The sequence below is a fragment of the Bradyrhizobium sp. CSA112 genome (genome assembly GCF_029051645.1).
In the GTDB taxonomy this organism is placed as follows: domain Bacteria; phylum Pseudomonadota; class Alphaproteobacteria; order Rhizobiales; family Xanthobacteraceae; genus Bradyrhizobium.
This window is the reverse complement of the sequence record NZ_JAACFS010000035.1, coordinates 1-57,030: the sequence shown is the minus strand read 5'-3', so window position 1 is coordinate 57,030 and position 57,030 is coordinate 1. Positions and strand designations below refer to the sequence as shown.

Below are 57,030 nucleotides of genomic sequence, written 5' to 3'. Positions count from 1 at the left end.
CAGCGCCGACGTCATCCAGATTCCCAAGGGGCAAACCGACGCACCGAACCTCAAGGCGCTGCTGGCCAATCCGAACATCACCAAAATCTTTCACTTTGCGCGGTTCGATCTAGCCGCCCTCTACAACACTTTCGGCGTCATGCCCCAGCCGGTCTACTGCACCAAGATCGCCTCACGGCTGACCCGCACCTATACCGACCGGCATGGTCTGAAGGATCTGGTGCGCGAGGTGCTCAACATCGATCTGTCGAAGCAGCAGCAGTCGAGCGACTGGGGATCAGTGAGCCTCAGCGAGGCGCAGCTCGCCTATGCTGCCTCCGACGTGCTGCATCTGCATGCCTTGCGCGAGCGGCTCGATACCATGCTGGCGCGCGAGGGCCGGACGGCGCTGGCGCAGGCGTGCTTCGACTTCCTGCCGACCCGGGCAAAGCTCGATCTCGGCGGCTGGGAGGCCGAGGACATCTTCGCGCATTCGTGACCGAGGCTATTTGAAGCGGTCCGGCCACTGCTTCCGCCCCGTTTCGGTCACACTCATCGCGAGTGTCCGGGCTGCATAATCCCGCGATTGCGGGTAGAATGACGCTTTCCTGGCGTCTTAGCGCCCCTCGGAGCCGCGGTGAACTCGATACAGAACCCAGCCTACGACCCGGGACTGGAGGTCCGCTTCGCCGCGGCCGCCCGTCATAGCCGGATGGTGCGGGGGCTGCGGATCGCGGTCCCGGCGGCTGTGCTGCTGGCCATGGCCGGCGTCGTGGCGATCTCGGTCTTCAACCCGTTCCGCATCACGGGGCTGGCGAAGCTGCCCGTCGACATGAGCAATCTCGTGGTGTCAGGCACCAAGATCACGATGGAAACGCCGCACCTCGCCGGCTTCTCGACCGACCAGCGTCCTTACGAATTGTGGGCCAAGGCCGCGATCCAGGATCTGGCCGAGCCCGATCACGTCGAACTCCGGACGTTGCGGGCCAAGGTCATGATGGAGGACAAGAGCACGGTCACGATGGATGCGCGCACGGGATTTTTTGACAGCAAGCAGCAAATGCTGGACCTGCGCAAGGATATCTTCCTGCAATCCTCCACCGGTTACGAGGCCAGGCTCTCGCAGGCCTATGTCGACATCAACAAGGGAACGGTGACGTCGGACGAACATGTCGACGTCAAATTGCTGAACGGAACGCTCACCGCCGACAGCCTCAGGATCATCAACAGCGGCGAGGTGGTGCGTTTCGAAGGCAATGTCGTGATGAACCTGATCATGGAAAGCCCTCCGGCACCCGAGCCTGAGTCTGAGCCCGAGTCGCCGCCACCGCCGAAGACGCGGTCCGTCACCGGCAAGTCCGCCAACACGAAATGAAATTTATGATGCAGTTCTTCTCGCGCAGTTTTGCGGCAGCAGCGCTTGCGCTCGCGCTGGTCGCGTCCGGTGACGCCTTCGCGCAAGGCGCCATGTCGGGCGTGCCCAATGCGATGCAGGGCTTTTCGCAGAACCGCGACCAGCCGATTCAGATCGAGGCGGCCTCGCTTGAAATGCGGGACAAGAAGAAGGAGGCGACCTTCTCCGGCAACGTGAAGGTCGTGCAGGGCGACACCACCATGACCTCGAAGTCGCTGGTGGTGTTCTACGATTCCGGCCCGGCGCCGGCTTCGCCGCAACAACCCGCCGCGCCGAAGGGGTCAAAATCCGCGCAGATGCAGTCCGCAACCCCCGGGCCCGGCGGCAGTTCGTCGATCCGCCGGCTGGAAGCCAAGGGTTCGGTCGTGGTCACGCAGAAGGACCAGGTCGTGACGGGCGAGACCGCGATCTTCGACACGCGGGCCAACCTCATCACCATGGTGGGCGGGGTCGTGCTCACCCAGTGCAAGAACGTGCTCAAGGGCGACCGCCTCAAGGTCGACATGACAACGGGCGTGTCGCGGGTCGAATCCGACAGCGGCAAGGTGCAGGGCATGTTTATACAGGGAGAGAATTGCGGCTCGGGATCGGGCGGAGCGAAGCCGGCTCCGGTACAGATACCCTCGCTGATCCCCGGCAAAAAATAAGACAGATCAGCGCCTTAAAGATTAATTGGGGCCCTCACGGTTGAAGCTGACAGCGCGAGCCTGTATCTACTGGGCAGAACGCACGGCGGGGTGTTTCGCTGGGCAGGGGACATCCACTCATTCATGGTTCGCGGGTGAAGCGATTCGCCGGCGGGCGCGTCGCGGAATCACCGTGAAAGGCTTAAGCGAAGCGGGATGGTGGATTTACTCGGCATGTTCCGTCGACGCCCCGCGAAACGCGGCGCCCCCGGGTTTGCGCGTTCGCGCGAGGACATCACCGCGCTCGGCGATTCCTTCGGCGACATGCTGAGGAGCCCAGTGCGCGATGCGCCGCCGATGGCGCGCTCCGCCTCACTGCCAGGCTCACTGCCAGGGCTGGAATTGCCGCAGCCTTCGCCCGACGTCGAACCGCCGCGCGAACCGCGTCCCCGCGCGCAGGCGCCCCGTCCCAAGCCCAACGCCAAGGCTAATGGCGGCGAAGCGCCGCGGCCGATCAAGCGGTCCGGCTTCCTCGCCGTGCACAGCGTGGAAAAGAGTTTCGGCACACGGCAAGTGGTGCGCGGCGTCAGCATCTATGTTCGCCGCGGCGAGGCGGTAGGCCTGCTCGGCCCGAACGGCGCCGGCAAGACTACGGTGTTCTACATGATCACCGGCCTGATCAAGGCGGATCGCGGCGCCATCGAACTCGACGGCCACGACGTGACCAAGCTGCCGATGTATCAGCGCGCGCGGCTCGGCATCGGCTACCTGCCGCAGGAAGCCTCGATCTTTCGCGGCCTCACCGTGGAACAGAATATTCGTGCCGTGCTCGAGGTCGTCGAGCCCAGCCGTAAGAAGCGCGAGGCCGAACTCAACTCGCTGCTCGACGAGTTCAACATCACGCGGCTGCGCAAGTCGCCCTCAATCGCGCTCTCGGGCGGCGAGCGCCGCCGCGTCGAAATCGCGCGCGCGCTGGCGACGCGTCCGAACTACATGCTGCTCGACGAGCCCTTTGCCGGCATCGACCCGATCGCGGTCGGGGACATTCAGGACCTGGTCCGCCACCTCACCAACCGCGGCATCGGCGTCCTGATCACCGACCACAATGTGCGCGAAACGCTCGGCCTGACCGACCGCGCCTATATCGTCTATGCCGGGCAGATCTTGACCGAGGGCAGTCCGGAGGAAATCGTCAACGATCCGGATGTACGCCGCCTTTACCTTGGCGAGGAATTCCGGCTTTAGCGCATGAGGCGCCCAAGAGTCGCGGTGAGTCGCGGTTTGGCGGTAAGATCTTGCGCTCGTTCAAGAATTTGTGGCGCGCCCGGACGCAAAACCGGTTTCCGCTTATGCCGGTCGCGCCATAACCTAATTTTCGCGTTCGTCAAGGCGTGTACAAGGGCTTTAGACTAATATAAGCAAGAATCGGACCAACTTTTAGTGGATCGGTTCTTGGCCTCATGGCGCTGACGCAGAGACTAGAGTTCCGCCAGTCGCAGTCGCTGGTGATGACGCCGCAATTGATGCAGGCGATCAAGCTGCTGCAATTGTCGAATCTCGACCTGTCGGCTTTCGTGGAGGAGGAGCTGGAGCGCAATCCGCTGCTGGATCGCGCCAGCGACGGCCCCGAACCTCCGGTCGCGGGCGAGCCGGCCGCCGCGGGCGCCGAGTTCTCCGATTCCGGTAGTTATGGCGAGGATGGCGGCAGCGATGCCTCCGATATGACCACCGGCCCGGGCGGCGAGGCCTTCGAGCCCGGCCAGGAGGAGTGGCTGAACCGCGACCTCGGCAGCCGTACCGAGATCGAGCAGACCCTCGACACCCCGCTCGACAACGTATTTTCCGAAGAGCCCGCGGAAGCCGCCGCGCGCGCCGCGCAAGACGCGGCGCCGACCGCCTACACCGAATGGGGCGGCGGCGCCTCCAACGACGACGATTACAATCTGGAAGCCTTCGTCGCCGCCGAGGTGACGCTGGGCGGCCACCTCGCTGAACAGCTCGCGGTCGCGTTCAGCGCGCCGGCGCAGCGCATGATCGGCCAGTATCTGATCGATCTCGTCGACGATGCCGGCTACCTGCCGCCGGATCTCGGGCAGGCCGCCGAGCGCCTGGGCGCCTCGCCGGCGGATGTCGACGCCGTGCTCGCGGTGCTGCAGAAGTTCGATCCGCCCGGCGTCTGCGCGCGGAATTTGAGCGAGTGCCTGGCGATCCAGCTCCGCGAACTCAACCGCTACGACCCTGCCATGCAGGCGCTGGTGGAAAATCTCGACCTGCTGGCCAAGCGCGACATCGCGTCTTTGCGCAAATTGTGCGGCGTCGACGACGAAGACATCACCGACATGATCGGCGAAATCCGCCGGCTCGATCCGAAGCCCGGCCTCAAATTCGGCTCGGCGCGCACCCAGACCATGGTGCCTGACGTCTATGTACGGCCGGGGCCGGATGGCGGCTGGCATGTCGAACTCAACAGCGACACCTTGCCGCGCGTTCTGGTCAATCAGGTCTATTACACCGAGCTGTCGAAGACGATCCGCAAGGACGGCGACAAATCCTATTTCAGCGATTGTTTGCAGAACGCCACCTGGCTGGTCCGCGCGCTCGATCAGCGCGCCCGCACCATCCTGAAGGTCGCCACCGAAATCGTCCGCCAGCAGGACGGTTTCTTCACCCATGGCGTCGCGCATTTGCGGCCGCTGAATCTGAAGGCGGTGGCGGACGCGATCCAGATGCACGAATCGACGGTGTCGCGCGTCACCGCCAACAAATATATGGCAACCAATCGCGGCAGCTTCGAGCTGAAGTATTTCTTCACCGCCTCGATTGCGTCGGCCGACGGCGGCGAGGCGCATTCGGCGGAGGCGGTCCGTCACCACATCAAGCAATTGATCGATGCGGAAGCGCCGAGCGCGATCCTCTCCGATGACACCATCGTGGAACGATTGCGTGCATCAGGCATTGATATTGCCCGCCGCACGGTCGCGAAATACCGCGAAGCGATGCGCATTCCCTCCTCGGTCCAGCGCCGCCGCGATAAACAGAGTATGCTCGGTAACGCCCTTTCAGCCCCCGCCACTTCCTCCGACCGGTCCCGCGATACGGCTCCGGCCTGATTGCGTTCGCGTCAAATCGCGATAGTGTCAGGTCCCCGACAGAGCGCGGCTCCGGGAAACGACACCGGTTTTCCCAATGGACCGTGCTCCGGCAAGACCAGAGTAGTCGAAGCATCAAGCGAGGCATCCAATGACCCTTCGAATCTCCGGGAAAAGTATCAGTATCGGCGAAGCGCTTCGTTCGCGCGTCAGCGAGCGCACCGATGAGGTCTTGAAAAAATATTTCGACGGCAATTATTCCGGCCACATCACGCTGAGCAAGGATGGCTTCGGCTTCCGCACCGATTGCGCGCTGCACCTGGATTCCGGAATTACGCTGGAGGCTGATTCCAACGCCACCGATGCCTATGCCAGCGCCGATCAGGCGCTGCTGATGATCGAGAAGCGCCTGCGCCGCTACAAAAGCCGGCTGAAGGACCGCTCGGCCCGCAAGACCTATGCCGCCAACGCGGCGCTGGCGCATATCGACGCGCCGAGCTACGTGATCGAAGCGCCGGCGGAAGGCGACGAGGAGGTCACCACCTATAGCCCCGTGATCATCGCGGAAGCGACCACGTCGCTGAAGCGGCTTTCGGTCAGCGAGGCGGTCATGGAGCTGGATCTGACCGGGGCCGCCTGCATCGTGTTCCAACATGGCTCCAGCGGCCGGGTGAACATCATTTACCGCCGGACCGACGGCAATGTGGGCTGGGTCGACCCCCCGGCGGTTAGCCCCTGACATATATGGCTAACCGCATTGACGGCCCCAGCCGCCCTTCCTATGGTCCGCCGCCCTTAACGATGGCAGTGCAGGAACCTGCTCTCGGGAGTTGGCACCGGCCAAACGTTGGAGTAGAAGCCCAGCAAATCGGACTTGGGCTTAAGCTCGCCCCCGTCTCATCTTCTTGACGCCCCGGTTCTACAACCTATCTCGCAACCTCACGGTTTAATTCACCTCGGAACGCCCCATGACGATTACCGATCTGGTCGCACCCGAGGCGATTCTCCCCGCTTTGAAGGTCATCAGCAAGAAACAGGCGCTGCAGGAGCTGGCCGCGCGCGCCTCTGCGCTGACCGGCCAGAACGAACGCTCGGTGTTCGAGGTATTGTTGCAGCGGGAGAAATTGGGCACCACGGCCGTCGGCTACGGCGTCGCCATTCCTCACGGTAAGCTGCCGAAGCTGGAAAAGCTGTTCGGGCTGTTCGCCCGGCTCGAACGCCCGATCGATTTCGAGGCGATGGACGGCCAGCCGGTCGACCTGATCTTCCTGCTTCTGGCCCCGGAGGGCGCCGGCGCCGATCATCTGAAGGCATTGGCCCGAATCGCCCGGCTGTTGCGCGACCAGGACGTCGCCAAGAAGCTGCGTGCCTCTCGCGACGCCCAGGCAATCTATTCGGTTCTGGCGTTGCCGCCGGCGAGTGCGGCCTAGTTCCACAGGTTGGGGCCGCGATTCCCCGTTCGGTGGTAAACCGGTTAAACGCAATTTTAAGCTAAATGGCGGTTATTTCGCTGGCTGGGATTTTTCCATTGCCCGGAGAACATTGCCATGGCGCTACGGCTGTCGATTTCACGCGCGATATTAATTTTCGGATTGGTCACCGCATTAGGTCTCGGGGCCGTGATTGCCACCAGCGTTTATGGGCTGTCTCAGCTTAAGGTCGGTGGTCCGCTCTACAACCAGATCAAGCTCGGCAACGACCTCATCGCCGACATCCTGCCGCCGCCCGAATACGTCATCGAAGCCTATCTCGAGGCCACCCTCGTGTTGCACGATCCGGCGCAGGTTTCGGCGCATCGCGACAGGATCGCGCAGCTCAAGAAGGAATATGACGAGCGGCACGATTTCTGGGTCAAATCCGATCTCGATCCGGTGCTCAAGACCAAGCTGGTGGAGAAATCCGACAACGAGGTGCGCCGCTTCTGGACCGCGATCCAGCAAGGTCTATTGCCCGCGCTCGCCAGGGGCGACAGCGCCGCGGCCGCGAAATCCTACGCCGAAATCACCGCACGTTATACCGCGCACCGCGCCATCATCGACGACATCGTCAAGCAAACCAACGACAAGAACGCGGCGACGGAAGTCGCAGCGACAGGGCGCGTCAGCATCTTCACCTTGTTGCTATGGGGCGTTTCGGCCGCAGTGTTTCTCGTCATCGGCGCGGGCATTTTCGGCGTGGCATTCGGTGTCATTCGTCCCATCGCGCAAATGACCGAGGTGATGAAGGGTCTGGCCGGCGGCGACCTCAATGTCTCGGTCCCGGCGCTCAGCCGCGGCGATGAAGTAGGCGCCATGGCGCGCGCGGTACAGGTCTTCAAGGACAACGCGCTCCGCGTTCAATCGATGGAACTGGAGCAGGCGAGCCTGAAGCTGAAGGCGGAAGGCGATCGCAAGGCAGCGATGCAGCAGATGGCCGAGGGCTTCGATTCCGCGATCGGAAGGATCATCCAGACCGTATCGACCGCCTCGTCCGAGCTCGAATCATCGGCCGGACAACTGACCAAGACCGCCGAAGTGACGCAGATGCTCTCGGCAACGGTTGCCTCCGCATCGGAGCAATCCTCGGCCAACGCGCAATCCGCCGCGGCGGCCGCGGAAGAGATGGCCTCATCGGTGTCGGAGATCAGCCGCCAGGTGCAGGATTCGCACAAGATATCGCGCGAGGCGGTGAGCCAGGTCGAGCAGACCAATGCGCGGATTGCCGATCTCGCGCAATCCGCCAGCCGGATCGGCGAAGTGGTCAAAATGATCAGTGCGGTCGCCGAGCAGACCAATCTCCTGGCGCTGAACGCCACGATCGAGGCGGCGCGCGCCGGCGAGGCGGGACGGGGATTTGCGGTCGTCGCCTCCGAGGTCAAGGCGCTTGCCGCGCAGACTGCGAAAGCGACCGAGGAAATCAGCGAGCAGATCGGCCAGATGCAGTCGGCCACCAATCAGTCGGTGTCGGCGATCCAGGAAATCGGCGGCACGATCGGTCGCATCGCAGAAATCTCGCAGGCGATCGCGGCCGCCGTTGAAGAGCAGGGTGCCGCGACGCAGGAAATCTCCCGCAACGTGCAGCAGGCGGCGCAAGGAGCCACGCAGGTCGCCGGCAGCATCACCGACGTCAACCGCGGCGCGACCGATACCGGCGCGGCATCGACGCATGTGCACGGGCTGGCCCGCTCCCTATTGGGACAGAGCAATCATCTCAAAGGTGAGGTGGAGAAATTCCTCTCGACCGTGCGCGCGGCCTAGGCGGATTGGAATTTGCTATTGACGAAGATACGCGGGCGATGCCCGCGTATCCGAAACTCTCTTCTCGCATTCACCCGGCATCAGATCAGTCGATGCCGGCGAAGCTTCGTCAGTGACAGCAGCAAGCGCTGCGTCAGTGACAGCAGCAAGTGCTGCGTCAGTGCACGCTGACGGCCTGAAGCTCGTTGCTCCATGCGTTGGCGATCGCCGCTTCGCGGCTATCGGTCAGCATAATCGGGGTGCCGTCGGCGGCATGCAGCGCGAACAGTTTCAGTCCTGGCGCGATTTTCGGCGCCTGCGGAAACAGTCCCGGCACGTCCTCGGAACGGACTTGTTTCACGTAGGCGATATGGCCCTCACCAAGATGGGCCAGCGCCTCAACGGAAACTTTTTCGGGTTCGAAGGTCACACTCATGTCACTCATGGTCTCGACTCCTCTGGAGACTAAGCGGTCGAGTCCGCTCCTTGTTCCACTATTATTCGTGCTCATTGATAGCGATTGTCTTAACGACCCTTTCAGGTTCCGGCCTGGCAAGGTCGATCGACAACAGCCCGTTTTTCAGATCCGCGCCCAGCACCAGCATCCCCTCTGCCAGCACGAAGGTGCGCTGGAAGTGGCGCGCGGCGATGCCGCGATGGATGTACTGCCGGGCCTTGTCGTCCTGCTGGCGGCCCCGGATCACGAGTTGGTTTTCCTCAATGGTCACATCGAGTTGGTCGCGGGTAAATCCCGCCACCGCGAGCGTGATGCGTAACCGTTCGGGTTGGCCGTTGGCACGGTCACACCGCTCGATGTTGTAGGGAGGATAACCGTCGGCGCCTTTGACGACGCGATCGAGCGCACGCTCGATTTCGTCGAACCCAAGCAGGAACGGACTGGATAACGAAGGAACACGAGACATTACAAAGTCCTCTCGAAGCGACTTTGAGGGGCCCTTGCGGCGCCCCATTCAACCGGCCGGCCGACTTGCCGTCCGGTCAACAGGGAATATGGGGGTGATTTGGGGTGGGTTCAAGCGCCTCTGAAAGCTGCATAAATCGGCCGCGGCGAGGTTTTTGCCGGTCATTCCGGGGCAGGCGCGTCAGCGATTGAACCCGAAATCTCGAGATTCCGGGTTCGCTTCGCGCCCTCAGGTGCGCAATTGCGCACCGGGGAATGACGACTCCTCAACCCACCCGCTTACGGCCGTCGGCGGTAAATAGATGCAGCTTATCGCTGGCGGCAACGGCCCTGATTCGCTCACCGATCGCGGGGCCGACAGCGCCGGGAATCCGCACGATGATCTCGCCGGGTGGCAGCTCGCCGGGGGTGGCGGCGACGCCCTGCACCTCGTGCTGGCGCGTGCCGTAGACGAAGGTTTCGGCGCCGACGCGCTCGATCGCCTCGACCGTGAGGCCGAGCGCCACGCCGCCGGAAACCGTTTCGCTCGTGATGACGAAATCCTCAGGACGAATACCGAGAATGCCGGCTTCGTTGGCGCGGGCATCGCCGGCCAGTTGCGATTTGATCTCGTCGGAGCGCAGCGGCATCAAATTCATCGGCGGCGCGCCGATGAAGGAGGCGACGAAGGTGGTTGCCGGCTTCTGGTAGATCTCGAGCGGATTGCCGATCTGCTCGACCTGGCCGCCGTTCATGACCACGAGAATATCGGCCAGCGTCATCGCCTCAAGCTGGTCGTGGGTGACGTAGATCGAGGTCGTGGACAGGCGGCGCTGCAGTTTGCGGATCTCGACGCGCATGGCGATACGCAGCTTGGCGTCGAGGTTCGACAGCGGTTCGTCGAACAGGAACACTTTTGGCTGCCGCACGATGGCGCGTCCCATCGCCACGCGCTGGCGCTGGCCGCCGGACAATTGCCGCGGCTTGCGGTCGAGCATCGTGCCGAGTTCGAGAATGCGCGCCGCTTCCTCCACGCGCGTCTTGATCTCGGCTTCCGCCATGCGGCGGTTGCGCAGGCCGTAGGCCATGTTGTTGTAGACGGTCATATGCGGATAGAGCGCGTAGTTCTGGAACACCATCGCGATATCGCGGTCAGCCGGCTCGATCTGGTTGACGACGCGCCCACCGATATCGATCTCGCCGCCGGTGATGGTCTCGAGCCCCGCGACCATGCGCAACAGCGTGGACTTGCCGCAGCCCGAAGGCCCGACCAGCACGCAGAATTGGCCGTCGCCGACGTCGAAATCGATGCCCTTGATCGCTTCGAAGCCGCCGGCGTAGGTCTTGCGGACGTTACGGAGGGTGACGTTGGCCATGACTACCCTACTTCTCCGTCTCGACCAGGCCGCGCACGAACAGCCGTTGCATGAATACGACGACCGCGACCGGCGGCAGCATCGCGAGAATGGCGGTCGCCATCGCGAGTTGCCATTCGGCGAGTTCGTCGGTCGTATACAGCATCTTCTTGATGCCAATCACGATGGTCTGCATCGAATCCTGGGTGGTGATCAAAAGCGGCCACAAATATTGATTCCAGCCATAGATGAACTGGATCACGAACAGGGCTGCGATCGTCGTCACCGAGAGCGGCAGCAGCGTATCCCAGAAGAAGCGGAACGGACCTGCGCCATCGATCCGCGACGCCTCCAGCAATTCTTCAGGGATGGTCATGAAGAACTGCCGGAACAGCAGCGTTCCCGTGGCGGACGCAATCAGCGGCAGGATCAATCCGGCATACGTGTCGAGCATCTTAAGATCGGCCACCACCTTGTAGGTCGGATAGATGCGGACCTCTACGGGGAGCATCAGCGTGACGAAGATGATCCAGAACGCGGTCTTGCGGAACGGAAAGCGGAAATACACCACCGCATAGGCGGACAGCATCGAAATGAAGATTTTGCCGAGCGCAATGCCGAACGCGGAGATGAACGAGTTAATCAGCATCTGGGCGACCGGTTCGCGGCTGGTGCGGGCGCCGCCGACAAATACCGCGCGGTAGTAATTTTCCAGCATTTGGTCGCCGGGCGACAGCGGCATTCTGCCGCCGACCACGGTCGCCGCGTCATGGGTGGATGCGATCAGCGCCAGATAAACTGGAAAAGCTACGATGAAGATGCCGAGCGTCAGGATTGCATAGGCGATGATGTCGCTGAGCGGGCGGTGCTCGACCATCAGTACTGCACCTTGCGCTCAACATATTTGAACTGGATCGCGGTCAGTGCGATCACGATCACCATCAGTACCACCGACTGCGCGGCCGAGCCGCCGAGATCGCCGCCAAGGCGCCCGTCGGCAAACACCTTGTAGACCATGGTGGTGGTCGCGCCGGCCGGGCCGCCGCCGGTGACGGCGTCGATGATGCCGAACGTATCGAAGAAGACGTAGACGACGTTGACGACCAGCAGGAAGAACGTGGTCGGCGACAGCAGCGGAAAGGTAATGGTCCAGAACCGTCGCATCGGGCCCGCGCCGTCGATGGCGCCGGCTTCCAGCACGCTCTTCGGAATCGATTGCAGCCCGGCAAGAAAGAACAGGAAATTATAGGAAATCTGCTTCCACACCGCAGCCATCACCACGAGGGCCATCGCGTGGTTGCCGTTCAGCAGCGGATTCCAGTCGAAATTCATCCAGCGCAGCGGCCGTGCCAGCGTGCCGAGTGAAGGATGAAACATGAAGATCCACAACACGCCGGCGACCGCGGGCGCTACTGCATAGGGCCAGATCATCAGGGTCTTGTAGGCGCCGGCGGCTTTGAGGTTCTTGTCGGCTTGCGTGGCAAACAACAGCGCAATGGAAAGCGAGAGCGCCGCCACCAGCGAGGAGAACACCACCGTCACCAGCATCGATGCGTAATATTCAGGCTGGGCGAACAGCGACGTGTAATTTTCCAGGCCGACGAATTCCGAGGTCAGCCCGAACGCATCCTCGCGCAGAAAGGATTGCCAGACCGCCTGGCTCGCCGGCCAGTAGAAGAATACGAATGTGATGATGAGCTGCGGAATCAGCAGCAGATATGGAAGCAGCTTGTTGCTGAAGACGACAGACTTTTCCATTCAAGCCGCTTGCGTGATGCGATAGCGGCTCCCTCCCCGGGACGGAGAGGGAGCCTTGATTGGCGTTATTTTGCCGTCTTTTCGAACGTCCGCAACATCGCATTGCCGCGCGCGACCGCAGCATCCAGCGCTTCCTTGGCGGTCTTCTTGCCAGCAAGGGCTGCTTCCAGTTCTTCGGCCCAGAGGTCGCGCATCTGCACCATGTTGCCGAAGCGAAGCCCGCGGGAATTTTCGGTCGGCTCCTTGTTGGTCAGTTCCTTCAGCGGCGTCTGCAGCGTCGGGTTCTTCTCGTAGAAGCCGTCCTTGACGGTCTTTTCATAGGCGGCCTTGGTGATCGGCAGGTAGCCGGACTTCTGGTGCAGATCGGCTTGTCGTTCGGTCGCGGACAGGAAGGTGAAGAACTTGGCCACGCCCTTGTATTCTTCGGGCTTCTTGCCGCCCATCACCCACAGCGAAGCGCCGCCGATGATCGAGTTCTGCGGGGCGCCCTTGACGTCGGGATAATAAGGCATCGGCGCCGAGGTGAAATCGAACTTGGCGGTGCTCTTGGCGGTCGCGTAATAACCCGAGGAAGTCAGGAAGATCGCGCATTCGCCCGAGGCAAAGCGGTTCTCGCTGGCATTGGCGCGGCCTGCATAGTCGTAGGTCTTGTCCTTCTGAAGCTCGATCAGGTTCTCCAGATGCTTCACATGCAGCGGCGAGTTGAATGTCAGTACGGTGTCGAAGCCGTCGAGGCCATTCGCCTTGGTGCCGATCGGCGCGTTATGCCAGGCCGAGAACTGCTCGATATGCACCCAGCTCGCCCAGGCGTTGGAGAATCCGCAGGTCGTATGCCCGGCCGCCTTCAGCTTCTTGGCGGCGTCGAACACTTCCGGCCAGGTCTTCGGAATCTCGGCGATGCCGGCCTTCTTCAATTCGTCCTTGTTGATCCACATCACCGTCGATGAGGAATTGAAGGGGAATGACAGCATGTCGCCCTTCGAGGTCGAGTAGTAGCCGGTAATGGCCGGCAGGTAGGCCTTGGGATCGAACGGCTCGCCGGCATCCTTCATGAGCTGGTAGACCGGCTTGATGGCGCCGGTGGCGCTCATCATCGTCGCGGTGCCGACCTCGAACACCTGAATGATGTGCGGCGCAGTGCCGGCGCGGAAGGCGGCGATGCCGGCATTCATGGTGTCGGGATAGCTGCCCTTGAAAGTCGGGACGACCTTGTAGTCGGACTGGCTGGCGTTGAACTCCTCGGCAAGCTTGTTGACGATGTCGTTGTTGCCGCCGGTCATGGCGTGCCACCACTGGATTTCGGTCACAGCGTGGGCAGGCGTTGCAAGCGCCAGCACAACAGTCACTGCCGCCGCTGCGCCGAATTGTCGAAATGCCATGGAATTCCTCCGGGTTGGGGTCGTCATCTTCGTTTCGCGCGATAACAGCGTCGGATGACGTGCAAATGACCCTATAAGCGAAAGGATGGTATTGGGGAAGCGTGCGCCAAGGAAGCCGGAAAATAGGCGAAGGCGGACGAGCTCAATCAGCGCCGTCGCCCCTGCGAACGAACGCAGGGGCCCATAACCACAGCAGGGTGTGATCGCAGAAAGGCGACTGCCACAGTCCCCAAAGTAAAGCCGCGGCGTATGGGTCCCTGCTTTTCGCAGGGACGACGACGGAATCGTAGCTAGCGCTTGCGCTCGGAGCCGCAGACCGCACCGCTGGCGACCATGGCGTCGATCTCGCCCTCGGAGAAGCCGAACTCGCTCAGCACCTCGGCTGTGTGCTGGCTGAACTTCGGCGGCGTCCGCCGCAGGCTCGGCTTGGTCCGCTCCAGCCGGATCGGGGAGGCGACGCCCTTGTACCAGTCCTTCGTAACGATATCGCCGCGATGCAGCGTGTGCGGATTGGTCAGCGCCTGATCGATTTTCTGCACCGGGCCCGCCGGCAGGCCGGCCGCCAGCAGGCGATTGCAGAGCGGCTCGGCCTCGTGCTGGCTGAAAACGGCGGCGAGTTCGGCGCGTAGCGCATCGCGGTTGGCGATGCGGTCCTTGTTGCGGGCAAAGCGCGGGTCGGTGCCGAGCTCGGACTTGCCGATTTCCTTGGCGAGCTTGCGGAAGGTGCCGTCATTGCCGACGCCGATGAAGATATTGTCGGTTTTGGTCGGGAAGATCGCGTAGGGCACCAGATTCGGATGCTCGTTGCCGGTCAGCCCCGGCGGCTTGCCGTGCATGAAATAATTCGCAGTGTGCGGATGCATGATCGCAAGGCCGGTTTCGTACAGCGTGGTTTCGAGAAACTGGCCGAGACCCGAACGCTGCCGCTCCGACAGCGCCATCAGGATACCGATCGCGGCATAAAGCCCGGTGGTGATGTCGACCAGGGGAACGCCGATCCGCATCGGGCCGCTTTCGGGCGAGCCGGTCGCCGCGATCATGCCGGTCATGGCCTGGATGATCGCGTCATAGCCGGGGTTACCGCCGCGCGGGCCGTCGGCGCCGAAGCCGGAAATCCGGCAATGCACCAGTTTGGGAAATTTTGCGCGCAGCACGTCGTTGCCGATGCCCCATTTGTCGAGCGTGCCGGGCTTGAAATTCTCGATCAGGACGTCGGCGGTCTCCAGCATCTTCAGCAGAACCGCGCGCCCGCCTTCCGAGGCGAGATCGAGCCCGATCGAGCGCTTGTTGCGGTTGATGCCGACGAAATAGGCCGCGTCTTCCTCGTGGAACGGAGGGCCCCAGTCGCGCACTTCGTCGCCGGCCGGCGGTTCGACCTTGATGACGTCGGCGCCGTGGTCGGCAAGGATTTGCGTGCAATAGGGGCCGCCGAGCACGCGCGTCAGATCGATCACGCGCAGGCCGGTCATTGCGCCGGAAGAACTCATGGAAAACAACCTTCGCTCAGGATGACAATGGAAATCCTGAGCTAGCTGTCTTCCGGCGCGGCGGCAATGGCGTCCCGTGCACAGGCGCATGACGCGGCTGCCGTAACGGGCTCGCGAAAATTCCGCGGGACGAACGGCCCGCCGATATCAGCGGCAGGCCGTTCAGATCACGTCGTCAGACGACCGTCAGACGCACATCCACATTGCCGCGCGTGGCGTTGGAGTAAGGGCACACCTGATGGGCTTTCGCGACCAGGGCTTCCGCTTCCGCCTTGGCAACGCCGGGCAGCGAAACGGCCAGCTCGACGTCGAGGCCAAACCCGCCTTCCGAACGCGGGCCGATGCCGACGGTGGAGGTCACCGACGCGTCTGCGGGCACCTTCGGGCCGCCCTGCGAAGCGACGAATTTCATCGCGCCGATGAAGCAGGCGGCATAACCGGCCGCGAACAGTTGCTCAGGATTGTTGCCGGCGCCACCGCCGCCGCCGAGTTCCTTCGGGGTGGCGAGCTTGACGTCGAGCGCGCCGTCGAGGGTTGCGGCGGTGCCATCGCGGCCGCCGGTGGCCTTGGCGCTGGTCTTGTAGAGCACGTTCACGGACATGTCGGTCTCCCTGGGGTTTGCCGTTTCGATGGCCGCTATATCGCACACAATTAGATTGTGCGCAATATAAATTTATTGCAAACGGCGCGATTTAATTGTATGCAATTGAAATCAAGCGATTAGGACGCCAAATCGGGCGCGGCGTGTCGAAGAGGTTACGATGGCGAGAAAGCATTCGGCCGATCTGCCGCTCAGGCTCGATAATCAGCTCTGCTTCGCAGTGTATTCCACCGCGCATGCCTTCAATCGCGTCTACAAGCCGCTGCTCGACCGGCTAGGCCTGACCTATCCGCAGTATCTGGTGATGCTGGTGCTGTGGGAGCGCGACGGCGTACCGGTCAAGGACATCGGTGAACGCCTGTTCCTGGATTCCGGCACGCTGACGCCGCTGCTGAAGCGGTTGGAGGCGGCCGAACTGATCAGGCGCACCCGCAGCACCGAGGACGAGCGACAGGTGATGATCGCGCTGTCGCCCAAGGGAGAGGCTCTGCGGGAGAAAGCGCGGACGGTGCCGCAGGCGATCCTGGCTGCGTCAGCCTGCTCGGTCAACGAACTCATGGCGATGAAGAGCGAGATCGTCGCGCTTCGCGATCGGTTGAATGCGGTGTTGGGAGAGTAGGGCCGATGGGGCGCGCGCTCAGAAATGCTTCTTTGCAAAGGCCCGGCCGGAGCCTGATTTCAGATATTTCTCGAATGCGATGGCACTCTGTTCGTCGCTGAACGCGATGTAAGTCCTCAGCCGCCAAGGCCCATACTTAGAAGTGTGGGGGACTTCGCGGGCGTTGTGCTTCGCCAACCGGGCGCGAAGGTCGTCGGTTACGCCAACGTAAAAATGCTCGGAATCCAGACTTTCAAGGATGTAGACGTACTTCATGGCTGCCCCCCACTAGATTGGCAGGAGCTTAGCATCATTAAGGGCTTGCCGAGGCCCGCCGTCGCCCTTCGGGCTATGGCGAGGCAGCCTTCGCTACGAGAGGGCTTGCCTAGCCGAAGCTGGCGAAGCCAGCGAAGGCTGGTGGAGCCAGGCGGGATCGAACCGCCGACCTCTTGCATGCCATGCAAGCGCTCTCCCAGCTGAGCTATGGCCCCGTAGAATCGCAGCGCCTCAAATCAGCGTGCGGGCAATGACCCTGAACCACAGTTCTGGGCCGATCTCAAGTCTCTTCGTCACCTCCGACGTCGCCGATGATGTCGGTAACGTCCTCATCGCCTTCCTCCTCGTCGGGAATGAAGGTGGAATCGTCGTCGTCATCGTCTTCGATGGTCTCGTCGATCTCGATGTCGTCTTCCGATTCGGGAACCACGGCCTTGACCTTGCCGGTGTTCTCCTCGGCGTCGGCCTCCTCGAGCGAGACCAACTCTTCGGCCTCTGCGGCCTCCGGCAAATCGGCGGCGGCGGTGGCCGAAGCAGCGGCTGCGGCGCGTGCGGCATCGCCACGGGCGGCCCGTGGCGGTGCGATCGGTGCAATCGGCACGACCTCGCCGGTGTAGGGCGAAATCACCGGGTTCTTATTCAGATCGTAGAATTTCTTACCCGTCGTCGGGCAAATGCGCTTAGTTCCGAGATCGGATTTGGCCACGTGTGGATCCTGGGAAATTCTGAAAAACGGTGCTTCACTTGGCTAGTTAAGGGGCTGGTGTCAATAGCGGTTTGATGCATTTGACCGCAGCGTGACGCGGTGGGGCCCATGTGGTACTGCCGCCCCCGCAGAGGACCCCAATCTTGACCGATTCAACCACCCAAACCCCGCTGGAATCCCGTGCCAGCGGCCCCCTGAGCGGCAAAGTCCGCGTTCCCGGCGACAAGTCGATTTCGCACCGCGCCCTCATTCTGGGGGCGCTTTCGGTCGGCGAAACCAGGATTTCCGGCCTGCTTGAGGGCGAGGACGTTCTCAACACCGCCAAATCCATGCAGGCGCTCGGCGCCAAGGTCGAACGGGCCGCCCCGTTTACCTGGAAGGTCGCCGGTGTGGGCGTGGCGGGCTTCGCCCAGCCGGCCGCTCCGCTGGATTTCGGTAATTCCGGCACCGGGTGCCGGCTCGTAATGGGCGCGGTGGCGGGTTGCCCGATCACGGCGGTATTCGATGGCGACGCCTCGCTGCGGTCCCGCCCGATGCGGCGGATCCTCGATCCCCTGGAATTGATGGGGGCCAAGGCCGGCGAGACCAAGGAAGGCGGCCGCCTGCCACTGACGCTGCACGGCGCGCGCGATCCCGTGCCGATCCTCTACCGGACCCCGGTGGCCTCGGCCCAGATCAAGTCGGCGGTGCTGCTGGCAGGACTTGCCGCGCCTGGCATCACCACGGTCATCGAGCAGGAAGCCAGCCGTGACCACACCGAACTGATGCTGAAACATTTCGGCGCCGAGATCGTCTCCGTCAATGAAGGCAGCCACGGCCGCAAGATCGCGCTGACCGGCCAGCCCGAACTGCATGGCGCTGAGGTCGTAGTGCCTGCCGATCCGTCCTCAGCCGCATTCCCGATCGTGGCGGCGCTGGTCGTCGAGGGCTCCGACGTGACCTTCTCCGACGTCATGACCAATCCGCTGCGCACCGGCCTGTTCACGACGCTGCGCGAGATGGGCGCTTCGATCGAGGAAAGCGAAGTCCGCGGCGACGCCGGCGAGCCGATGGCCCGCTTGCGCGTGCGCGCCTCCAAAATGCGCGGCGTCGAGGTGCCGCCGGAGCGCGCGCCCTCGATGATCGACGAATATCTGGTGCTGGCCGTCGCAGCCTCGTTCGCCGAAGGCACCACCATCATGCGCGGCCTGCAGGAACTGCGCGTCAAGGAATCCGACCGGCTGGAGGCGACCGCCGCCATGCTGCGCGTCAACGGCGTCAAGGTCGAGATCGCGGGCGATGATTTGATCGTCAAGGGCCGTGGCCACGTGCCCGGCGGCGGCCTCGTCGCCACCCATATGGATCACCGTATCGCCATGTCCGCGCTGGTGATGGGGCTCGCCGCCGACAAGCCGGTCAAGGTCGACGACACCGCCTTCATCGCCACCAGCTTTCCCGACTTCATTCCGATGATGCGCTCGCTGGGGGCTGATTTTTCATGATCATCGCCATCGACGGGCCGGCGGCTTCCGGCAAGGGCACGCTCGGCAAACGCCTCGCCCATCATTACGGCTATCGCCACCTCGATACCGGCGTGATCTATCGCGCGGTAGCGAAGGCGCTGCTCGATGGAGGCTTCGATCTCACCGACGAGGCGCGGGCGGTGGCGGTTGCGATGGAGCTCGATCCCGAAAAGTTCGGCCATCCCGAACTGAAGACTCAGCGCATCGGCGATGCGGCTTCGGTAGTGTCTGCGATTCCGAGCGTGCGCGAAGCTCTGGTCAACTTTCAGCGCCAGTTCGCGGCCGACCCGCCGGGCGCCGTGCTTGACGGGCGCGACATTGGAACCGTGATTTGCCCGAATGCCGACGTGAAGATCTTCGTCGTTGCCGACCCGCATGTGCGGGCCCACCGCCGGACGCTGGAAGCGCTGGCGCGTGGCGAAGCTGCTGACGAGGCGGCGGTGCTGGCCGACATCCTCAAGCGCGATGAACGGGACAAGAACCGCGCCGCTGCGCCCCTCAAGGCGGCGGCGGATGCCCATATCCTCGATAATTCCAATCTCGATATCGAAGCCGGCGTTCGCGCCGCGATCGCGATCGTGGAGGCGGTCCGCGCCGGGCGTTGAACGCCAATTTTCGGCGGGGCTGGCGAGGCCTCGGTCGGCCAAACGGGCCTATAAATCGGGCATTTCCGCTTGCCGAAAATGGCCCTTGGGGCTATATCCACGCCCATCCGGGCCGCCGTCGATGAGATCAGGGCTGTCCGAGCGGGCCGTCAGGAGGCTTCAGCCCCTGCCGTCATTGGAGGAAAGCCCGCTCCAGGTTCTTGAAGTCGACACGCTCGTTTCAGGCTCGGATAAATCAAACGTATCGAACGTGCAGGCATGCTGCCGGCCCGCTTTTGCGAACTCCCGCAAATGCGGTCGTCAGGGTTTGCGGACCCCTGACACTTCACGCGCGAAACGCCCTTTAACCCGAACGGCCGGCAATATCCCGCATTGGAGAACAAATGGCTTCGACTGCTGCTTCTTATAATCCTACCCGCGACGATTTCGCTGCGATGCTGGACGAGTCCTTCGCCGGCGGCAATCTGCAGGAAAGCTCCGTTATCAAGGGCAAGGTGGTTGCAATTGAAAAGGACATGGCCGTCATCGACGTCGGCCTGAAGACCGAAGGCCGTGTGGCGCTGCGCGAATTCGCCGGCCCCGGCCGCGAAAGCGATCTCAAGGTCGGCGACGAAGTCGAGGTGTTCCTCGACCGGATCGAGAATGCGCTCGGCGAAGCCGTGCTGTCGCGCGACAAGGCGCGCCGCGAGGAAAGCTGGGGCAAGCTCGAGAAGGCCTTCAATAACAACGAGAAGGTTCACGGCGTCATCTTCAACCAGGTCAAGGGCGGCTTCACGGTCGACCTCGACGGCGCTGTCGCCTTCCTGCCGCGCTCGCAGGTCGATATCCGTCCGATCCGCGACGTTGCGCCGCTGATGAACAACTCGCAGCCGTTCCAGATCCTCAAGATGGATCGCCGCCGCGGCAACATCGTGGTGTCGCGCCGCACGGTTCTCGAAGAGACTCGCGCCGAGCAGCGCCAGGAACTGGTGCAGAACCTCGAAGAAGGTCAGGTGATCGACGGCGTGGTCAAGAACATCACCGATTACGGTGCGTTCGTTGATCTCGGCGGCATCGACGGCCTGCTCCACGTCACCGATATCGCCTGGCGCCGGGTCAATCACCCGACCGAGGTGCTCACCATCGGCCAGACCGTGAAGGTCAAGATCATCAAGATCAACCACGAGACCCACCGCATTTCGCTCGGCATGAAGCAGTTGCTGGACGATCCGTGGCAGGGCATCGAGGCGAAGTATCCGCTGAACGCGCGCTTCACCGGCCGCGTCACCAACATCACCGACTACGGCGCGTTCGTCGAACTGGAGCCGGGCATCGAAGGCCTGATCCACGTCTCGGAAATGTCGTGGACCAAGAAAAACATGCATCCCGGCAAGATCGTTTCGACCTCGCAGGAAGTCGAAGTGCAGGTTCTCGAAGTCGATTCGGTCAAGCGCCGCATCTCGCTCGGTCTCAAGCAGACCATGCGCAACCCCTGGGAAGTCTTTGTCGAGAAGTTCCCGGTCGGTTCGACGGTCGAAGGCGAGGTCAAGAACAAGACCGAGTTCGGTCTGTTCCTCGGTCTCGACGGCGACGTCGACGGCATGGTCCATCTGTCCGACCTCGACTGGAAGCTTCCGGGCGAGCAGGTCATCGACAACTTCAAGAAGGGCGACATGGTCAAGGCCGTGGTGCTCGACGTCGATGTCGAAAAGGAGCGCATCTCGCTCGGCGTCAAGCAGCTCGAAGGCGACCCCTTCGCCGAGCCGGGCGACGTCAAGAAGGGCGCGGTCGTGACCTGCGAAGTGCTCGAAGTGAAGGAAGCCGGCATCGAGGTGAAGATCTCGGGCACCGACTTCACCACCTTCATCAAGCGCTCCGAACTGGCCCGTGACCGTAACGATCAGCGCGCCGAACGCTTCGCCGTCGGCGAGAAGGTCGATGCGCGCGTGATCCAGTTCGACAAGAAGGCCCGCAAGGTGCAGGTCTCGATCAAGGCGCTGGAAGTGGCCGAAGAAAAGGAAGCCATCGCGCAGTACGGCTCCTCCGATTCGGGAGCGACGCTGGGCGACATTCTCGGCACCGCGCTCAAGAACCGCGAGAAGTGAGCTTTCAGCCTATCTGTCCGCCAACATCAGGCCCCGGTTTCGACCGGGGTCTTTTTTCGTTGTGCGCCGAGCATGATCGACAGACCCGTAGCCCGGATAGAGCGAAGCGCAATCCGGGGTAACTCAACCCGCTTGCTCGGCTGCCCCGGATTTCGCTTCGCTCCATCCGGGCTACAATTGCCGGGCCTTGTTTTCTTCAAATTGCGTCGCAATTGATGTAATCAGATAACGCTTCGCTGGCGCTGCGGATGCAAAACGCGCGGGATATTTCAGGAGAAATTCGATGTCGCTCGATTCGGACGTAATCGTCGATCGCCGCAGGATCCGCCGCAAGCTGACCTTCTGGCGCGTCGTGGCTGGCCTGGTTACGATCGCGGCGATCGTTGCCGTCGGCGCGATCGCGACAAGGAGCGGGCCGGCTGCGCTGACGGCATCAGGATCGATCGCGCGCGTCAATATCGAAGGCCTGATCCGCAGCGACCAGCAACGGGTCGAGGCGCTGGAGCGGTTGGAGAAATCGAGCCATGCTGCCGTCATCGTGCACATCAATTCGCCGGGCGGCACCACGGCCGGCTCCGAGCAACTCTATGACTCGCTGATGCGCCTGAAGGCCAAGAAGCCGCTGGTCGTGGTGGTCGAGGGGCTGGCTGCGTCGGGCGGTTACATCACGGCGATGGCCGCCGATCATATCGTCGCGCGCCAGAGCTCGCTGGTCGGCTCGATCGGCGTGCTGTTTCAATTTCCGAATTTCGCCGAGCTGTTGAAGACCGTGGGCGTCAAGGTCGAGGAGGTGAAATCCTCGCCGTTGAAGGCCGCGCCCAACGGTTTCGAGCCGACCAGTCCAGAGGCGCGCGCCGCGCTCGACGCGCTGGTGAAGGATTCCTATGCCTGGTTCCGCGGCATGGTGAAGGAGCGGCGCGGCATGGACGACGCGCTGCTCGAGAAGGTCGCGGACGGGCGGGTCTTCACCGGCCGCCAGGCGGTCGAACTGAAGCTGGTCGATCAACTCGGCGATGAAAAAGCAGCCGTCGCATGGCTGGTCGCCGAGAAGAAGATCAAAAGCGACCTGCCGGTGCGCGATTACAAGCTGAACCCGCGGCTCGGCGACCTGACGTTCCTGCGAACGGCAGCTTCGATCACGTTCGACGCGCTCGGCTTGAGTTCCATTGCGCGCCAGATCGAGCAGGGTGGCGTCGCCCAGGCGGTCGATCAGCTCTCGCTCGACGGCATGCTGGCGTTGTGGCGCCCCGCAGCCCCCAATTGAGCCGCACTGGCTGCTCCCGATAGCTTCCTCCCGCACTGCGGGTATTGTCACAAACCCCCTCCGGGCCGTTTGTCACGCGATTTCCCGTTGCCCAAAAGTGATTTAGCGTCTTGACAGTTCAAGGTATTTTCACGGAAATGGATGTCCGCACGACGGACGGATCCCAACTTCGATGATCAAATCCGAACTTGTTCAGCGCATCGCCGAGCACAACCCGCACCTCTATCAGCGGGATGTGGAGAACATTGTGAACGCGATCCTCGATGAGATCGTGGCAGCCCTGGCGCGCGGCGACCGTGTCGAGCTGCGCGGCTTTGGCGCTTTCTCGGTCAAGCATCGTCCCGCCCGCGCAGGGCGCAATCCTCGCACCGGCGCGCATGTGCCGGTCGACCAGAAGAGCGTCCCGTTCTTCAAGACGGGCAAGGAAATGCGCGAGCGGCTGAACCGCGACAACGGCTCTCCCGAAGCCGGCGCGTAGGCGCTTTTTCGGTTTAGGCCGGATGTAGCCGTATTGCGGGCTTGGTGCCCGCATTTCTCCATCACTGCGCGAGAAATGGTCATGCGAAAGTTTTTCACGGCGCTGGTCGTCATTCCCCTAGGCCTCATCTTCATCGTCTTCGCGGTCGCCAACCGCCATTTCGTCACGGTGTCGTTCGATCCCTTCAATTCGACCGATCCGGCGATCAGGGTGTCGATGCCGCTGTTTGCCGTGATCATCACGGTGGCCATTCTGGGGGTGGCGGCGGGCGGCATGGCGACCTGGTTCCGCCAGCGCCACTGGCGCCGCGCGGCGCGCCATCATGAGGCAGATGCACGCCGGGCGAGGGCGGAGACGGCCGATTTGCGGGCTGCGGCGGCGGCTTCACGGGCCGACCAGCAGCGGCTTCCGGCACCGTCCCAGTACGGGTTCTATGGGGCTACAGGGCGAGACAAGCAGGGCGCGACGTTGTAGAACCCGGCCCGTCAGTTTGTTCCAATTTGCCTTGGCGGCGCTGGATCCGCCCCCTGAGAGACCATGTCCCTGCTCGTCAAAATTTGTGGCCTGTCCACGCGCGAGACGCTCGACACAGCGCTTGAGGCGGGTGCCGACATGGTGGGCTTCGTATTCTTCTCCCCGTCACCGCGCCATCTCAACCTCGAGACCGCGCGGGAACTCGGCCGGCAGGCCAAGGACCGCGCCGCCAAGGTGGCGCTGACGGTCGATGCCGACGACGCGACGCTTGAAAACATCGTCGAGATCCTGCGGCCGGACCTGCTGCAATTGCACGGCGCGGAGACCATAGCCCGCGTGCGCGACATCAAGGCGAAGTTCGCACTTCCAGTCATGAAGGTGATTGCGGTCGAAACGTCAGCCGATCTCGCGGCGCTGCCGGGCCATGCGAGCGTGGCCGACCGCATCCTGTTCGATGCCCGCGCACCCAGGGGCGCCACCCGCCCCGGCGGGTTAGGGGCCGTGTTCGACTGGCACGTTTTGGAAAAGCTCGACCTCCAACTGCCATTCATGGTCTCGGGCGGGCTTTCCGCCGACAACGTCGCCGAGGCGGTCCGCGTCACCCGCGCCGGCGGCGTCGATGTATCTTCCGGCGTGGAAAGCGCGCCCGGTATCAAGGATCCCGAGATGATCCGCCATTTCATTCGCGCCGCGCGCGCCACCGGGCTTACTTCACCTCTCCCCGCTCGCGGGGAGAGGTCGGATCGCTCTTGCGATCCGGGTGAGGGGGAGCCTCCGCAGGCACGACTCTCACCGGATTTGCCGCGACAGCCCCTCACCCCAACCCTCTCCCCGCAAGAGCGGGGCGAGGGAGTGGAAGCAGCGCCGCAGCGCGCGAAGAAGAATTGATGGTCCGATGAATCCAAACCTGCCCAATTCGTTGCGCACCGGCCCCGACGAACGCGGGCATTTCGGCATTTTTGGCGGACGCTTCGTCGCCGAGACGCTGATGCCGCTGATCCTTGATCTGGAAAAGGCTTACGCCGACGCCAAGGCCGATCCGGCGTTCCAGGCGGAGATGAACGGCTACCTCAAGAACTATGTCGGCCGACCGTCGCCGCTCTATCTCGCCGAGCGCCTGACCGAGCATCTCGGCGGCGCAAAAATCTATTTCAAGCGTGAGGAGCTCAACCACACCGGCTCGCACAAGGTCAACAATGTGCTCGGCCAGATCATGGTCGCGCGCCGCATGGGCAAGAAGCGCATCATCGCCGAAACCGGCGCCGGCCAGCATGGCGTCGCCACCGCGACGCTGTGCGCGCGGTTCGGGCTCGAATGCGTGGTTTACATGGGCGCCGTCGATGTCGAGCGGCAGCAGCCCAATGTGATCCGCATGGAGATGCTGGGCGCCAAGGTGGTCCCGGTGCAATCAGGCTCGCGTACGCTAAAGGACGCGATGAATGACGCGCTGCGCGACTGGGTCACCAACGTCCACAACACGTTCTACTGCATCGGCACGGTGGCGGGCCCGCATCCCTATCCGATGATGGTGCGCGACTTCCAGTCCGTGATCGGCGACGAGACGCGCAAGCAGATGCAGGAGGCCGAGGGCCGCTTGCCGGATTCGCTGATCGCCTGTATCGGCGGCGGCTCCAACGCGATGGGCCTGTTTCATCCCTTCCTCGACGATCCCTCGGTCGAAATTTTTGGCGTCGAAGCCGCCGGCCACGGGCTGACGCAGCTACATGCGGCCTCGATCGCCGGTGGCCGTGCGGGCGTACTGCATGGCAACCGCACCTATCTCTTGATGGACGATGACGGCCAGATCCAGGACGCGCATTCGATCTCGGCGGGTCTCGATTATCCCGGCATCGGCCCGGAGCATTCCTGGCTGCACGAGACCGGCCGCGTCGCCTATCTGTCGGCGACCGACGATGAGGCCTTAGCGGCGTTTCAACTGCTGTCGCGGCTTGAAGGCATCATCCCCGCGCTCGAGCCTGCACACGCGATCGCCAAGGTGATGGAGCTCGCGCCGAAACGGCCGAAGGACCATCTGATGGTGGTCAACCTCTCCGGCCGCGGCGACAAGGACGTGCCGCAGGTCGGCGATATCTTGAAGGGCAAGAAGAAGTGACCACCCGTATCGACGCACGCTTCGCCGAACTCGCCAAGCAGGGCCGCTCGGCGTTTGTCACCTTCCTGATGGCCGGCGATCCCGACCCCAAAACGTCGCTCGACATCATCAAGGCGCTGCCGAAGGCCGGCGCCGACATTATCGAGATCGGCATGCCCTTTACCGATCCGATGGCGGACGGGCCGTCGATCCAGGCGGCAGGCTTGCGCGCGCTGAAAGCCGGCATGACCCTGAAGAAGACGCTGGAGATGGTCCGCGGCTTCCGCAAGGACGACGACGCCACGCCGCTTGTGCTGATGGGCTACTACAATCCGATCTACATCTACGGCGTCGATAAATTCCTCGCCGATGCGAAAGCTGCCGGCGTCGACGGGTTGATCATCGTCGACCTGCCGCCGGAGGAAGACACCGAACTGTGCCTGCCGGCGATGAAGGCGGGGCTCAATTTCATCCGTCTGGCGACGCCGACCACCGACGACAAGCGCCTGCCGGCGGTGCTCGCGAACACCTCGGGCTTCGTCTACTACGTCTCCATCACCGGTATCACCGGCGCGGCTACGGCCGACTCGACGGTCGTCGGGGACGCCGTGGCGCGGATCAAACGCCACACCAAACTGCCAGTGTGTGTCGGCTTCGGCATCCGTACCCCGCAGGCGGCGCGGGCGATTGCCGGGAAGGCCGATGGCGCCGTGGTCGGTACCGCGCTGGTCGACGCGTTGCGCGACAGCCTGGACACGACGGGGCAGGCGACCACCAAGACGGTCGCGGCTGTGGCCGATCTCGTGGCCTCCCTGGCGCAGGGTGTCCGAGGGGCTAAGCAGGCGGCTGAATAAGCCACAATTGCCTGCCAATTGGGCCGAAAGGGGCGGCTTGCCCGGAGTGATTTGGGCCGCCATATATTCCACTTGTGCGTCCAACCGCATTTCGGAGCGAACCATGAATTGGCTCACCAATGTCGTCCGCCCAAAAATCCGCAGCATCCTGCGCCGCGAGACGCCGGAGAATTTGTGGATCAAGTGCCCGGATTCCGGGCAGCTCGTGTTCTACAAGGACGTCGAGGCCAACCAGTTCGTCATTCCCGGCTCGAACTACCACATGCGCATGGGCGCAACCGCGCGGCTGAAATCGATCTTCGACAACGAGACCTGGTATGACATCGCGTTGCCCGAAGTGACGCCCGATCCGCTGAAGTTTCGCGATGAGCGCAAATACGCCGACCGCATCAAGGATGCGCGCGCCAAGACCGGGCTGAACGACGCCATCAAGGTAGGCTACGGCAAGCTCGAAGGCGCCGGCGTCGTCGTAGCTGTACAGGATTTCGATTTCATGGGCGGCTCGCTCGGCATGGCCGCGGGCGAGGCGATCGTGCGCGGGCTTGAGCTCGCAGTGGAAAAGAAGTCGCCGTTCATCGTGTTCGCGGCCTCGGGCGGCGCGCGGATGCAGGAGGGCATCCTGTCGCTGATGCAGATGCCGCGCACCACCGTCGGCGTGCAGATGCTGCGCGAAGCGAAACTGCCCTACATCGTGGTGCTGACCAATCCGACCACCGGCGGCGTCACCGCGTCCTACGCCATGCTGGGCGACGTGCAGATCGCCGAACCCGGCGCCCTGATCGGCTTCGCCGGCGCGCGCGTGATCGAGCAGACCATCCGCGAGAAACTGCCGGAAGGCTTCCAGCGTGCCGAATATCTGCTCGACCACGGCATGGTCGACATGGTGGTGCATCGCCACGAGATGCGTCCGACGCTGGCGCGGCTCTGCCGCATCCTGACCAAGTCGCCGCCGCTCGACGTCGCCTCAAAGCCGTCGCCGCAGGTTACGGACCCGGCCCAGATCGTCTTGGCGCCGGAAGCCGTGCCGGCTGCGCCCCACGCGTGAACCTGCCGGCCGCAAAATCCCAGCCGCTCGGTGAGTTGATCGCGCGGCTATCTGCCTTGCATCCGAAGCGTATCGATCTCAGCCTCGATCGCATGCAGCGTCTGCTCGCGCGGCTCGATCATCCTGAGCGCGTGTTGCCGCCGGTGATCCATGTCGCCGGCACCAATGGCAAGGGTTCCACGATCGCCTATCTGCGCGCGATCCTCGAGGCGACAGGCCTGCGTGTACACGTCTACACCTCGCCCTACCTGGTTAGAATCAACGAATGCTTCCGTATCGGCGAGAAAGGCGGCGGCCGGCTGGCCGATGATGCCGAGTTGCGCCGGGTGCTGGAGCACTGCGAACAGGTCAATGCGGGCGAGCCGGTCACGATTTTCGAAATGGAGACCGCGGCGGCGTTTTGCCTGTTCGCGGAGCATGAAGCCGATGTCGTGCTGCTGGAAACCGGCCTTGGCGGGCGGCTCGACGCCACCAACGTCATCGATCGGCCGATCGCAACTGTCATTTCATCCGTCAGCCTGGACCATACCGAGTTTCTCGGCAGCTCGTTGATAGCGATTGCCGGCGAGAAGGCCGCCATCATCAAGCGAAGTACGCCGGTGATTTGCGCGGAGCAGGCGTCGGAAGCGATGTCGGTGATCGAGACGCAGGCTAGCCGCATGCGTGCGCCGCTACATGCGGCTGGGCAGGAATGGCATGTCGGCGTCGAGCGCGGGCGGCTGGTCTATCAGGACGAGCGCGGCTTGATGGATCTTGCGGCGCCAAAGCTGTTCGGTCGGCATCAGTTCGACAATGCCGGCCTTGCCATTGCGACGCTGCGAGCGATCGAGGCGTTCAAGATCGGGATGGGCGCTTTCGAGGCCGGCATCGTCAACGCCGAATGGCCGGCGCGGATGCAGCGGCTCTCCGCGGGCGCGCTGGTCGATCAGGGGCCGAAGGCTTGCGAGATCTGGCTCGATGGCGGTCACAATGCGGAAGGCGGCCGCGTCGCCGCCGCCGCGCTCGGCGATCTCGAAGAGCGGGTGTCGCGTCCGCTGGTGGTGATCGCCGGCATGATGGCGAGCAAGGATGCCGGCGCGTTTCTCGCCAATTTCGCTGGTCTGACGCGCCACATCATCGCAGTGCCGATTCCGGGCCGCGATAATGCGATGCCGCCGGATCGGCTGGCCGATGCCGCGCGCGCGCTCGGCATGCGCGTGGAAAATGCTGCAAGCGTCGAAGCGGCGCTGCACGCGCTGTCGCGGCTGGCGTATGAAGTGCCGCCGCGCATCCTGATCACAGGCTCGCTCTACCTCGCCGGCCATGTGCTTGATATCAACGGCACGCCGCCGGGATAGCGTCTGACTGAAATTAAATGACCGCTGGAATTGCTTCCAGCGGCCGCCCGGGAAAAAATATTGATTGCTTATGAAACTAGCCAGCCCCGGTCTTTGCAAAGTCTAGCTAAGCTGCCCGCAAGCTGCGAGTCGGAACCCGAGTTTCCCTAATAAAACCAAAGCAGCATGTTGCAAGCCGGCTTCACCCAAATGGGGTAGATCGGCATAGCATCGTTCTTGCGGGGTAAGAGCACCTGACCAAACTGGATACTCACATGCGTTTTGCCGCCATTGCCGATGTGCACGGAAACTACCTGGCGCTGGAAGCCGTGCTGGCTGACATCCGCTCGCAGGGACTTGGCGAAATCGTCAATCTCGGCGACATGGCGAGCGGACCGCTCGACGCGCGGCGAACCATGGACGCGCTGATGGCGCTCGATGCCGTGCATGTGCTCGGCAATCATGATCGCTGGCTGATCGACCGGCCGGTCGAGAAGATGGGCTCGTGGGAGCGGCCCGCCTACGCGCAACTCGACACGAGGCATCTCGACTGGTTGCGCACGGTGCCATCAACGCAGATATTTCGCGATCAGGTGTTTCTCTGTCACGCCACGCCTGCCGACGATAATGTCTACTGGCTGGAGACAGTGACGCCTGATGGCTCGGTCAGGATGTCGTCGCTGGAGGCGATCGAGAAAGAGGCGGAAGGAATCTCGCAGTCGCTGATTCTGTGCGCCCATACCCACATCGCGCGTGCCGTCAGACTCGGTGACGGGCGCTTGGTGGTCAATCCCGGAAGCGTCGGCGGTCCCGGCTTCTCCTACAGCGTTCCATTCCCGCATGTGATCGAGGCCGGCACGCCTGATGCGCGCTACGCGATTCTGGAATTCAGCGATGCGTCCTGGCGCGTGACCTTCCGCCATGTGCCCTATGATCACGATGCGATGGCAGCATTGGCCCGGCGCAACGGCGATGCTGAATTTGCATCCGCGCTTTCGACGGGCTGGATCCGTTAAAAAATTCGTAGCCCGGATGGAGCGAAGCGCAATCCGGGAAGTTCGTGCAAGACAGAGTCCCGGGTTACGCTTCGCTCCACCCGGGCTACGAATCGTCTGCCAGAAAAACAAAGCGGCCGGCTATTCGCCGGCCGCTTCATCACAATGATCGCTGGAAGCCGATCAGACCGCAGCCGTGATCCACTGCTGCAGCTTCGCCTTCGGCGCGGCGCCGACCTGGCGCGAGGCCATCTCGCCGCCCTTGAAGATCATCAGGGTCGGGATCGACATCACGCCGTATTTCGAGGCCGTTTTCGGGCTCTCGTCGACGTTCAGCTTCACGATCTTGACCTTGTCGCCCATGGCGCCGGAAATCTCGTCGAGCGCGGGGGCGATCATGCGGCAGGGGCCGCACCATTCCGCCCAGAAGTCGACGACCACCGGCCCGGTCGCCTTGAGCACTTCGGCTTCGAAATCGGCGTCAGAAACCTTGCCAACGGCCATGGGAATTACCTCGTTCGGTTAGAAATTAAGGGGCGCGGTCAAGAATCGCGCCCCGGAGATGATATGGCAAACCTATGAACGCGATCCTGCCGGGTCAAGCGCGGTCACACCGAGATGATGGATGCCAGCTCGGCCTCCAGCGCTGAAGCGGAAATCTCCATCAATTCAGAGATTTCGGTCCAAAGCAGCGCGGTTCGGACCACCCGCTGGGGGTAAAGCTTGGCCAGCACCGCCCGATACAGCGCGAGCTGGCGGACATAGCCCCTCGGCGCTTCCTCGGGCCGGCCCGGCGGGGCGTGGTTGGTCTTGAAATCGACGATCAGGACCTCTCGCTCGGTCACCACGAGGCGGTCGATTTGCCCGGATACCAGCGCCGGCCGGCCGCCCGGCCGCTCCAGCCGCCCGACGATCGAGACTTCGGCGCGGCTTCCGGGGGCGAAAGCGTGCGCAAACCGTGCATCGGCGATCAAGGCGAGCGTACTTTCGGCCAGCACCTGCCGCTCCTCATCGGTCCAGCCATCGGCATTGCGGGCCAGATAGGCCAGCGCGGCCTCGCGGCGGCGCTCGGCGGCGACATCGGGCAGCGACTGCAGAAGCCGGTGCACCAATGCGCCGCGCTGCAGGGCGCGGGCACGCTGTGTGAGCGACTCCGCCGTTCGTACCGGGTGGCTGTCGCTGTCAGCGGGGTCCGAGGGCCGCAACAGACTTTCCGGGGAAATTTCAGGCTGTGCTGGCGTCAGCAGCCAGTTGGGCAATACGAGCGGCGGCGCCGGAGATGACGCAGCAGGTGGAGCGGCCGAGGGTGCGGACTCCTCGGGCCGCGCATAGCGCTTTACCCGGCCTATGGCGGTCTCGATCTCCTGAAGCTGCAATCCGGAGCCGTCGAGCCCCTTGCTGATCAGATCGTACCACGACAGCGGCCGGACGCTCTTCATGTTGCCGGGCAAGCAGCCGCCGACGATCAGGCGGTCCGCTGCGCGCGTCATCGCGACATAGAGCAGGCGGCGGTATTCATCCTCGGTATCGCCAATCATCGCCGCACGGGCCGCGACGACAGCCGGAGGATCCTCGGCCTTGCGGCCGGCCCAGACCACGACACCTGGCGCATGCGGATCGGCATTGCCCTGCGGCAGGTTGATGAGCTTCAGCCGCTGCGTGTCCGAGGGCGAGGTCGTGGTGTCCACCAGGAACACGACGGAGGCCTCCAGCCCCTTGGCGCCATGCACCGTCATGACACGGACTTCGTCGCGCGAAATTTCCATGTCGCGCTTCACCTCGAGGTCAGCCGTGCGCAGCCACGCCATAAAGCCCTGCAGCGAGGCCGGCGCCTTGCGTTCGTAGCTCAGCGCCAGCTCCAGAAACTCATCCAGCGCGTCGTTGGCCTCGTGTCCGAGGCGGCGCAGGATTCGCGCTCGGCCGCCGTCGCCGCCGAGCAGCCAGGCATAGAACGCGAACGGCGTCTCGCTGGCAAAACGGCGTTCGCACTGTTCGAGCCGCCATAACGCATCCCGGAGCCGGCCGTCGGTTGGCGCGCGCGCCGTCAATGCCGCGCGCAACGATCCCTTGCGCTGCCAGGCGATCTTGAACAGGTCGTCATCGCCAAGGCCGAACAGCGGGCTCTTCAGCGCCACTGCCAGCGCCAGATCGTCCTGCGGCAGCAACAGCGCGTCGGCCAGGTTCATCAGGTCGATGATCGCGATGTGCTCGGTTAGCTTGAGACGGTCGGCGCCGGCGACCGGGATACCGGCATGCTTCAGCGCCTGGATCACGGCATCGAACGCATTGCCGCGCCGGCGCACCAGCACCAGCATGTCACCATAGCGCAGCGGCCGGCGGTCGCTTTTGCTGCCGGTCATCACGCCGCTGCTGACCAGCGCCTTGATCTCGGCCTGAATGCGTCGGGCCAGCTTCACTTCGGGGCTGGTCGCGGAGACGCCGTCGAACGGCGCACGCCAGCCTTCGATGTCCTGCCGCTCGTCGGTTTCCGCGAGCTCCCAGAGATCGATCTGGCTCGGGCCTGCGTCGGCCAGCGAATGATGAATCGGGTTTCCGATATCGACCGCGTGAATGCTGCGAAAGATATCCTGCTCGCGAAATACCTGATCTACCGCATGCAGGATCGCCGGCCCCGAGCGGAACGAATAGGTAAAGGACACCGGATCGAACTTCAGCCCGGCGCCCTCGAATTTCCGCTGCAATGCCCGGCGGCGCAGGTCGAATTCACGCGGGGCCGCGCCCTGGAACGAAAAGATCGACTGCTTCTCGTCGCCGACCGCGAACACCGTTCGCAGCACGCCATCGCGCGCGCCTGCGCCCGAGGTGAATTCGGAAATGATGTGCGCGACGATGTCCCATTGCCGGGGGCTGGTGTCCTGCGCCTCGTCGATCAGCACATGATCGACGCCGCGGTCGAGCTTGTAGTGCACCCAGCCCGAGGAGACGCGGTCGAGCATTTCCAGCGTCTTGTCGATCAGATCGTCATAGTCGAGCAGGCCGCGCTCCTGCTTCTCGCGACGGTAATTGGCCGCCGCAGCGGTTGCGATATGAAGCAGCGCCTCGGTGCGGTCGCGCGCCACCACCGCGCGGCGGCGTTCGATCAGGGGTGCGAGGCGGATAGCTTCCGATTCAATCAGCCGGCCGATGACCGGATTGTTGTCGCAGAACTTCTTCGTCACCGCCGATTTGCGCGGCGTGCGCTCGGTGTCTGTGAGGAATACGCCGAGATACTCTTCGACCTGCGCAGCGCCAGTGAACACCAGCGCACCGCGCAGCCGCGCCGCCTGGTCCTGATCGGTCTTGCTTCCGGTTTCCAGAACCAGTGCGATCTCCTTCCATCGCGATCGCGGCAGGTTGGGCCCGTCGACGATGTCACGTTCGATATCCTCGATGCGATCGCCGGGATCGACGCCGAGGGCCGCGGAGATCTGTGCGGCAGCGGCCTGCGCGCTGCCGGCGGCGTCCGTCCAGGCCATGAAATGATCGCGGCTGAGACAGGCCTCGCGCACCACGTCCTTGAAGGTGACGTCGGCGGCACTCGCCATCGCCGTCATCAGCGCGCGGCCGGTGGGACTGTCGGGATTGCGCGATGCCTCGAGGAAAACCGCGAGATTGGCGCGCTCCATCATCTCGTTCTGGTCCCGGTCGTCAAGCACAGCGAACCGCGCCGGCACATTGGCCTCGAACGGGAATTGCTGCAGCAGCCGCGTGCACAGCGCGTGGATGGTCTGTACCTTCAGCCCGCCGGGCGTCTCCAGCGCGCAGGCGAACAGTTTGCGTGCCGATTTGCGCAGGCGTGCGTTGGGGTGCGGAATGCCGGCCTCGCGGATCGCCGCATCCAGGGCATCGTCGTCGAGCGTCACCCAATGGCCGAGGGTGGTGAACACCCGCTCCGCCATGTTGGCGGCGGCAGCCTTGGTGAAGGTGATGCAGAGGATCTTTTCCGGCGGCACGCCGTCGAGCAGCAGCCGGATCACCCGCTGCACCAGCACATGGGTCTTGCCCGAGCCAGCATTCGCCGAGACAAAGGCGGAAGCCGCCGGATCGGACGCGCGCGCCTGCGTCGCGCGAACGGCATCGGGAATGATGCGGGCAGCCTTCACCATTCCTCGATCCCCAGGCCGCCGGCCGCCGACCATTCCTTGATGCGCGCGAGATCGTCATAGGCGCCGTAGCGGTTCGACCACATCGACAGGTTCAGCGAGGTGTAGGCCGTCTCCTCGTTCTCGAATTTGCGGATCAGCGCCTCAAGCTGCTCGCGGGCGTAATCGGCCGCCTCGTCCGGCGGCTGCGGTGTATCGTTGTTCCTGATCTTCAGCTCCAACGACCGCTGCTCGCCCGGCGGATTGTTGCCGCTGAGCCTGACATAGACGAGTTCGCCGACGGATGAGCCGGCGTGGATATTCTCAAAGCCGCCCTCGCGCAGGATCGCGGCCTCCAGCGTCAGTTGCGGCGACAGGCCCATGCGTACCTGCTTGCCGGTCGGCGGCTGGCCGGTCTTGTAATCGAGGATCGCAAAGCTGCCGTCATGGCGCTGTTCGATCCGGTCGGCGCGCGCCGACAGCGTGAAGATGCGCTCGTTGTCGAGCGGAATCTTGATCTCGCCCCTGATCTCGGCGGCAATCTTCTCGATCTCGTCGCGCCGCGCCAGTTCCCAGTCCGCAAACCAGGTGGCGATGCGCTGAAACCGCGGCCACCACAGCGCCCGCGCCTCGGGACGCTCCATCAGCGGCGCAAAGTATTTTTCACCGATGCCGCGCAGCGCCAGCGCGGGTTGCGGGGGAAGAGCGTCGGCGAATTTTTGCGTGAACTCGCCGAGCGCGTCATGGATCGCCGAGCCGCGATCGGCTGCCGACAGCGGCATGTCCACGGGGTCGAGCGGATCGAGCCGCAGGATATATTTCGCGTAGATCGTATAGGGATCGCGCAGCCAGTCCTCGATCGCCGTGACCGACAGCTTGAGCGGCCGCGTTGCGACCGGCGGCTTCGGCGCGGGCTGCTCGATCGGCTTGACCTCGTCGGGCTGGTCCAGTTCGGCGGCGAAGCGGACGTATTTTTCACCGGACGCTTTGGCCGCGTCCCAGCGCGCTTCGCCGGCGACGGCCTCAAGGCGGTGCAGAAAGCGCGAGGCAACAGCGGGCGCGCCGCCGACCTTGGCCGAATGGGTCAGGATCACATCGTCCGTTCCCAACAATTGCGCGAAGTCGTGCGCGGAAAGGCCGATGCGCCGCTCCGGCAGATCGAGGCCGAGTTCATGGCGCATCGGCCGGCTCAGCCAGGGATCGACCCGCGGCGCCGGCGGCCATACGCCTTCGACCAGCCCGCCGAGAATAACACGGTCGGATTCGGTCAGCCGCGCTTCGAGTTGGCCATAGATGTGTAGCTGCGCGCTCGCCGATTCCGGACGCCGCACCATGCGGTCGGCATAGGCAGTCTGGAACACATCGGGGTAATCGCCGAGCCGGACCATCAGGCCGCTCGGCTTTTGTTCGGCCAGGAGGTCGTCGAACGCCGCCGACAATGCCGAGCCCTGCGCCTCCTCGAAGACGACGGCAACGCTGTTTTGATCCGAGGACAGCGCGATCAGCGTTTCACGATGGCGCAGCGCCAGTTCGGCGAAATCGTACGGCTTTGATGAGCCCATGATTTCCAGCGGCGACAGCGCCTTCTGCAACGCCGCGATCAGCGCCTGTGCCTGATCGAGTTCGTCATCCCTTAGTTTCGCGCGTGGCTCCGAGGCGTGAAGCGAGGAGGTTTCCTTGCGACGGAGTTTTCCGAGCTCGACGCGGAAACGATCGAAGTCGCGCGCCAAGCCAGCCGTTCCTGCCTGCGGCCGGGTGCCGCGCAGCAGCGCCAGTTCGAGGGTCTCGATGGCGTGCTTGAACGCGCCGAATGCGCCACCAAGCCGAAACAGCGGATGTTTCAGCAGCGCGAGCACCGTCGGGGGCTCCAGCCCTTGGGCGGCGGCTTCTGCGGCGAGGCGGGCAAAAATGCCGCTTGGCGTGTCCATCAGCGCGTCGCCACCGGAATCGTCGAATTCGAGATTCCAGCGCGTCAGCGCCGCCATCACCCGGCGCGCCAGCGCGCGATCCGGCGTCACCAGCGCCGCCGATTTACCCAGGTGCCGCGCCTCGCGCATCGCCACCGCAATCGCCAGCGCCTCCATCTCCGAATTCGGTGCCTCGACGACGGCAAGTTTGGTCATGCCGCCTGTGATACTTGCGGCAACATCCGGCCGGATCAGGCGGTCGTGCCATTGTTCGGTCGCGCTCGAGGGGCGCATCGTCTCCGACACCAGCACCTCGCGCCCATGCTGTGCCGGCGTGCCCAGGATTTCGACATCGCCACGCTTGATGCCGAAGCGATCCAGCAAGCCGTGAATCGCGAATTGCGGATGGTTCGACGAGGGCTGCGTGGTGAATTTGCCTTGCACGTCCCTGACGCCGCCAATCGTCTGCCAGGCTTCCTCGTCGAGATCGGTGTCGAGCCCGGGCAGCACCACTGCGCCCTGCTTCAGGGCGGCTACGGCGTTGAGGAATTTCGCGGTCGCCGGCATCGAGCCCGTCGAGCCGGCCGCAACCACCGGCCCCTCATGATGCACGGTCAGGCGCGCGGCCTCCGCCTCGATCAGGCGGTCGCGCCGTTCGGCGGGTTCGATCCTGCCGATTTCCTTCAGGTGCTCCGGCCATGCCTTGCGCGCGATGCGCAGGAATTCCAGCGAGTGCTGCCAGTATTTGTCGAACTGCTCGGGCACCAGTTTGTCGAGCGCTTCCCAGGCGACCCCGCGCGTGACCATGTCGTCCATCAGCCGCGCCAGGTCGCCGGCCAGCGCCAGCGTCGAGGCCGGACCGCCGACCACCAGCGGCGCCGACACCGGGCTTTTCGCCCACGCCGCAACCAGATGCGCCAGCGTCAACCGGCGCTCCAGTTCGCCGAGCCTAGGCGGAATGTCGAGCGGCGCCACGCCGCTGAACTGTTCGGAGCCTTCCGAAAACGCCAGCTCGTCCTCGTCGATGTCGCCGAGCGCCACGATGCGCGGCAGGATCGCCGCCTCCGTCTTCAATTCGTCGAGAAAAATTTCTCGCGCCAGCCGTCCGGCGCGCCGGGTCGGCAGATAGAGCGTCGCTCGCGCGAGATTTAGCGGATCCCTGCGCGCCTCGAATCCCTCAACCAGCCGGCCGTCGACCAGCGCCGCGATGACGGTGCGCAGGAACGGTGCGGAGACGGGAACGCTGAAAACGCGCATGGGCTTCCTGATTCGAGGTCAGGCGCAATATAGGGAGGAATGAGGAGGAGGTCATGCGGGTGAGGGCGGCGTCCCCGCTACTCACTGCCAAAGCAGTCCGGGCCCATTCTACTTTGCATGGGCTTGTTTTCGAGATTTTTTGTCTGAGCCCTGCGGCGGACCATCGAAGAGTATCTGCACTGCCTTCCGGGCACGAATCGCTGATGCTTCGCGCTGACGGCGCATCGGTTCGACCCTGGTCCAGCGGTAGGGTGGGCAAAGCGACTTGTCCGCCGTAGCTCAACGAGCGAAGGCGGACGCGTGCCCACCATTCCTGCCGAAATCCTGAATGTATGGTGGGCACGGCGCGCCGCGCCTTTGCCCACCCTACGGGACTACGGAATGCGGCTAGGCCACGCTCTCCAAAAACGCCTCTTCCGCGGCTTGCACCGCGTCGGGGGTTCCGACATGCATCCACACGCCGTCGAGCCTGAGGCCAAACAATCGCTCCTGCTCGTTGGCGCGGTCGAACATTGTGGTCAGCGAGAACTCGCCTGCCGGCGCGTCGGCAAACAGCGACGACGACATGATTGCAGCTCCCGCATAGACGAACGGCACCACCTGGTGTTCGCGCCGCTTGCGCAGCGCGCCGTCCGGCAGCATGGCGTAATCGCCGCGGCCGGCATAGCCGATGCTGCTCGCGGTGGGCGCCATCAAGAGCAGGATGTCCATCCGCGCCGGATCGAAGGTTTCGGCAAGCCGCGTCAGATTGGGCCGCACGCCGTCGATCCACATCGTATCGGCGTTGAGATGGAAGAACGGCTCATTGCCAAGCAGCGGCAGCGCCTTCACCACGGCACCGCCGGTGCCGAGCACTTCGTCGCGCTCATCGGAGATGATGATGCGAGGGCGGGTGCGGCTGGCCGTATGCTGAATGATCTGATCGGGCAGGTAGTGCACGTTGACTACGGCCTCGCCGACACCGGCATCGGCGAGCTTGTCCAGTACATGATCGAGCAGCGGCTGGCCCGCCACGCGCACCAGCGGCTTCGGCATATGGTCGGTCAAGGGGCGCATGCGCAAACCGAGACCGGCGGCAAGGACCATGGCTTTGGTGGGGGTGACGGACATTTCTGGAATTTCTCGAACCATTCAAATCGCGCCGCGGATCATACCACGGCGATTCGCATGAACCAGCAACTGTGACGCCTTAGTCGCCGCAGATGACGGCCATACGACAGCGCCCAGGTGGCCATTTCAGGTCTCCGCATCCTCCCCGCGCTTGGCGGCCGCCTTCCTCTTCTTGTCGCCCTGCTTGAGGAAATTGACGCCGATCTGATCGCCATTGACCCAGGCCAGTTCGCAGCGCCGGTAGGCCAGCCCCGTCGACGACAGCAGCAGGAAGAATTCCTTCAGATGCAGGCCCTCGACCGAACCTTCGACCGTCAGCTTGGCGCCGGTCTCGGAAACGTCTTCCATCACGCAGTTGCGCCGCCAGGTGCCGTCGATTCCCATCATGTGCGCCGCAAAGCCGCGCTCGAATACGACTCGATCTCCCCGGCGCCGTTCCGCCCCCGCCATGGCCGTCTTCCCGTTTCAAATTGGCATGCGCCATGCCTGCCCGGCTTGGCCGGTTCCAGATTAAAGGCGGGGTGGCTAACACGAGGTAAATCAGAGCAGCGGCGGCGGCACGTTGGCGGCATACCATTCGCGAACTGCCGATAGCGCCGGATGCGCCAGCGAGCGGTTCAGGTAGGTCCAGATCCGGGGCTGGTGGCGCAGATATTGCGGCTTGCCGTCGCGCCGGTTGAGCCGGGCAAAGGTGCCGAGCAGGCGCGTGTTCCGCTGCGCCGACATGATGGCGTAAAGCTCGGCGAAGCTGGCCGGATCGAACTGATTATCGGTCACGCGGCGCGCCTTGATGTAGCGGGTCAAGAGCGCCAGCTCGAGCTGTTCGGGAACGTCGAGCCGCGCATCCTGGAGCAGCGACACCAGATCGTAGGCGGCAGGGCCAAGCACGGCGTCCTGGAAGTCGATGATGCCGATGCGCAAAATCCCCGTGCGGTCGCCGAGCCAGATGATGTTGGGCGAATGAAAATCGCGCAGCACCCAGGTCCGCGGCGCGGCCGCGGGTTTCTCCAGCAGCGCGCGCCACATCGTGACGAATTCGTCGCGCCGTTGATCACTGATTTCAGCGCCGCGATCCGGCAGATACCATTCGAGCATCAGCCGCATCTCGATCAACCACGTATCGATACCGTAAACTGGAATATCGTAGGTGAGCTGCGGCGCCAGCGGCGCCGTTTCGGGCATAGTTTCGCGATGAAGCGCCGCCAGCATGTCGGTGGCGGCCTCGTAGCATTCCACGATCGGCCGCGGCGGGTCGCCTTCGACGATCGCGGCGCTGCCGAAATCCTCGGTGATCAGAAAGCCGGATTCGATATCGGCGTGACGGATCGCGGGCGCCGAGAAGCCGTGTGCGCGCAGGCCGTTGTCGATGGCGACGAACGGCTTGACATCCTCGGCGAGATGAACGGCTGCGCTGTAGGATTTTCCATCATAGATCGCCGGACCGTCCGGACGGCGCGGCGAATTCATCAGGATCGAGGTGCCGTCGCCGCGGATCAGCCGCGCGTAGGAGCGCGTCGAGGCGTCGCCGGGCATCCGCTCGCGCGCCGCATCCAGGAAGCCGGCCTCAGTGAGAAATTTGCGCAAGCCCTCCAATCGTGCCACCGGCGCCGCCGCCTTGCCATAACCGGTGATTTCGGCGGCGCGCGCGGTGGATCCAAGGGCGGGGCGATGGCTGAAGGCGATGTCGATGCGATCGTCGGGCAGCGCGTCGCCTGCGCGCTCCGGCCATTCGATCAGCGCCAACGTGCCCTCCGGCAACGGCGACAATCCGATCTCCTCCAGCTCGCTCGCATCATTGATGCGGTAGAGATCGGCGTGCACGATCGGAAACGGCAGCTCGTAGCTCTGCGCCAGCGTGAACGTGGGGCTTGGCACTTCCAGCGCGGAATCGTTGGCGAGATAGCGGATCATCGCCCGTGCCGCGGCCGTCTTCCCCGCGCCGAGATCGCCCGAAAGCGTAATCACGTCACCCGGGTCGACCAGGAGCGCGAGGTCGGCCATCAGATGCGCCGTTGCCGTCTCGTTCGCGAGCGCCACTGTAAATGTCGCTGATACGGTCATTCGGCGGCGTTGCGATGCGCGTTCTGGTCGATCGGAAAGTCGCAGGCGACCGTCGTGCCCTTGCCGACCACCGAATCGACGCGCACCTTGCCGCCATGCAGTTCGACAAAGGAGCGCACCAGCGACAGGCCGAGGCCGGCGCCGCGATGCCGCGAGCCGTGCGAGTGGCTCTCGAACCAGTCGAACACCTTGTCTTTCACGTCAGCCGGAATGCCGGGACCGGAATCGCTGACAGTGAAGATCACACGATTATCGGTTCGCCGCGCGGTGATCGTGACCGCGGCATCGTGCGGCGAGAAGCCGACGGCGTTGGCGAGCAGGTTATAGAGCACCTGCACCACGCGCCGCTCGTCGCCGGTGAAGTTGCCGATATCGGGATCGATATCGACCCTGAGTTCGATGCGATCGGTCGCCAGCCGGTCCTGAATGCCTTCGGCGGCAGCCTGGATGGCTTTTTCGATATTGACGGGGCCGAGCTCGAGCTTCATGGCGCCGGCGTCGATGGTGGCGAGATCGAGGATGTTGTTGGTGAGCGCCAGCAGCGCATTGGTCGACTTGGTGACGTAGTCGAGATACTCGGCCTGCTTCTGCGTCAGCGGGCCGGTTGAGGGATCGCTGAGGAAATGCGCAAAGCCGATGATGGTGGTGAGCGGCGCGCGCAGTTCGTAGGACACGTGGTGGACGAAATCCACCTTCATCTGGTCGGCGGCTTCGAGCGCCTCGTTGCGCTCGCGTAGCGCGCGCTCGACATTTTCGGTGTCGGTGATGTCCTGGAAGGTCAGTAGCGTCGCGCCGTCGGGCAGCGGCATGGTCATGCAGTCCAGCACGCTGCCGTCCTTACGCTCCAGCTTCAGCGCCACCTGCGCACGATTCTCGATCGCGGTGATCGCCTCGCGCAGCGCCCGCCAGGTCAGGGCGTCATCGAACAGCGGCTTGCACCACGCTTCCACGGTCTCGATGTGGGGTTGCTCTTTCAGCGATTCCGCCGACAGCTTCCACATCTTCGCGAAAGCGGGATTGAACAGTTCCACGCGGCCATTGCTGCCGAACACCGCGACGGCTTCTGCCAGATTGTCGAGCGTTTCGTGCTGGACCCGGCTCAGCCGGTCGTACCGGCGCGCAAGATCGAGGCTCTCGGTGACATTGTCGAACAGATAGGTGACGCCGCCTTCGAGATTCGGAGTGGTGACAACGCTGACGGCGCGGCCGTCGGGCAGGAACCAGGTGTAGGTCTCCGGCTCGACGGAGCGGTAGGCTTCGTGCAGCTTGGCCTTCCAGGCCCGGAAATCCGGTTGCTCAGGCAGCTTGCGCGCCGCGCGCAGCCGGTCGAGCACGCTGGAATCGTCGGGATTGGAGTCGAGGAAGGCCTGATCGAGTCCCCACAGCCGCCGGTAGGATTCATTGTAGAAGGCAAGCCGTCGCTGACCGTCGAATACGGCCACCCCCGACGACAACTGGTCGAGGGTACGGCGATGGGCTTCCGCCATCCGCTCCATGGCGTCGCGCAACGCGGTTGCCTCGCTGGCGTCGATGGCGATGCCGGCGCTACCGCCGCCGAGCTTGAGCGTCTGAACATCATAGATGCGCCGCTCGCCGCCGACCACGATCGGCAGCCGCGCGCTGAAGGTGGAATTGTCGTTCAGCACCCGGCCCATCTCGGCGCGCTGGTCTTTCTCCAGCAGTTCGAGGTTGCGGTGGATCGTATCCGCGACGCTTGCGCCCTCGGTGGCGCGCACATAGGCCGCGTTTGCGTAACGCAGATTGCCTTCTGCGCTCTTGGCCCACATCGGCCAGGGCGCAGCGGCGGCGAAGTCGCGCAGCAGCTCGGTTTCCTCCAACAGCGTCCGGTAGCGGAGATTGGACTCGGCGAGTTCCCGGCGCAACCCGCCGAGTTCGCGAATCCGCACAATGGCTTGCCCTCCTATTGCGCGGCCCATCGCTTCGATCGCGCGGCCGTTCGAGGTGGAGAGATTGAGCAGAAAGCCTTCGCCGGCCTCGCGTAGCGCATCCACCGCATGGTCCATCCGCAGCGCCGGTTCCGGCGGCAACCAGGTTCCAAAGGCGAGAATGCGTTGCGGGGAATTCGACAGCGCGTCCTGCGAGATCAGCAACGAGGTGTCGCCGCTGATCTGGGGCCGGTTATCGCCCGCCGCCCAGGCGATCAGGACCTGGGGCTCGGCGAACAAGAGCGCGCGCAGCCGATCGGCCTGCACCTGCAGGTCGGCGATATCGGAGCGCAGGTTTAGTTCCATTCGGGTGGCCTTAATGCGCGTGCGCATCAGCAGGATCGCAGCGACGACAGTAAAGCCGAGCAGCGACAGCGCCGTCGTCAGCACTGCGAATTCCTGGTGATTGAGGTCGAACAAGGCCGAAATTGTCTGCGCGATGGTCGAATCAGCGGCCAATGCGGGTTCCGGCGAGGCGGACAGGGCGGTGGCGAGCGCAATCACGCCGTGGCGCGCCAGTGAGGTGCACGACAGCAGGTTTCGACGCATCGCCGCGACTACGCCCGACATTATTTGCCCCAAAGAACGCACCACTGCAGGCCCGGCGCTACCCCCAGCGCATGATCCGCCAAAGTGTGAGCGGTGTGGCGTGGAGATTATGTGCCGACTAAACTAATAGGAGTGAGCGCGCCCGGACGCAAAACCGGACCCCACTTTTGCTGGTCGCGCTCTGCACGAATCGGGTCGAGAGTATCCCCTTCGGGAGTCAGCCGGTAAGAGTCCAGACCGTGAACGCAAATTTGGCTGTGAAAAATTCGGCCGTTACCGTTGAGAGTCGCCTTTACCAACCGATTCAGCGTCCTGTCGAGCCGAAACCGCCACTGCCGCGGTCGGTTGTTGGAAGCGACACCACCGGAACGAGTTGCGCCTGCACGACAGGCGCGATCACCATCTGCGCGATGCGCTCGCCGCGCCGGATCGGGAACGACGTGTCGCCATGATTGATCAAGAGCACGTTGACCTCGCCGCGGTAATCCGCGTCCACCGTGCCCGGCGAATTCAAGACGGTGACGCCATGTTTGGCGGCAAGTCCGGAACGTGGCCGTACCTGGGCCTCATATCCTGAAGGCAGCGCGATCGTGAGCCCGGTCGGCACCATTGCGTATTTGCCCGGAGGCAGGATCAGGGGCGTGTCCGCCGGCACTGCCGCGAGAAGGTCGAGCCCGGCGGCGTCGGCGCTCTGATAGGCCGGCAGCGCGAGACCTTCGCCGTGCGGCAATTGGCGGATGTCGACCTTCACTGTCGCGCTCACGAACTCTTCTCCACGGTTTTTGCAATCTTCGCCACCAGTTCGGCTGCGACCTGTTCCTTGGTCATTACCGGCCAGGAGTCCACCTTGATGTTGTCGACGTTGTTATCTTCGCCGTCGCGCGTCAGCAGATGAACGGTGTTGCGATCGCCGCCCATCACCCCTAGCGCGGGCGAGACGTCGTTGGCGACGATCCAGTCGCAGCCCTTGCGCGCGATCTTGGCCTTGGCGTTGTCGATCAGATGCTCGGTCTCGGCGGCAAATCCGATTACCAGCGGCGGGCGCTTGTCTTTCAGTTTCGAAATCGTTGCGAGAATGTCCGGGTTTTCCACCAGTTGCAGCGGCGGCATGCCGGCGGAAGTCTTCTTCAGCTTTTGCTCGCCTTCATTGGCGACCCGCCAGTCGGCGACGGCGGCTGCGAAGATCGCGATATCGGCCGGCAAGGCGGCTTCGACCCGATGCAACATGTCGCGCGCCGATTCCACCCGGATCACGGTCACGCCTGCGGGATCGCGCAATTCGACCGGGCCGGAGACCAGCGTGACATCGGCACCCGCTGCCTGCGCGGCGGCGGCGATGGCAAAGCCCTGTTTGCCGGAGGAACGGTTGGCGATATAGCGCACGGGGTCGATCGCCTCATGCGTCGGCCCCGCCGTGATCAGCACGCGCTTGCCTGTGAGCGGGCGCGGCCGCGGCGGACGGAGAATGTCGACGGCAGCGGCGGCGATTTCGATCGCCTCCGACATCCGTCCGACGCCGGCCTCACCCGCTTCAGCCATCTCGCCGACACTGGGGCCGATCATATGGATGCCGTCGCGCCTAAGCTGCAGCACGTTGCGGCGGGTGGCGGCATTATTCCACATCAAGGGGTTCATCGCCGGCGCCAGCAGGATCGGCCGGTTCGCCGCCAGCAGGATGGCGCTGGCGAGATCGTCGGCGTGGCCGTGCGCCATCTTCGCCATCAGATCCGCGGTTGCCGGCGCCACCACGATCAAATCGCATTCGCGCGCCAGCCGGATATGGCCGGCGTCGAATTCGCTGCCGGGGTCGAACAGGTCAGTGTAGACACGCTCGTGCGACAGTGCGCTGGCGGAAAGCGGCGTGACGAATTGCTGCGCGGCCTTGGTCAGCACGCAGCGGACGTCGATGTGCCGCTCCTTCAGCCGCCGGATCAGCTCCAGCGATTTGAAGGCGGCGATGCCGCCGCCGATGATCAGGGTGACATTCCGCTCGCTGGAAGGGCTGACGGAGCGCGAGGCCAGCCCGGGGGCCTCTGTGGACGGTGGCGAGGAGGCGCCGCCTGGCAGTTCGGAGCGCCCCTGTATCAGCTCCCCGAGGATGACGCGGACTTCCTCTTCGACCGAGCGGCCGTTCCCCGCCGAGCGGAGACGCAGATAGGCTTTGACGGTTTCGTCCAGTTTTCGGATGGTTAGGCTGGCCATGGCGGCCTCCAGCGAGCGCTGCAATCAATGCTATCACGCTCTGACAGCATTGCAATCACAACTGTCGGATAGCGATCAAAATTCCGATAAAGGTCACCGCAATGATCCAGAGTGCCACCGTCCGCCAGCGGCTCTTGCGGCCCTCGGCGCGGCCCAGGGCGGCGATCGTCTCCGGCGACAGCGTCAGGCCCTCCCGGGTCATCTTCTCCATGTGCTCGATCACGGCGACTGCCCGGGAAGCGATTGCCGGCAGGCTCGCCGCCACGCGGCTAAGCTCGCCGGCGCCGGACATCGCGCTCTGAACCCGCCCGAGGGGGCCGAGATTGCGCTCGATCCATTCGCGCACCACGGGATCGGCCACCTTCCAGATATCGAGCTTGGGGTCGAAGCCGCGCGCGACGCCTTCGACCACCACCATGGTCTTTTGCAGCAGGATCAGTTCGGGCCGGGTCTGCATGTCGAACAGCCCGGTGACCTCAAGCAGCAGCGTCAACAGCTTCGCCATCGAGATTTCTTCGGCGGTGCGATTATGGATCGGCTCGCCGATGGCGCGGATGGCTTGCGCGAAATTCTCGACCGAGTGATGGCCCGGCACGTAGCCGGCCTCGAAATGCACCTCCGCGACGCGGCGGTAGTCCCGCGTGATGAAGCCCAGCAAAATCTCCGCAAGGAAACGCCGCTCCTTCAGCCCGAGCCGGCCCATGATGCCGAAATCGACGGCCACCAGCCGTCCGGTATCGTCGAGAAACAGATTGCCGGGATGCATGTCGGCATGGAAGAAGCCGTCGCGCAGCGCATGGCGCAGGAAGCTCTGGATCACCTTGCGCCCGAGATCGGGCATGTCGACATGCGATTGTTGGAGCCGCGCGTGGTCGTTCAGCGCGATGCCGTCGATCCACTCCATCGTCAGCACGTTGTGAGTGGTGCGGTCCCAGTCGACGGCCGGCACGCGGAAATCCGGATCGTCCCGTGTGTTCTCCGCCATCTCGGACAGGGCGGCCGCCTCGAGCCGCAGGTCCATCTCCATCGCGACCGTGCGGGACATCGTGTTGATGACCTCGATCAGCCGCAGCCGCCGCGCTTCGGCCGAATGCGCTTCCGCATTATGGGCGACGAAGAAAAAATCGGAGAGATCGCGCCGGAAGCGCGTGGCGACATTGGGCCGGAGCACTTTGACGGCGACCGGCCGGCGTACGCCATGCCGCTCGATCTCGCCGCGATGCACCTGCGCAATCGAGGCGGCGGCGACCGCCGGCCCGAGGCTGACAAACGCTTTAGCCACAGAGCGTTCCAGCGACGCGGCAATCACGGCCTCGGCTTCGCTTTGCGAAAACGGCGGCAGGCGGTCCTGCAGGCTTTCCAGATCGCGGGCCATCGCGACGCCGACCACGTCGGGCCGGGTCGCCAGAAACTGTCCGAGCTTGAGATAAGCGGGGCCGAGCCGTGTCAGCGCGCGCGATAGCCGCGGACCGGATTTGTCGCCGGGGCGTTCGATCAATCGCGCCAGCCGCAGCGCGAGCTGACCGGGCGGTGGCACCAGGCTCGGGTCGACGACGCCGAACACGCCTTCGCGTGCGAACACGTAAGCGGCGCGGACGAGCCGCGCGATGTGGGTGGCCGCAGAAATCACAAACGCCAGCCCGAATGCAACGCCACGATACCGCCGGAAAGGCTTTCCCACTTCACCCGGGAAAAGCCGGCGTCGCGGATCATCTCGGCAAATACATTGGGCCGGGGGAATTTCCGGATCGATTCGACGAGATACTGATAGGATTCAGCATCGCCCGTCACGGCGCGGCCGAGCGGCGGAATCACCTTGAACGAGAATAGGTCATAGAGCCGGTCGAGCCCCGGAACGTCGACGGTGGAGAATTCCAGGCACAAAAATCTGCTGCCGGGCCGCAGCACGCGATAGGCTTCGCGCAGCGCGGCGTCGATCCGCGGCACGTTGCGAATGCCGAACGCAATGGTGTAGGCGTCGAAAGAACGCGCCGGAAACGCCAGTGCCTCGGCATTGCCCTCGACAAAGGACACCTGCTGGTCGAGATGACGCGCGAGCGCGCGGTTGCGGCCAACCCCGAGCATGTCGGTATTAATGTCGCAGACAGTGGCGTGAAAGCCTGCACCTGCCGCCCCGGCTGCGCGGAAGGCGATATCTCCGGTGCCGCCGGCGACGTCGAGCAGCGCAAACGGCGCATCGCCCTTCGGCGGATTGAGCGCATTGATCATGATGCCTTTCCAGACCCGGTGCAGGCCTGCGGACATCAGGTCGTTCATCAGGTCGTAGCGGGACGCCACGCTGTGAAATACGTCGTTCACCAGCGTCTGCTTATCCCCCAGGGGCACGTCCCTGTAGCCAAAATGGGTGGTTTGATCCGGCCGATCCATCACTTTACTCCATTACCGGACCATAGCGCGCCCGCCGCAATGGCGCTATCACGTCACCTCCATAAGGTGAATGCCTGCATGCCTGAATTGCCCGAAGTTGAGACCGTCCGCCGCGGCCTGCAGCCCGCCATGGAGGGGTCGAAAATCCTCAAAGCGGAAGCCCGGCGCAAGGATTTGCGGTTTCCCTTTCAAAAAGACTTTATCGCGCGGCTGGAAGGTCAGACCGTGACCGGTCTAGGCCGCCGCGCCAAATACCTGATGGCCGATCTCGCCTCCGGCGACGTGCTGCTGATGCATCTGGGCATGTCCGGCTCGTTCCGGGTGCTCGAAGGCGACTTCAACAACGCGCCCGGCCAATTCCACCATCCGCGCAGCGACGACCGCACGCACGATCATGTGGTGTTTCACATGTCATCGGGCGCGGCGATCGTGTTCAACGATCCGCGCCGTTTCGGTTACATGAAGATCATCGCCCGCAATGCGCTGGAAGATGAGCCGCTGTTGAAGGGCCTCGGCCCCGAGCCGCTCGGCAACGAATTCGACGCCGCGATGCTGGCGCGCTCATGCTTCAACAAGAAGACCAGCCTGAAGGCCGCGCTGCTCGACCAGCGCGTGGTCGCAGGGCTCGGCAATATCTATGTCTGCGAGGCGCTGTACCGGTCGCATCTGTCGCCGCGCCGATTGGCGGCGACGCTGGCGACGAAAAAGGGCGAGCCGACCGACTATGCCGGGCGGTTGGTCGGCGCGATTCACGCGGTGCTCAATCAGGCGATCAAGGCCGGCGGCTCCTCGATCAACGACCATCGGTTGACCTCGGGCGAACTCGGCTATTTCCAGCATTCATTCCAGGTCTATGATCGCGAAGGCGAGAAATGCCAGACCAAGGGCTGCGGCGGCGTCGTGCGGCGCTTCGTGCAGAACGGCCGCTCGACCTTCTGGTGCCCGAAATGTCAGAAATAACCCATACGCCGACGCTGCATACGGCGCGACTGATCTTGCGGCCGCTCGCGCTGTCCGATGCGCCGGCGATCCAACGTCATTTCAACAACTGGAACATCATCCAGCATCTCGCGTCGGTTGTCCCCTGGCCATATCCGGAGGACGGCGCGAATACCTTCATCGCGAGGGAATTGGAAAGGGTGGCCGCGGGCGAGGAAATCTATAATTGGATGCTGACGCTGCGCGGCGGTGACGGCGAGGCGATCGGGAATATTCGCTTTCGCCCGAGGTCGGACAATGCGAAGGGCAACCGAGGCTTCTGGCTCGCGGAGCGCTATTGGAATCAGGGCCTGATGAGCGAAGCCGTGTCGGCGGTAAACGATTTTGCCTTCCGCACGCTCGGGATCGAGAGCTTCTACGCCTGCAATGCGGTGACCAACGTAGCGTCACGCCGGGTCAAGCAAAAGACCGGCGCCGAACTTGTCGGCTACGTCGAGCTTGCCCATCACAGCGGTCAGGCGCTCGCGGAAAAATGGCGCGTGACGCGGGAGAACTGGCTGCGCCGGAACAGGTAGGCGGAGCGAAGCAATCCAGCCGGGGCTGGTGGCCTGGATTGCTTCCGCCTTCGCTCGCCAAACTTCGGCGGACAAGTCGGCGTCGCCGCAGAGGGGATCAGCTTCGAGCCGGCGCTCTCAGGAAGAAGGCACTGTCGTTTTGGGTGGAGGGCAGAGCCGCCATGGCGGGAAGCCTCGCGGGCGTTTCCACGATTTCCTCGATGATCGGTTCGTCGGCAGCCGCAGCCTCATTGCCCAGCCGCGCCTCGACCCACCGCCAGAGATCGCGGATTTCTTCGGCGGATTTGCTGCCGGGTGCGTATTCGCAGACCGCGAGGCCGGAGCTCAGCGCGTCCTGGTGATCGTTGCGCATCATGATGATGGGTCGGGCAACGATATCGTCGATGTCGAGCGCGGCCTCGTTACTCAGCGCGTTCTCCGCGCCGGCGAGGCGCGCCGCGCCCCGGATCGGCGTCTGGTTCAGGACATAGGCGAACGGCTTGTGCCAAGCCCTGATGACGCTGAGGGTGGCGGCAGTCGCCTCGATGTCGGCGATGCTGGGGCGGGTCGGGATCAGGCAGAAATCGGCATAACGAATGGCTGAATTGGTCGCCGCACTGATACCGCCGGCGGTATCCACGATCGTCACCGTCACGCCCTCGCGGCCAAGCGATTGCAGGCGTTGTTCGACCTCCCTGGCGGCATAGATCGGCTCGACGATCGGCGCGGCATAGGGGCGTCTCCGCTTCCAGTTCGAAAGCGTGCCTTGCGAGTCCGTCTCGATCACGCGGACGGTGTGTCCGGCCCGGATGGCGGCAAGCGCAAGGCTGATGGTGAGCGTGCTTTTCCCCGAGCCGCCCTTCTGGGTGGCCAATACGATCGTCTGCATTCTGGATCCTCTGGATGGCTTTCAGGCATTTGGATTACGCCACACGAGCCGCGCCGCATTCTGCGACGTCGAGATACGCGCTCGCTCAGACGTGCCCAGCCCGATCCAAAGGTCAGGGGATCGCGGTAGTCCGAATCAGTCAGCTTGCAATGATGCCCGATTCTGGAATGGTGGTCATCCGGGCAAATACTGCCGTGCGGCGCATTTTGCCGCCAATGAAACCACAACAAGAAACGGGACGAAACAGCATGAAGGGGTCATTGGCGGGAGCTTACTTCCTCACGCAGATCACGCGGACCACCGACGCCTTCGCATCGCTCGCTCCGCCGGCCGCGCCGACGCCATTAGCCTTGAGGAAGCCGCGCACGGTGTCGGTGGTCACCAGCACCGCCTGCGCCGCGGGTGCACCGTTTGCCGGCCCGGCTATTTGAACCGGTTTCAACAGCGCGATGCCGGCAAACTTGCCGTCGCCATCATGCGCGGGCGCGCCGGAAAAGCCGAGCGCCGGCGCGGGCGACAGCGCGATATCGCTGCCGCCGCCAAGCTGGGCTACCGAAGCCTTGACGCTGGTCACGGCGGCGCCGCCACCCTGGTTCTGCGGATCGGCAATGCCGGTGAGGTCGAGCGCGGTTTTCGTGGCGGCGTCGGCGAGATCGAGGGCTTTCAATCCGCGCGCGCCATAGATGCGCAGCAGCGCGATATCGTGCTCCTTGTCCTCGGCGACGCGATCGGCATTGCCGAAGCCCGCGATCGCGACCGTGAGGCAGCCGTCGGTAATCTGGCGGTCGGCAATGATCGCGCCGTCGTCGCCGACCACAACGCCTGTGCCGTATTCCACGGTCTTGCGCGGGGGCGGCCCCGCGATTTGCGCCGCCGCCGGGAACGCGTTGAATGCGCTCGACATCGCGATCACGACCGGTTCCACGGTATTCTCGGTCGCCTGATCGTAGAGAATGGTGAGGATGCGGACCTCGTCACCCCTGAACGTCCCGCGCATGTAGAATTTCTTCAGGCCCTGCAGGCCGGACAGCACGAAGAAATCAGGCTTGACCACGGTGTAGTCGGTGCTGCGCCCCGGCTCCTTCTTCTCGCGCTCGGCGAGCTTTGCCGTGGTGGGACCGGCTTCCTTGCGCCGCGCCAGTTGAACCTGGATCGTGCCGGTCGGGGAGGTCCATTTGGTGCCGTTGGCGTCGCTGGCTTGCTGCGGCACCAGTTTGCCGGGAATGCCGAGCCGCACCCCGATGCCGGGATCGGTGACGATCTTCCAGCCGACGCTTTCCTGTTTTTTCTTGGCGGTGTCGGCGAGGACGCCGCGCTCCTGCGGATTGAGCACACCGGTCTGCTTGGCTCCGCGGGATTTCTGGAATTCCTTGATCGCATTGACCATGCGCTCGCTGACGTCGCCCGTGATCGCGCCGTTATACTGCCCGACCCAGGCGAGATCCGACTGCAGCGCCAGCCGCTCGGCCTGCCCCAATGCCTTGGCCGTGTCCTCGGGCTTCTGCGGCGCGGGACGGATCGGCACCGTCGTCACCGGCTTCGCCTTGGCCCCTGCGGTGGACGGCGGCGTCATCTGCGCCCGCGCCGGTGGTCCGGAGGCCGCCAAACCCAAGGCTGCCATCATCAATGTTGCCGAAAGCACCGATCTCATGACAAATCCAGGAGAATGCCGGAGTGGAATAGGGGAGCGCTCATTGACGTCCCGCCAATTAAGCACATCTGCTTAGTCGGCACCAACCGCGCCCCGGTTCAGAGGCTCATTGAGGTCCTCATCCTGACCGCGAAGCGGCCGTCTCGAAGGATGGCTGCGGGCGAGATCGGGGCCTCGTGGTTCGAGACGCGCGTTCCGCGCTCCTCACCATGAGGGTTTGATAGGCGTGATGTGGAAGGATCTGAAACGACCATGCTGACGGCTGACGAACTCGAACGCTATGCCCGCCATATCGTGCTGCGCGAAGTCGGCGGCCCGGGGCAGGCCGCGCTGAAAGAGGCGTCCGTGCTGGTGATCGGCGCCGGCGGTCTTGGCGCGCCGGTCCTGATGTATCTGGCGGCGGCCGGCGTCGGCAGACTCGGCGCGGTTGATGACGACATCGTCTCGCTGTCCAACCTGCAGCGCCAGATCATCCACACCACGCCGGACATCGGACGGCGCAAGGTAGATAGCGCGGCGGAGACGGTTCATGCCCTCAACCCCCATGTTCACTTCGAGGCGCATGCGGTTCGCCTCGATGCGGGGAATGTGATGTCGCTGATCGACGACTACGATCTTGTGCTCGACGGCTCCGACAATTTCGAAACCCGCTATCTGGTTTCCGATGCCTGCTTCTTCGCCGGCAAGCCGCTGATCACGGCGGCGCTGGGGGTGTTCGACGGATCGCTGACCACGATCCGTGCACATGAACGGGACGCCGATGGTCACTTCAACCCGACCTATCGCTGCCTGTTTCCCGAGCGGCCGCCGCCGGGCACCGTGCCGGCCTGCGCCGAAGCCGGCGTGATGGGCGCGCTGGCGGGCATGCTGGGTTCGATGATGGCGCTGGAAGCGATCCGGGAGATCGTCGGCTTCGGCGAGAGCCTGGTCGGGCGGCTGGTCATGGTGGATGCGCGCGCGATGCGATTTGAAACCTTGCGTTACACGCGTGATCCGCAAAACCCGCTCAACGGCGATACGCCGGTCATCGTCGATTTAAGCGGGCACGCGGCGTAGTATTCACCGCTTCTCGCTGTCCATATGCGCGAGCTGCGCCTCGGGATAGCGCGCCCCCGCGGCCGCGCCCGGCGGGAACGCATCGGCAAGTGCGGCCAGATGAGCCGGCGTCAGCTTCACGTCGAGTGCACCGAGCGCTTCAGCGAGACGGTCGCGACGGCGGGCGCCGACCAGCGGCACGATATCGTTGCCCTGCGCCGCGACCCAGGCGATGGCGACCTGCGCCGGCGAAGCACCGACATCGTCGGCAATTCGTCGCAACGAGTCCACCAGCACCAGGTTGGCATCGAGATTGCTGCCCTGAAAGCGCGGGCTGATGGCGCGAAAGTCCTGCGCGCCGGACCGATCCTTGGTCCAGTGACCGCTGATCAGGCCGCGCGCCAGCACGCCGTAGGCGGTGATGCCGATGCCAAGCTCGCGGCAGGTCTTCAGGATGTCGTTCTCGATGCCGCGTGCAAGCAGCGAATACTCGATCTGCAAGTCGACGATGGGATGCACGGCGTGCGCCCGACGAATGGTGTCGGAGCCGACTTCGGAAAGACCGATATGTCTGATCCAGCCGGCTTTCACCATGTCGGCCATCGCGCCGACGGTTTCTTCGATCGGCACATCCGGATCGAGCCGCGCCGGCCGATAGATGTCGATGGTGTCGACGCCGAGCCGCTGCAGCGAATAGGCGACAAAATTCCTGATCGCGGCCGGGCGGCTGTCATAGCCGAGAAAGCCCTTGTTGGGATCGCGCAGCGCCCCGAACTTCACGCTGATCTGCAGATTATCGCGTTTACGGCCAGCGAGCGCTTCGCGGATCAGCATCTCATTGTGGCCCATGCCGTAGAAATCGCCGGTGTCGAGCAACGTAATTCCTGCATCGAGTGCGGCATGGATCGTGGCGATGCTCTCGCTGCGGTCGGCGGGGCCGTAAAAATCTGACATGCCCATGCAGCCGAGGCCGATCGCTGAGACGGTGGGGCCGGTGGAGCCGAGTTTGCGTTTTTCCATGATGGTTCTCCTCGAAATCGTGGGGCGTTACGCGCCGTGATGACGAGGCTGATATGAACCCTCTCAATGGTGACGATAAGCTGGACAATTCCAAATAGCTTGTTCACTATATCGAACAATGAGGAATTTTGATCTCCGCGATCTCGACGCCTTCGTTGCCGTGGCGCGCACCCGGAATTTCCGCCGCGCCGCGACCGAGCAGGGCGTCTCCGTCTCCAGCCTCAGCCAGCGGCTGCGCGACATGGAGGAGCGGCTCGGCGTCCGGTTGATGAATCGCACGACGCGCAGCGTCGCCCTCACCGAAGCCGGCGAGCTGTTATTGGCCCGCGTCGGCCCGGCGATATCAGATGTCGGCGCGGCGCTCGACCAGGTGCGCGGCCTGCGCGCCGTGCCGTCAGGACGTTTGCGCATCAATGCGCCGCCGCCGGCGATCGATCTGGTGCTGGCGCCGATGGTCGCTCCGTTTCTTGCAGCGTATCCCAAGATCGATCTGGAGGTCGTCGGCGAGAGTTCGTTCGTCGATATCGTGGCCCAGGGTTTCGATGCCGGCGTGCGCTACGGCGAGCATCTGGCGCAGGACATGATCGCGGTCTCGCTCGGGGCGCCACAGCGCTACGCCGTGGTAGCCTCGCGCGAGTATGTCGCGCAGCATGGCCGGCCGAAACATCCGAAGGAGCTGCTCGATCACGCCTGCATCCGCACCCGCTTTGGCAGCGGCGCGATGCTGGATTGGGAATTCGAAAAGGCGGGCCGCGTCGTCAAGGTCTCGCCGCCGGCAAAGTTGATCGCGACCCATCTGGGACTAGCGCTACGCGCCGTCCATGATGGCACGGGCTTCTGGCTGACATTCGAGGGTTACGTTCGCTACGGCATCAAATCAGGTGCGCTCGTCAGCGTACTCGACGATTGGTGCGCGCCGTTTCCTGGACCGTTTCTGTATTATCCGAGCCGCCGCCAGCCGCCGCCGGCGCTGGCCGCGTTCGTAGCCTTTGTCGCGGAGTGGCGGAAGCGCGAGCGGCGCAGGAATAAGCCAGCATAGTTAGCCACGAACTCGTCGTCGTCCCGGCCTTGAGCCGGGACCCATAACCACTGGCTGACGTGATTGTGCCGAGCTTGTGCTCCAGCTGTTAGCTACAATTGACTTCGGTGGTTATGGGTCCCCGCGCCCCGTGCGCAATTGCGCACTAGGCGGGGACGACTCGCCGAGTAATCCCGCTCACAGCATGCTGGGCAGCACGCGGTCCGGCGGCTTGTGGTTGTCGAGGAAGGTCCGGATATTGATGATGACCTTCTCGCCCATCTCGACGCGGCCTTCGATCGTTGCCGAGCCCATATGCGGCAGCAGCGTCACCTTGCCGGCTTTCGCCAGCCGCACCAGTTTCGGATTGATCGCGGGCTCATGCTCGTAGACGTCGAGGCCGGCGCCGCCGACGTCGCCGGCTTCGATCAACTTGATCAGCGTGTCCTCGTCGATCACTCCGCCGCGCGCGGTGTTGACGATATAGGCGTCTTTGCGGATCAGCTTCAGCCGCCGCGCCGACAGCAGATGATAGGTCGCCGGCGTATGCGGACAGTTCACCGAGATGATGTCCATCCGCGCCAGCATCTGATCGAGGCTTTCCCAATATGTCGCGCCGAGTTCTTCGGCGATGCGCGGCGCCACGGGACGGCGGTTGTGATAGTGGATCTGCAGGCCGAAGGCGCGCGCCCGCCGGGCCACGGCCTGGCCGATCCGGCCCATGCCGATGATGCCGAGGCGTTTTCCGCCGATGCGATGGCCGAGCATCCAGGTCGGCGACCAGCCCGGCCAGCTCTTGCCGTCGGTCAGGATCGAGGCGCCCTCGATCAGTCGCCGCGGCACCGCGAGAATCAGCGCCATGGTCATGTCGGCGGTGTCTTCGGTCAGTACCTTCGGCGTGTTGGTCACCGTGATGCCGCGCGCATGCGCCGCCGTGACGTCGATATTGTCGACGCCGTTGCCGAAATTGGCGATCATGCGCAGCTTGCAGTCGGGATCTTTGAGGATCTCTTCGCTGATCATGTCGGTGACGGTCGGCACCAGCACGTCGGCCGTGCGGACCGCATCCGCAATTTGTTCCGCCGTCATCGGCGCATCATCGAGGTTCAGCCTCGCGTCGAAAAGTTCGCGCATCCGGGTCTCGATCGAGTCCGGCAATTTGCGGGTGACGACGACGAGAGGTTTTTTCTTAACCGACATGTCCTGCTCTCATGAGGCTATGGCTTGCCAACCCTTCAGGCCGTCAAAGGCTTCGCCGTTCAGACCTCATTAACCCGGTTGTTCGACACTGCAGACGCCGCGCGGTCCCGGTGTCCCGCTGTTTCCTTGGTGGTCTTGGGTTCCCAATACTTACCTCGGATAAGCAAGCGGAAAATCCGGGCGTTCTTGTTCTCGGCGTTCCGTCCTCTCTATCAGAAGGCCGGGCCAAGACAAGAACCCCTCGGAAGTCACAATCCGGGGTGCGACGCAGCAGGGGTTTGGGGTTTTCGGGCGTTAGCGGGCGGTCTCAACTTGAAGAATTTGAGTTGGGAGTATCTCGGCAGGAGACGAGTTGATGGCGTTGGGGCGTTTCTGTTCGGTGGCGGTGCTGGCGGGGTGCTGGCTTCTTGCATCGGTCAGCACCGGGTTTTCGGCCAAGGATTCGGCCATCACCACGAGCGGCCTGCCGGTGCCGCGATATGTCAGCCTCAAATCCGACCATGTGAATGTCCGGGCCGGTCCGACCAAGGACAACGACGTCGCCTGGATCTATACCCGTTCGGGCCTGCCGGTCGAAGTAACAGCCGAATTCGAGAACTGGCGCCGCGTGCGCGATTCCGAAGGCGCCGAGGGCTGGGTCTATCATTCCCTGCTGTCCGGCCGCCGAACCGCGGTCGTCACCATGAAGACCAAGGACGATCTTGCCTCGCTCTACGATCGGCCCGATCCGACCAGTGCGGTAGCGGCCCGCCTGCAGGCCGGCGTCGTCGCACAAGTCAAGAAATGCACCAATGGCTGGTGCCGAGTGATTGGCAACGGCTTTGACGGCTGGATCGAGCAGCAAAGGCTGTGGGGCGTCTATGCCGACGAGAAGGTGGATTGATATCTTCGGTCGTCCCTGCGAACGCAGGGACCTATACGCAGCGGCCTCTCTGAGAGGCGAGCCGGCAGACGCCTTCCCAAAACAACAAGCATTTGTGGTTATGGGTCCCTGCGTTCGCACTAGCTGATTCACACATCTTTGAGGGTTTCCCACGCCGCCGCCATGCCCAAGAAGTACTGGAGGCCATGCCGCATGGTGATGGGGCCCGGTTTGGTGCGTGGGTATCCGTCCCACCCGCCGAGGCGA

At 63.8% G+C, this 57,030-nt stretch carries 49 protein-coding genes, 1 tRNA gene and 2 pseudogenes (1 of these 52 only partly in view); 26 read left to right on the top strand and 26 right to left on the bottom strand.

Annotated elements, in window-relative coordinates; translation table 11 throughout:
* From GWE18_RS34280 to GWE18_RS34245, 8 genes are all read left to right on the top strand, one after another.
* Positions 1 to 478: the 3' portion of a ribonuclease D gene (locus tag GWE18_RS34280; protein WP_057850492.1), read on the top strand. It extends 137 nt beyond the left edge of the window; the window shows 478 of its 615 coding nt (coding positions 138–615); its start codon lies beyond the left edge, outside the window; it ends in the stop codon at positions 476 to 478.
* A 138-nt stretch (positions 479 to 616) separates the two neighbouring features.
* On the top strand, positions 617 to 1,354 hold the full coding sequence (lptC, locus tag GWE18_RS34275) for an LPS export ABC transporter periplasmic protein LptC (RefSeq protein ID WP_275190082.1): 738 nt from the start codon (positions 617 to 619) through the stop codon (positions 1,352 to 1,354).
* On the top strand, positions 1,351 to 2,040 hold the full coding sequence (locus GWE18_RS34270; RefSeq protein ID WP_275190081.1) for an LptA/OstA family protein: 690 nt from the start codon (positions 1,351 to 1,353) through the stop codon (positions 2,038 to 2,040). Before lptC ends, GWE18_RS34270 begins: the two co-directional genes overlap by 4 nt.
* A gap of 195 nt (positions 2,041 to 2,235) precedes the next feature.
* Positions 2,236 to 3,264 (top strand): LPS export ABC transporter ATP-binding protein, encoded by a 1,029-nt coding sequence (gene lptB / locus GWE18_RS34265; protein WP_275190080.1) that lies wholly within the window; start codon positions 2,236 to 2,238, stop codon positions 3,262 to 3,264.
* A gap of 215 nt (positions 3,265 to 3,479) precedes the next feature.
* Positions 3,480 to 5,129: an RNA polymerase factor sigma-54 gene (gene rpoN, locus GWE18_RS34260; RefSeq protein WP_275190079.1), complete on the top strand. Its 1,650-nt coding sequence runs from the start codon at positions 3,480 to 3,482 to the stop codon at positions 5,127 to 5,129.
* A 130-nt stretch (positions 5,130 to 5,259) separates the two neighbouring features.
* Entirely contained in the window at positions 5,260 to 5,847 is a 588-nt protein-coding gene (raiA, locus tag GWE18_RS34255; protein ID WP_275190078.1) for a ribosome-associated translation inhibitor RaiA, read from the top strand.
* 229 nt (positions 5,848 to 6,076) lie between these two features.
* Positions 6,077 to 6,538 carry a PTS IIA-like nitrogen regulatory protein PtsN gene (gene ptsN / locus GWE18_RS34250; protein WP_028347914.1) on the top strand — a complete coding sequence of 154 codons (462 nt, stop codon included), beginning with the start codon at positions 6,077 to 6,079 and terminating at the stop codon, positions 6,536 to 6,538.
* A 117-nt stretch (positions 6,539 to 6,655) separates the two neighbouring features.
* Positions 6,656 to 8,344 carry a methyl-accepting chemotaxis protein gene (locus tag GWE18_RS34245; RefSeq protein WP_275190077.1) on the top strand — a complete coding sequence of 563 codons (1,689 nt, stop codon included), beginning with the start codon at positions 6,656 to 6,658 and terminating at the stop codon, positions 8,342 to 8,344.
* Positions 8,345 to 8,501: 157 nt separating this feature from the next.
* Here GWE18_RS34245 and GWE18_RS34240 read toward each other — a convergent pair whose 3' ends face one another.
* The 8 genes from GWE18_RS34240 to GWE18_RS34205 all read right to left on the bottom strand — a co-directional run bounded on the left by GWE18_RS34240 (position 8,502) and on the right by GWE18_RS34205 (position 15,804).
* Positions 8,502 to 8,768: a DUF1150 domain-containing protein gene (locus tag GWE18_RS34240; protein WP_057844784.1), complete on the bottom strand. Its 267-nt coding sequence runs from the start codon at positions 8,766 to 8,768 to the stop codon at positions 8,502 to 8,504.
* A 52-nt stretch (positions 8,769 to 8,820) separates the two neighbouring features.
* Positions 8,821 to 9,246: an Hsp20 family protein gene (locus GWE18_RS34235; protein ID WP_057850485.1), complete on the bottom strand. Its 426-nt coding sequence runs from the start codon at positions 9,244 to 9,246 to the stop codon at positions 8,821 to 8,823.
* A gap of 265 nt (positions 9,247 to 9,511) precedes the next feature.
* The gene (locus GWE18_RS34230) at positions 9,512 to 10,600 is read right to left on the bottom strand and encodes a sn-glycerol-3-phosphate import ATP-binding protein UgpC (protein ID WP_275190076.1); all 1,089 of its coding nucleotides are present in this window, start codon (positions 10,598 to 10,600) and stop codon (positions 9,512 to 9,514) included.
* 7 nt (positions 10,601 to 10,607) lie between these two features.
* Positions 10,608 to 11,456: a sn-glycerol-3-phosphate ABC transporter permease UgpE gene (gene ugpE / locus GWE18_RS34225; protein WP_275190074.1), complete on the bottom strand. Its 849-nt coding sequence runs from the start codon at positions 11,454 to 11,456 to the stop codon at positions 10,608 to 10,610.
* On the bottom strand, positions 11,456 to 12,337 hold the full coding sequence (gene ugpA / locus GWE18_RS34220) for a sn-glycerol-3-phosphate ABC transporter permease UgpA (protein ID WP_275190073.1): 882 nt from the start codon (positions 12,335 to 12,337) through the stop codon (positions 11,456 to 11,458). Before ugpA ends, ugpE begins: the two co-directional genes overlap by 1 nt.
* Positions 12,338 to 12,402: 65 nt before the next feature.
* On the bottom strand, positions 12,403 to 13,716 hold the full coding sequence (ugpB, locus tag GWE18_RS34215; protein ID WP_275190072.1) for a sn-glycerol-3-phosphate ABC transporter substrate-binding protein UgpB: 1,314 nt from the start codon (positions 13,714 to 13,716) through the stop codon (positions 12,403 to 12,405).
* 290 nt (positions 13,717 to 14,006) lie between these two features.
* Positions 14,007 to 15,203 (bottom strand): CaiB/BaiF CoA-transferase family protein, encoded by a 1,197-nt coding sequence (locus GWE18_RS34210; RefSeq protein WP_275190071.1) that lies wholly within the window; start codon positions 15,201 to 15,203, stop codon positions 14,007 to 14,009.
* A gap of 175 nt (positions 15,204 to 15,378) precedes the next feature.
* Entirely contained in the window at positions 15,379 to 15,804 is a 426-nt protein-coding gene (locus GWE18_RS34205; protein ID WP_275190070.1) for an organic hydroperoxide resistance protein, read from the bottom strand.
* A gap of 160 nt (positions 15,805 to 15,964) precedes the next feature.
* On the opposite strand from GWE18_RS34205, the gene GWE18_RS34200 reads away from it, so the two are divergent.
* Positions 15,965 to 16,423 (top strand): MarR family transcriptional regulator, encoded by a 459-nt coding sequence (locus GWE18_RS34200; RefSeq protein WP_275190069.1) that lies wholly within the window; start codon positions 15,965 to 15,967, stop codon positions 16,421 to 16,423.
* A gap of 18 nt (positions 16,424 to 16,441) precedes the next feature.
* Here the strand turns inward: GWE18_RS34200 and GWE18_RS34195 are convergent, their stop codons facing one another.
* From GWE18_RS34195 to GWE18_RS34185, 3 genes are all read right to left on the bottom strand, one after another.
* The gene (locus tag GWE18_RS34195) at positions 16,442 to 16,678 is read right to left on the bottom strand and encodes a GIY-YIG nuclease family protein (RefSeq protein WP_275190068.1); all 237 of its coding nucleotides are present in this window, start codon (positions 16,676 to 16,678) and stop codon (positions 16,442 to 16,444) included.
* A 139-nt stretch (positions 16,679 to 16,817) separates the two neighbouring features.
* A tRNA-Ala gene (locus tag GWE18_RS34190) sits at positions 16,818 to 16,893 on the bottom strand.
* Positions 16,894 to 16,958: 65 nt separating this feature from the next.
* Positions 16,959 to 17,384 carry a TIGR02300 family protein gene (locus GWE18_RS34185; RefSeq protein WP_057902399.1) on the bottom strand — a complete coding sequence of 142 codons (426 nt, stop codon included), beginning with the start codon at positions 17,382 to 17,384 and terminating at the stop codon, positions 16,959 to 16,961.
* Between the two features lie 143 nt (positions 17,385 to 17,527).
* Between GWE18_RS34185 and aroA the strand changes: the two genes are divergently transcribed.
* From aroA to GWE18_RS34125, 12 genes and pseudogenes are all read left to right on the top strand, one after another.
* On the top strand, positions 17,528 to 18,865 hold the full coding sequence (gene aroA, locus GWE18_RS34180; protein WP_275190067.1) for a 3-phosphoshikimate 1-carboxyvinyltransferase: 1,338 nt from the start codon (positions 17,528 to 17,530) through the stop codon (positions 18,863 to 18,865).
* Positions 18,862 to 19,491, top strand: coding sequence for a (d)CMP kinase (gene cmk / locus GWE18_RS34175; protein ID WP_275190066.1), 630 nt, complete (start codon positions 18,862 to 18,864; stop codon positions 19,489 to 19,491). Before aroA ends, cmk begins: the two co-directional genes overlap by 4 nt.
* Before the next feature lie 383 nt (positions 19,492 to 19,874).
* On the top strand, positions 19,875 to 21,575 hold the full coding sequence (gene rpsA, locus GWE18_RS34170) for a 30S ribosomal protein S1 (RefSeq protein ID WP_057837500.1): 1,701 nt from the start codon (positions 19,875 to 19,877) through the stop codon (positions 21,573 to 21,575).
* A 283-nt stretch (positions 21,576 to 21,858) separates the two neighbouring features.
* On the top strand, positions 21,859 to 22,839 hold the full coding sequence (gene sppA, locus GWE18_RS34165) for a signal peptide peptidase SppA (RefSeq protein WP_275190065.1): 981 nt from the start codon (positions 21,859 to 21,861) through the stop codon (positions 22,837 to 22,839).
* Between the two features lie 172 nt (positions 22,840 to 23,011).
* Complete coding sequence (locus GWE18_RS34160) at positions 23,012 to 23,317, top strand: integration host factor subunit beta (RefSeq protein WP_057844774.1); 306 nt, start codon at positions 23,012 to 23,014, stop codon at positions 23,315 to 23,317.
* Positions 23,318 to 23,398: 81 nt separating this feature from the next.
* Positions 23,399 to 23,791 carry a LapA family protein gene (locus tag GWE18_RS34155; protein ID WP_275190062.1) on the top strand — a complete coding sequence of 131 codons (393 nt, stop codon included), beginning with the start codon at positions 23,399 to 23,401 and terminating at the stop codon, positions 23,789 to 23,791.
* A 63-nt stretch (positions 23,792 to 23,854) separates the two neighbouring features.
* Positions 23,855 to 24,493, top strand: a pseudogene (locus GWE18_RS34150) (phosphoribosylanthranilate isomerase); the annotation flags it as partial.
* 193 nt (positions 24,494 to 24,686) lie between these two features.
* A complete protein-coding gene (trpB, locus tag GWE18_RS34145) occupies positions 24,687 to 25,904 on the top strand; it encodes a tryptophan synthase subunit beta (protein ID WP_275190061.1) in 1,218 nt (405 codons plus the stop codon).
* Positions 25,901 to 26,737 carry a tryptophan synthase subunit alpha gene (gene trpA, locus GWE18_RS34140; protein WP_275190059.1) on the top strand — a complete coding sequence of 279 codons (837 nt, stop codon included), beginning with the start codon at positions 25,901 to 25,903 and terminating at the stop codon, positions 26,735 to 26,737. Before trpB ends, trpA begins: the two co-directional genes overlap by 4 nt.
* Before the next feature lie 103 nt (positions 26,738 to 26,840).
* Complete coding sequence (gene accD, locus GWE18_RS34135; RefSeq protein ID WP_057850020.1) at positions 26,841 to 27,782, top strand: acetyl-CoA carboxylase, carboxyltransferase subunit beta; 942 nt, start codon at positions 26,841 to 26,843, stop codon at positions 27,780 to 27,782.
* Positions 27,779 to 29,119 carry a folylpolyglutamate synthase/dihydrofolate synthase family protein gene (locus tag GWE18_RS34130; RefSeq protein ID WP_275190058.1) on the top strand — a complete coding sequence of 447 codons (1,341 nt, stop codon included), beginning with the start codon at positions 27,779 to 27,781 and terminating at the stop codon, positions 29,117 to 29,119. Before accD ends, GWE18_RS34130 begins: the two co-directional genes overlap by 4 nt.
* 254 nt (positions 29,120 to 29,373) lie before the next feature.
* Positions 29,374 to 30,114, top strand: coding sequence for a metallophosphoesterase family protein (locus tag GWE18_RS34125; protein WP_275190056.1), 741 nt, complete (start codon positions 29,374 to 29,376; stop codon positions 30,112 to 30,114).
* 162 nt (positions 30,115 to 30,276) lie between these two features.
* On the opposite strand, the gene trxA is transcribed toward GWE18_RS34125, so the two are convergent.
* From trxA to ubiE, 11 genes and pseudogenes are all read right to left on the bottom strand, one after another.
* Positions 30,277 to 30,597, bottom strand: a complete 321-nt coding sequence (gene trxA / locus GWE18_RS34120; RefSeq protein WP_016847387.1) for a thioredoxin — start codon at positions 30,595 to 30,597, stop codon at positions 30,277 to 30,279.
* A gap of 72 nt (positions 30,598 to 30,669) precedes the next feature.
* Positions 30,670 to 34,199 (bottom strand): annotated as a pseudogene (gene addA / locus GWE18_RS34115) (double-strand break repair helicase AddA).
* Complete coding sequence (addB, locus tag GWE18_RS34110) at positions 34,193 to 37,339, bottom strand: double-strand break repair protein AddB (protein WP_275190054.1); 3,147 nt, start codon at positions 37,337 to 37,339, stop codon at positions 34,193 to 34,195. The pseudogene addA and the gene addB overlap by 7 nt, the downstream one beginning before the upstream one ends.
* A 387-nt stretch (positions 37,340 to 37,726) precedes the next feature.
* Positions 37,727 to 38,449, bottom strand: a complete 723-nt coding sequence (locus GWE18_RS34105) for a nucleotidyltransferase family protein (protein WP_275190053.1) — start codon at positions 38,447 to 38,449, stop codon at positions 37,727 to 37,729.
* Between the two features lie 126 nt (positions 38,450 to 38,575).
* Positions 38,576 to 38,899, bottom strand: a complete 324-nt coding sequence (locus GWE18_RS34100; RefSeq protein ID WP_275190052.1) for a PilZ domain-containing protein — start codon at positions 38,897 to 38,899, stop codon at positions 38,576 to 38,578.
* A 90-nt stretch (positions 38,900 to 38,989) separates the two neighbouring features.
* Positions 38,990 to 40,510, bottom strand: coding sequence for a tRNA (adenosine(37)-N6)-threonylcarbamoyltransferase complex ATPase subunit type 1 TsaE (gene tsaE / locus GWE18_RS34095; protein ID WP_275190051.1), 1,521 nt, complete (start codon positions 40,508 to 40,510; stop codon positions 38,990 to 38,992).
* Positions 40,507 to 43,026 (bottom strand): PAS domain-containing sensor histidine kinase, encoded by a 2,520-nt coding sequence (locus GWE18_RS34090; RefSeq protein ID WP_275190050.1) that lies wholly within the window; start codon positions 43,024 to 43,026, stop codon positions 40,507 to 40,509. Before GWE18_RS34090 ends, tsaE begins: the two co-directional genes overlap by 4 nt.
* 283 nt (positions 43,027 to 43,309) lie before the next feature.
* Positions 43,310 to 43,768: a dUTP diphosphatase gene (dut, locus tag GWE18_RS34085; protein ID WP_275190049.1), complete on the bottom strand. Its 459-nt coding sequence runs from the start codon at positions 43,766 to 43,768 to the stop codon at positions 43,310 to 43,312.
* Positions 43,765 to 45,207: a bifunctional phosphopantothenoylcysteine decarboxylase/phosphopantothenate--cysteine ligase CoaBC gene (gene coaBC, locus GWE18_RS34080; protein ID WP_275190048.1), complete on the bottom strand. Its 1,443-nt coding sequence runs from the start codon at positions 45,205 to 45,207 to the stop codon at positions 43,765 to 43,767. Before coaBC ends, dut begins: the two co-directional genes overlap by 4 nt.
* A 55-nt stretch (positions 45,208 to 45,262) precedes the next feature.
* Complete coding sequence (gene ubiB, locus GWE18_RS34075; protein WP_275190047.1) at positions 45,263 to 46,837, bottom strand: 2-polyprenylphenol 6-hydroxylase; 1,575 nt, start codon at positions 46,835 to 46,837, stop codon at positions 45,263 to 45,265.
* Entirely contained in the window at positions 46,834 to 47,595 is a 762-nt protein-coding gene (ubiE, locus tag GWE18_RS34070; protein ID WP_275190046.1) for a bifunctional demethylmenaquinone methyltransferase/2-methoxy-6-polyprenyl-1,4-benzoquinol methylase UbiE, read from the bottom strand. Before ubiE ends, ubiB begins: the two co-directional genes overlap by 4 nt.
* Positions 47,596 to 47,673: 78 nt before the next feature.
* Between ubiE and mutM the strand changes: the two genes are divergently transcribed.
* A complete protein-coding gene (mutM, locus tag GWE18_RS34065) occupies positions 47,674 to 48,555 on the top strand; it encodes a bifunctional DNA-formamidopyrimidine glycosylase/DNA-(apurinic or apyrimidinic site) lyase (RefSeq protein WP_275190045.1) in 882 nt (293 codons plus the stop codon).
* Positions 48,543 to 49,109, top strand: a complete 567-nt coding sequence (locus tag GWE18_RS34060) for a GNAT family N-acetyltransferase (protein ID WP_275190044.1) — start codon at positions 48,543 to 48,545, stop codon at positions 49,107 to 49,109. Before mutM ends, GWE18_RS34060 begins: the two co-directional genes overlap by 13 nt.
* Before the next feature lie 97 nt (positions 49,110 to 49,206).
* On the opposite strand, the gene GWE18_RS34055 is transcribed toward GWE18_RS34060, so the two are convergent.
* Positions 49,207 to 49,977, bottom strand: coding sequence for a ParA family protein (locus tag GWE18_RS34055; protein WP_275190043.1), 771 nt, complete (start codon positions 49,975 to 49,977; stop codon positions 49,207 to 49,209).
* Between the two features lie 271 nt (positions 49,978 to 50,248).
* Positions 50,249 to 51,628 carry a serine protease gene (locus GWE18_RS34050; protein ID WP_275190042.1) on the bottom strand — a complete coding sequence of 460 codons (1,380 nt, stop codon included), beginning with the start codon at positions 51,626 to 51,628 and terminating at the stop codon, positions 50,249 to 50,251.
* Between the two features lie 252 nt (positions 51,629 to 51,880).
* Between GWE18_RS34050 and moeB the strand changes: the two genes are divergently transcribed.
* Positions 51,881 to 52,684 carry a molybdopterin-synthase adenylyltransferase MoeB gene (gene moeB, locus GWE18_RS34045; protein WP_275190041.1) on the top strand — a complete coding sequence of 268 codons (804 nt, stop codon included), beginning with the start codon at positions 51,881 to 51,883 and terminating at the stop codon, positions 52,682 to 52,684.
* A 3-nt stretch (positions 52,685 to 52,687) separates the two neighbouring features.
* On the opposite strand, the gene GWE18_RS34040 is transcribed toward moeB, so the two are convergent.
* A complete protein-coding gene (locus GWE18_RS34040) occupies positions 52,688 to 53,683 on the bottom strand; it encodes an aldo/keto reductase (protein ID WP_275190040.1) in 996 nt (331 codons plus the stop codon).
* A gap of 118 nt (positions 53,684 to 53,801) precedes the next feature.
* Here GWE18_RS34040 and GWE18_RS34035 point away from each other — a divergent pair, with 118 nt between their 5' ends.
* Positions 53,802 to 54,722 carry a LysR family transcriptional regulator gene (locus GWE18_RS34035; RefSeq protein ID WP_275190039.1) on the top strand — a complete coding sequence of 307 codons (921 nt, stop codon included), beginning with the start codon at positions 53,802 to 53,804 and terminating at the stop codon, positions 54,720 to 54,722.
* A gap of 177 nt (positions 54,723 to 54,899) precedes the next feature.
* On the opposite strand, the gene GWE18_RS34030 is transcribed toward GWE18_RS34035, so the two are convergent.
* Entirely contained in the window at positions 54,900 to 55,901 is a 1,002-nt protein-coding gene (locus GWE18_RS34030) for a D-glycerate dehydrogenase (protein WP_275190038.1), read from the bottom strand.
* Between the two features lie 355 nt (positions 55,902 to 56,256).
* Here GWE18_RS34030 and GWE18_RS34025 point away from each other — a divergent pair, with 355 nt between their 5' ends.
* A complete protein-coding gene (locus tag GWE18_RS34025; protein WP_275190037.1) occupies positions 56,257 to 56,784 on the top strand; it encodes an SH3 domain-containing protein in 528 nt (175 codons plus the stop codon).
* Positions 56,785 to 57,030: the final 246 nt, after the last annotated feature.

What these genes read in the sequence shown, in the direction of transcription:
- GWE18_RS34270 (WP_275190081.1), top strand. Translation starts at nt 1,351, where the DNA reads ATGAAATTTATGATGCAGTTCTTCTCGCGCAGTTTTGCGGCAGCAGCG.
- lptB (WP_275190080.1), top strand. Translation starts at nt 2,236, where the DNA reads ATGGTGGATTTACTCGGCATGTTCCGTCGACGCCCCGCGAAACGCGGC.
- rpoN (WP_275190079.1), top strand. Translation starts at nt 3,480, where the DNA reads ATGGCGCTGACGCAGAGACTAGAGTTCCGCCAGTCGCAGTCGCTGGTG.
- raiA (WP_275190078.1), top strand. Translation starts at nt 5,260, where the DNA reads ATGACCCTTCGAATCTCCGGGAAAAGTATCAGTATCGGCGAAGCGCTT.
- ptsN (WP_028347914.1), top strand. Translation starts at nt 6,077, where the DNA reads ATGACGATTACCGATCTGGTCGCACCCGAGGCGATTCTCCCCGCTTTG.
- GWE18_RS34245 (WP_275190077.1), top strand. Translation starts at nt 6,656, where the DNA reads ATGGCGCTACGGCTGTCGATTTCACGCGCGATATTAATTTTCGGATTG.
- GWE18_RS34240 (WP_057844784.1), bottom strand. Translation starts at nt 8,768, where the DNA reads ATGAGTGACATGAGTGTGACCTTCGAACCCGAAAAAGTTTCCGTTGAG.
- GWE18_RS34235 (WP_057850485.1), bottom strand. Translation starts at nt 9,246, where the DNA reads ATGTCTCGTGTTCCTTCGTTATCCAGTCCGTTCCTGCTTGGGTTCGAC.
- GWE18_RS34230 (WP_275190076.1), bottom strand. Translation starts at nt 10,600, where the DNA reads ATGGCCAACGTCACCCTCCGTAACGTCCGCAAGACCTACGCCGGCGGC.
- ugpE (WP_275190074.1), bottom strand. Translation starts at nt 11,456, where the DNA reads ATGGTCGAGCACCGCCCGCTCAGCGACATCATCGCCTATGCAATCCTG.
- ugpA (WP_275190073.1), bottom strand. Translation starts at nt 12,337, where the DNA reads ATGGAAAAGTCTGTCGTCTTCAGCAACAAGCTGCTTCCATATCTGCTG.
- ugpB (WP_275190072.1), bottom strand. Translation starts at nt 13,716, where the DNA reads ATGGCATTTCGACAATTCGGCGCAGCGGCGGCAGTGACTGTTGTGCTG.
- GWE18_RS34210 (WP_275190071.1), bottom strand. Translation starts at nt 15,203, where the DNA reads ATGAGTTCTTCCGGCGCAATGACCGGCCTGCGCGTGATCGATCTGACG.
- GWE18_RS34205 (WP_275190070.1), bottom strand. Translation starts at nt 15,804, where the DNA reads ATGTCCGTGAACGTGCTCTACAAGACCAGCGCCAAGGCCACCGGCGGC.
- GWE18_RS34200 (WP_275190069.1), top strand. Translation starts at nt 15,965, where the DNA reads ATGGCGAGAAAGCATTCGGCCGATCTGCCGCTCAGGCTCGATAATCAG.
- GWE18_RS34195 (WP_275190068.1), bottom strand. Translation starts at nt 16,678, where the DNA reads ATGAAGTACGTCTACATCCTTGAAAGTCTGGATTCCGAGCATTTTTAC.
- cmk (WP_275190066.1), top strand. Translation starts at nt 18,862, where the DNA reads ATGATCATCGCCATCGACGGGCCGGCGGCTTCCGGCAAGGGCACGCTC.
- rpsA (WP_057837500.1), top strand. Translation starts at nt 19,875, where the DNA reads ATGGCTTCGACTGCTGCTTCTTATAATCCTACCCGCGACGATTTCGCT.
- sppA (WP_275190065.1), top strand. Translation starts at nt 21,859, where the DNA reads ATGTCGCTCGATTCGGACGTAATCGTCGATCGCCGCAGGATCCGCCGC.
- GWE18_RS34160 (WP_057844774.1), top strand. Translation starts at nt 23,012, where the DNA reads ATGATCAAATCCGAACTTGTTCAGCGCATCGCCGAGCACAACCCGCAC.
- GWE18_RS34155 (WP_275190062.1), top strand. Translation starts at nt 23,399, where the DNA reads ATGCGAAAGTTTTTCACGGCGCTGGTCGTCATTCCCCTAGGCCTCATC.
- trpB (WP_275190061.1), top strand. Translation starts at nt 24,687, where the DNA reads ATGAATCCAAACCTGCCCAATTCGTTGCGCACCGGCCCCGACGAACGC.
- accD (WP_057850020.1), top strand. Translation starts at nt 26,841, where the DNA reads ATGAATTGGCTCACCAATGTCGTCCGCCCAAAAATCCGCAGCATCCTG.
- GWE18_RS34125 (WP_275190056.1), top strand. Translation starts at nt 29,374, where the DNA reads ATGCGTTTTGCCGCCATTGCCGATGTGCACGGAAACTACCTGGCGCTG.
- trxA (WP_016847387.1), bottom strand. Translation starts at nt 30,597, where the DNA reads ATGGCCGTTGGCAAGGTTTCTGACGCCGATTTCGAAGCCGAAGTGCTC.
- addB (WP_275190054.1), bottom strand. Translation starts at nt 37,339, where the DNA reads ATGCGCGTTTTCAGCGTTCCCGTCTCCGCACCGTTCCTGCGCACCGTC.
- GWE18_RS34105 (WP_275190053.1), bottom strand. Translation starts at nt 38,449, where the DNA reads ATGTCCGTCACCCCCACCAAAGCCATGGTCCTTGCCGCCGGTCTCGGT.
- GWE18_RS34100 (WP_275190052.1), bottom strand. Translation starts at nt 38,899, where the DNA reads ATGGCGGGGGCGGAACGGCGCCGGGGAGATCGAGTCGTATTCGAGCGC.
- tsaE (WP_275190051.1), bottom strand. Translation starts at nt 40,510, where the DNA reads ATGACCGTATCAGCGACATTTACAGTGGCGCTCGCGAACGAGACGGCA.
- GWE18_RS34090 (WP_275190050.1), bottom strand. Translation starts at nt 43,026, where the DNA reads ATGTCGGGCGTAGTCGCGGCGATGCGTCGAAACCTGCTGTCGTGCACC.
- coaBC (WP_275190048.1), bottom strand. Translation starts at nt 45,207, where the DNA reads ATGGCCAGCCTAACCATCCGAAAACTGGACGAAACCGTCAAAGCCTAT.
- ubiE (WP_275190046.1), bottom strand. Translation starts at nt 47,595, where the DNA reads ATGGATCGGCCGGATCAAACCACCCATTTTGGCTACAGGGACGTGCCC.
- mutM (WP_275190045.1), top strand. Translation starts at nt 47,674, where the DNA reads ATGCCTGAATTGCCCGAAGTTGAGACCGTCCGCCGCGGCCTGCAGCCC.
- GWE18_RS34060 (WP_275190044.1), top strand. Translation starts at nt 48,543, where the DNA reads ATGTCAGAAATAACCCATACGCCGACGCTGCATACGGCGCGACTGATC.
- GWE18_RS34055 (WP_275190043.1), bottom strand. Translation starts at nt 49,977, where the DNA reads ATGCAGACGATCGTATTGGCCACCCAGAAGGGCGGCTCGGGGAAAAGC.
- GWE18_RS34050 (WP_275190042.1), bottom strand. Translation starts at nt 51,628, where the DNA reads ATGAGATCGGTGCTTTCGGCAACATTGATGATGGCAGCCTTGGGTTTG.
- moeB (WP_275190041.1), top strand. Translation starts at nt 51,881, where the DNA reads ATGCTGACGGCTGACGAACTCGAACGCTATGCCCGCCATATCGTGCTG.
- GWE18_RS34040 (WP_275190040.1), bottom strand. Translation starts at nt 53,683, where the DNA reads ATGGAAAAACGCAAACTCGGCTCCACCGGCCCCACCGTCTCAGCGATC.
- GWE18_RS34035 (WP_275190039.1), top strand. Translation starts at nt 53,802, where the DNA reads ATGAGGAATTTTGATCTCCGCGATCTCGACGCCTTCGTTGCCGTGGCG.
- GWE18_RS34030 (WP_275190038.1), bottom strand. Translation starts at nt 55,901, where the DNA reads ATGTCGGTTAAGAAAAAACCTCTCGTCGTCGTCACCCGCAAATTGCCG.
- GWE18_RS34025 (WP_275190037.1), top strand. Translation starts at nt 56,257, where the DNA reads ATGGCGTTGGGGCGTTTCTGTTCGGTGGCGGTGCTGGCGGGGTGCTGG.